This is a genomic window from Rhodococcus sp. 05-2254-2 (assembly GCF_002259095.1).
GTDB lineage: Bacteria > Actinomycetota > Actinomycetes > Mycobacteriales > Mycobacteriaceae > Rhodococcoides.
Genome location: NZ_NOZJ01000019.1, coordinates 1 through 57027, shown reverse-complemented (window position 1 = coordinate 57027; position 57027 = coordinate 1). Strand labels below are relative to the sequence as shown.

59 protein-coding genes, 4 tRNA genes and 1 pseudogene (1 of these 64 only partly in view) are annotated in these 57027 nt (G+C 64.8%); 41 read left to right on the top strand and 23 right to left on the bottom strand.

Annotated features, from left to right (window positions below; all coding sequences use genetic code 11):
* The 4 genes in view from CH283_RS19945 to CH283_RS19930 are tightly spaced (at most 13 nt apart) and all read left to right on the top strand, a layout consistent with a single transcriptional unit that may run on beyond the window.
* Positions 1 to 844 carry the 3' portion of a protoporphyrinogen oxidase gene (locus CH283_RS19945; RefSeq protein ID WP_094641993.1) on the top strand. Its footprint begins 512 nt before the window's first position, so the window shows 844 of its 1356 coding nt (coding positions 513-1356); its start codon lies off the left edge, out of view; the stop codon is at positions 842 to 844.
* Between the two features lie 4 nt (positions 845 to 848).
* The gene (gene hemQ, locus CH283_RS19940) at positions 849 to 1544 is read left to right on the top strand and encodes a hydrogen peroxide-dependent heme synthase (RefSeq protein ID WP_068050615.1); all 696 of its coding nucleotides are present in this window, start codon (positions 849 to 851) and stop codon (positions 1542 to 1544) included.
* Positions 1541 to 2245, top strand: coding sequence for an HAD family hydrolase (locus CH283_RS19935; RefSeq protein ID WP_176460466.1), 705 nt, complete (start codon positions 1541 to 1543; stop codon positions 2243 to 2245). Before hemQ ends, CH283_RS19935 begins: the two co-directional genes overlap by 4 nt.
* Before the next feature lie 13 nt (positions 2246 to 2258).
* The gene (locus tag CH283_RS19930; protein ID WP_176460465.1) at positions 2259 to 4580 is read left to right on the top strand and encodes a molybdopterin-dependent oxidoreductase; all 2322 of its coding nucleotides are present in this window, start codon (positions 2259 to 2261) and stop codon (positions 4578 to 4580) included.
* Here the strand turns inward: CH283_RS19930 and CH283_RS19925 are convergent.
* The 7 genes and pseudogenes from CH283_RS19925 to CH283_RS19900 all read right to left on the bottom strand — a co-directional run bounded on the left by CH283_RS19925 (position 4558) and on the right by CH283_RS19900 (position 11074).
* Positions 4558 to 5016, bottom strand: coding sequence for a MaoC family dehydratase (locus CH283_RS19925; RefSeq protein ID WP_176460464.1), 459 nt, complete (start codon positions 5014 to 5016; stop codon positions 4558 to 4560). The genes CH283_RS19930 and CH283_RS19925 overlap by 23 nt on opposite strands.
* A 163-nt stretch (positions 5017 to 5179) precedes the next feature.
* A pseudogene (locus tag CH283_RS29135) lies at positions 5180 to 5407 on the bottom strand (IS3 family transposase); the annotation flags it as partial.
* A 41-nt stretch (positions 5408 to 5448) separates the two neighbouring features.
* Positions 5449 to 6756, bottom strand: a complete 1308-nt coding sequence (locus tag CH283_RS19920; protein WP_094641991.1) for a toll/interleukin-1 receptor domain-containing protein — start codon at positions 6754 to 6756, stop codon at positions 5449 to 5451.
* 165 nt (positions 6757 to 6921) lie between these two features.
* On the bottom strand, positions 6922 to 7347 hold the full coding sequence (gene msrB, locus CH283_RS19915) for a peptide-methionine (R)-S-oxide reductase MsrB (protein ID WP_094641989.1): 426 nt from the start codon (positions 7345 to 7347) through the stop codon (positions 6922 to 6924).
* A 27-nt stretch (positions 7348 to 7374) separates the two neighbouring features.
* Entirely contained in the window at positions 7375 to 8613 is a 1239-nt protein-coding gene (locus tag CH283_RS19910) for a glycosyltransferase family 87 protein (protein ID WP_068050607.1), read from the bottom strand.
* Between the two features lie 63 nt (positions 8614 to 8676).
* The gene (locus CH283_RS19905; protein ID WP_094641987.1) at positions 8677 to 10239 is read right to left on the bottom strand and encodes an alpha/beta hydrolase; all 1563 of its coding nucleotides are present in this window, start codon (positions 10237 to 10239) and stop codon (positions 8677 to 8679) included.
* Between the two features lie 46 nt (positions 10240 to 10285).
* On the bottom strand, positions 10286 to 11074 hold the full coding sequence (locus CH283_RS19900; protein WP_094641985.1) for a pyrimidine reductase family protein: 789 nt from the start codon (positions 11072 to 11074) through the stop codon (positions 10286 to 10288).
* A 34-nt stretch (positions 11075 to 11108) separates the two neighbouring features.
* Here CH283_RS19900 and zapE point away from each other — a divergent pair, with 34 nt between their 5' ends.
* Positions 11109 to 12122, top strand: a complete 1014-nt coding sequence (zapE, locus tag CH283_RS19895; RefSeq protein ID WP_094641984.1) for a cell division protein ZapE — start codon at positions 11109 to 11111, stop codon at positions 12120 to 12122.
* 7 nt (positions 12123 to 12129) lie between these two features.
* Here zapE and CH283_RS19890 read toward each other — a convergent pair whose 3' ends face one another.
* Genes CH283_RS19890 through CH283_RS19875 form a run of 4 tightly spaced genes read right to left on the bottom strand, consistent with a single transcriptional unit; the run spans position 12130 to position 14107 of the window.
* The gene (locus CH283_RS19890) at positions 12130 to 12645 is read right to left on the bottom strand and encodes a GNAT family N-acetyltransferase (RefSeq protein WP_255183272.1); all 516 of its coding nucleotides are present in this window, start codon (positions 12643 to 12645) and stop codon (positions 12130 to 12132) included.
* Positions 12646 to 12653: 8 nt separating this feature from the next.
* A complete protein-coding gene (locus tag CH283_RS19885; RefSeq protein ID WP_094641980.1) occupies positions 12654 to 13106 on the bottom strand; it encodes a hypothetical protein in 453 nt (150 codons plus the stop codon).
* Positions 13107 to 13122: 16 nt separating this feature from the next.
* Positions 13123 to 13830 (bottom strand): alpha/beta hydrolase family protein, encoded by a 708-nt coding sequence (locus CH283_RS19880; protein WP_094641978.1) that lies wholly within the window; start codon positions 13828 to 13830, stop codon positions 13123 to 13125.
* Complete coding sequence (locus tag CH283_RS19875) at positions 13823 to 14107, bottom strand: hypothetical protein (protein WP_255183271.1); 285 nt, start codon at positions 14105 to 14107, stop codon at positions 13823 to 13825. Before CH283_RS19875 ends, CH283_RS19880 begins: the two co-directional genes overlap by 8 nt.
* Positions 14108 to 14414: 307 nt before the next feature.
* On the opposite strand from CH283_RS19875, the gene CH283_RS19870 reads away from it, so the two are divergent.
* From CH283_RS19870 to CH283_RS19825, 10 genes are all read left to right on the top strand, one after another.
* Positions 14415 to 15533: a tyrosine-type recombinase/integrase gene (locus CH283_RS19870; RefSeq protein ID WP_255183270.1), complete on the top strand. Its 1119-nt coding sequence runs from the start codon at positions 14415 to 14417 to the stop codon at positions 15531 to 15533.
* A 254-nt stretch (positions 15534 to 15787) separates the two neighbouring features.
* Positions 15788 to 15952, top strand: a complete 165-nt coding sequence (locus CH283_RS19865; RefSeq protein ID WP_094641974.1) for a helix-turn-helix domain-containing protein — start codon at positions 15788 to 15790, stop codon at positions 15950 to 15952.
* A 236-nt stretch (positions 15953 to 16188) separates the two neighbouring features.
* Positions 16189 to 18627, top strand: coding sequence for a bifunctional DNA primase/polymerase (locus CH283_RS19860; protein WP_094641972.1), 2439 nt, complete (start codon positions 16189 to 16191; stop codon positions 18625 to 18627).
* Between the two features lie 217 nt (positions 18628 to 18844).
* Positions 18845 to 19093, top strand: a complete 249-nt coding sequence (locus tag CH283_RS29065) for a WhiB family transcriptional regulator (protein WP_094641970.1) — start codon at positions 18845 to 18847, stop codon at positions 19091 to 19093.
* Positions 19086 to 19700, top strand: a complete 615-nt coding sequence (locus CH283_RS19850) for a hypothetical protein (protein WP_094641968.1) — start codon at positions 19086 to 19088, stop codon at positions 19698 to 19700. The genes CH283_RS29065 and CH283_RS19850 overlap by 8 nt, the downstream gene beginning before the upstream one ends.
* A complete protein-coding gene (locus CH283_RS19845; protein WP_094641966.1) occupies positions 19682 to 20110 on the top strand; it encodes a helix-turn-helix domain-containing protein in 429 nt (142 codons plus the stop codon). The genes CH283_RS19850 and CH283_RS19845 overlap by 19 nt, the downstream gene beginning before the upstream one ends.
* 17 nt (positions 20111 to 20127) lie before the next feature.
* Positions 20128 to 20736, top strand: a complete 609-nt coding sequence (locus CH283_RS19840; protein WP_141215332.1) for a hypothetical protein — start codon at positions 20128 to 20130, stop codon at positions 20734 to 20736.
* A gap of 6 nt (positions 20737 to 20742) precedes the next feature.
* Entirely contained in the window at positions 20743 to 21120 is a 378-nt protein-coding gene (locus CH283_RS19835) for a capsid cement protein (protein ID WP_094641962.1), read from the top strand.
* Between the two features lie 15 nt (positions 21121 to 21135).
* A complete protein-coding gene (locus CH283_RS19830) occupies positions 21136 to 22035 on the top strand; it encodes a major capsid protein (protein WP_094641960.1) in 900 nt (299 codons plus the stop codon).
* Between the two features lie 6 nt (positions 22036 to 22041).
* Positions 22042 to 22488: a phage protease gene (locus CH283_RS19825; RefSeq protein ID WP_094641958.1), complete on the top strand. Its 447-nt coding sequence runs from the start codon at positions 22042 to 22044 to the stop codon at positions 22486 to 22488.
* 397 nt (positions 22489 to 22885) lie between these two features.
* Here the strand turns inward: CH283_RS19825 and CH283_RS19820 are convergent, their stop codons facing one another.
* The 6 genes from CH283_RS19820 to CH283_RS19795 all read right to left on the bottom strand — a co-directional run bounded on the left by CH283_RS19820 (position 22886) and on the right by CH283_RS19795 (position 24725).
* Positions 22886 to 23074 carry a hypothetical protein gene (locus CH283_RS19820; RefSeq protein ID WP_094641956.1) on the bottom strand — a complete coding sequence of 63 codons (189 nt, stop codon included), beginning with the start codon at positions 23072 to 23074 and terminating at the stop codon, positions 22886 to 22888.
* Positions 23075 to 23119: 45 nt separating this feature from the next.
* Positions 23120 to 23338, bottom strand: a complete 219-nt coding sequence (locus CH283_RS19815; protein ID WP_094641954.1) for a helix-turn-helix domain-containing protein — start codon at positions 23336 to 23338, stop codon at positions 23120 to 23122.
* 168 nt (positions 23339 to 23506) lie between these two features.
* On the bottom strand, positions 23507 to 24298 hold the full coding sequence (locus CH283_RS19810; protein ID WP_094641952.1) for a hypothetical protein: 792 nt from the start codon (positions 24296 to 24298) through the stop codon (positions 23507 to 23509).
* 155 nt (positions 24299 to 24453) lie between these two features.
* A tRNA-Val gene (locus CH283_RS19805) sits at positions 24454 to 24528 on the bottom strand.
* 37 nt (positions 24529 to 24565) lie between these two features.
* Positions 24566 to 24636: transfer RNA gene (locus tag CH283_RS19800), tRNA-Cys, on the bottom strand.
* Positions 24637 to 24653: 17 nt separating this feature from the next.
* Positions 24654 to 24725, bottom strand: a tRNA-Gly gene (locus CH283_RS19795).
* A gap of 242 nt (positions 24726 to 24967) precedes the next feature.
* On the opposite strand from CH283_RS19795, the gene CH283_RS19790 reads away from it, so the two are divergent.
* The 9 genes from CH283_RS19790 to pdxS all read left to right on the top strand — a co-directional run bounded on the left by CH283_RS19790 (position 24968) and on the right by pdxS (position 33142).
* A tRNA-Val gene (locus CH283_RS19790) sits at positions 24968 to 25039 on the top strand.
* 116 nt (positions 25040 to 25155) lie between these two features.
* The gene (locus CH283_RS19785) at positions 25156 to 25557 is read left to right on the top strand and encodes a TIGR02611 family protein (protein WP_068050610.1); all 402 of its coding nucleotides are present in this window, start codon (positions 25156 to 25158) and stop codon (positions 25555 to 25557) included.
* A gap of 102 nt (positions 25558 to 25659) precedes the next feature.
* A complete protein-coding gene (gene thrS, locus CH283_RS19780) occupies positions 25660 to 27720 on the top strand; it encodes a threonine--tRNA ligase (RefSeq protein WP_094641950.1) in 2061 nt (686 codons plus the stop codon).
* Positions 27721 to 27722: 2 nt separating this feature from the next.
* A complete protein-coding gene (locus CH283_RS19775) occupies positions 27723 to 28265 on the top strand; it encodes an HIT family protein (protein ID WP_032397953.1) in 543 nt (180 codons plus the stop codon).
* 25 nt (positions 28266 to 28290) lie between these two features.
* Positions 28291 to 28974: a phosphatidylinositol phosphate synthase gene (gene pgsA, locus CH283_RS19770; protein ID WP_068050599.1), complete on the top strand. Its 684-nt coding sequence runs from the start codon at positions 28291 to 28293 to the stop codon at positions 28972 to 28974.
* The gene (locus tag CH283_RS19765; RefSeq protein WP_068050598.1) at positions 28971 to 29876 is read left to right on the top strand and encodes a phosphatidylinositol mannoside acyltransferase; all 906 of its coding nucleotides are present in this window, start codon (positions 28971 to 28973) and stop codon (positions 29874 to 29876) included. The genes pgsA and CH283_RS19765 overlap by 4 nt, the downstream gene beginning before the upstream one ends.
* Complete coding sequence (locus CH283_RS19760) at positions 29873 to 30997, top strand: glycosyltransferase family 4 protein (protein ID WP_094641948.1); 1125 nt, start codon at positions 29873 to 29875, stop codon at positions 30995 to 30997. The genes CH283_RS19765 and CH283_RS19760 overlap by 4 nt, the downstream gene beginning before the upstream one ends.
* Positions 30997 to 32022, top strand: coding sequence for an NUDIX hydrolase (locus CH283_RS19755; RefSeq protein WP_068050596.1), 1026 nt, complete (start codon positions 30997 to 30999; stop codon positions 32020 to 32022). Before CH283_RS19760 ends, CH283_RS19755 begins: the two co-directional genes overlap by 1 nt.
* Before the next feature lie 178 nt (positions 32023 to 32200).
* Positions 32201 to 33142 carry a pyridoxal 5'-phosphate synthase lyase subunit PdxS gene (pdxS, locus tag CH283_RS19750; protein ID WP_082899040.1) on the top strand — a complete coding sequence of 314 codons (942 nt, stop codon included), beginning with the start codon at positions 32201 to 32203 and terminating at the stop codon, positions 33140 to 33142.
* 10 nt (positions 33143 to 33152) lie between these two features.
* On the opposite strand, the gene CH283_RS19745 is transcribed toward pdxS, so the two are convergent.
* Entirely contained in the window at positions 33153 to 33785 is a 633-nt protein-coding gene (locus tag CH283_RS19745; RefSeq protein ID WP_255183269.1) for a hypothetical protein, read from the bottom strand.
* A 59-nt stretch (positions 33786 to 33844) separates the two neighbouring features.
* Here CH283_RS19745 and CH283_RS19740 point away from each other — a divergent pair, with 59 nt between their 5' ends.
* The 12 genes from CH283_RS19740 (at position 33845) to CH283_RS19685 (ending at position 47050) form a co-directional block, all read left to right on the top strand.
* Positions 33845 to 34696, top strand: coding sequence for an acyl-CoA thioesterase (locus CH283_RS19740; protein WP_068050595.1), 852 nt, complete (start codon positions 33845 to 33847; stop codon positions 34694 to 34696).
* On the top strand, positions 34693 to 35295 hold the full coding sequence (gene pdxT, locus CH283_RS19735) for a pyridoxal 5'-phosphate synthase glutaminase subunit PdxT (protein ID WP_094641946.1): 603 nt from the start codon (positions 34693 to 34695) through the stop codon (positions 35293 to 35295). The genes CH283_RS19740 and pdxT overlap by 4 nt, the downstream gene beginning before the upstream one ends.
* An 87-nt stretch (positions 35296 to 35382) precedes the next feature.
* Positions 35383 to 36141, top strand: coding sequence for a YebC/PmpR family DNA-binding transcriptional regulator (locus CH283_RS19730; RefSeq protein WP_094641944.1), 759 nt, complete (start codon positions 35383 to 35385; stop codon positions 36139 to 36141).
* A gap of 107 nt (positions 36142 to 36248) precedes the next feature.
* The gene (gene ruvC, locus CH283_RS19725; RefSeq protein WP_094641942.1) at positions 36249 to 36866 is read left to right on the top strand and encodes a crossover junction endodeoxyribonuclease RuvC; all 618 of its coding nucleotides are present in this window, start codon (positions 36249 to 36251) and stop codon (positions 36864 to 36866) included.
* On the top strand, positions 36863 to 37468 hold the full coding sequence (gene ruvA / locus CH283_RS19720) for a Holliday junction branch migration protein RuvA (RefSeq protein ID WP_068050592.1): 606 nt from the start codon (positions 36863 to 36865) through the stop codon (positions 37466 to 37468). The genes ruvC and ruvA overlap by 4 nt, the downstream gene beginning before the upstream one ends.
* A 54-nt stretch (positions 37469 to 37522) precedes the next feature.
* Positions 37523 to 38551, top strand: a complete 1029-nt coding sequence (gene ruvB / locus CH283_RS19715) for a Holliday junction branch migration DNA helicase RuvB (RefSeq protein ID WP_176460499.1) — start codon at positions 37523 to 37525, stop codon at positions 38549 to 38551.
* A 138-nt stretch (positions 38552 to 38689) separates the two neighbouring features.
* Positions 38690 to 39100: a preprotein translocase subunit YajC gene (gene yajC, locus CH283_RS19710; RefSeq protein ID WP_094641939.1), complete on the top strand. Its 411-nt coding sequence runs from the start codon at positions 38690 to 38692 to the stop codon at positions 39098 to 39100.
* A gap of 163 nt (positions 39101 to 39263) precedes the next feature.
* Positions 39264 to 41051: a protein translocase subunit SecD gene (gene secD / locus CH283_RS19705; protein WP_176460463.1), complete on the top strand. Its 1788-nt coding sequence runs from the start codon at positions 39264 to 39266 to the stop codon at positions 41049 to 41051.
* A gap of 1 nt (position 41052) precedes the next feature.
* Entirely contained in the window at positions 41053 to 42234 is a 1182-nt protein-coding gene (gene secF, locus CH283_RS19700; RefSeq protein WP_094641937.1) for a protein translocase subunit SecF, read from the top strand.
* A gap of 23 nt (positions 42235 to 42257) precedes the next feature.
* Positions 42258 to 43961 carry an ABC transporter substrate-binding protein gene (locus CH283_RS19695; protein WP_094641935.1) on the top strand — a complete coding sequence of 568 codons (1704 nt, stop codon included), beginning with the start codon at positions 42258 to 42260 and terminating at the stop codon, positions 43959 to 43961.
* The gene (locus CH283_RS19690) at positions 43958 to 44497 is read left to right on the top strand and encodes an adenine phosphoribosyltransferase (protein WP_068050586.1); all 540 of its coding nucleotides are present in this window, start codon (positions 43958 to 43960) and stop codon (positions 44495 to 44497) included. The genes CH283_RS19695 and CH283_RS19690 overlap by 4 nt, the downstream gene beginning before the upstream one ends.
* Positions 44498 to 44746: 249 nt before the next feature.
* Complete coding sequence (locus CH283_RS19685; RefSeq protein WP_255183294.1) at positions 44747 to 47050, top strand: RelA/SpoT family protein; 2304 nt, start codon at positions 44747 to 44749, stop codon at positions 47048 to 47050.
* 69 nt (positions 47051 to 47119) lie between these two features.
* On the opposite strand, the gene CH283_RS19680 is transcribed toward CH283_RS19685, so the two are convergent.
* Complete coding sequence (locus CH283_RS19680; protein WP_255183268.1) at positions 47120 to 47914, bottom strand: peptidylprolyl isomerase; 795 nt, start codon at positions 47912 to 47914, stop codon at positions 47120 to 47122.
* A complete protein-coding gene (locus CH283_RS19675) occupies positions 47911 to 48774 on the bottom strand; it encodes a peptidylprolyl isomerase (RefSeq protein ID WP_094642385.1) in 864 nt (287 codons plus the stop codon). Before CH283_RS19675 ends, CH283_RS19680 begins: the two co-directional genes overlap by 4 nt.
* A gap of 191 nt (positions 48775 to 48965) precedes the next feature.
* Between CH283_RS19675 and CH283_RS19670 the strand changes: the two genes are divergently transcribed.
* The 3 genes from CH283_RS19670 to CH283_RS19660 are packed head-to-tail and all read left to right on the top strand — an operon-like array spanning position 48966 to position 51575.
* Positions 48966 to 49658 (top strand): MBL fold metallo-hydrolase, encoded by a 693-nt coding sequence (locus CH283_RS19670; RefSeq protein ID WP_094641933.1) that lies wholly within the window; start codon positions 48966 to 48968, stop codon positions 49656 to 49658.
* Positions 49659 to 49660: 2 nt separating this feature from the next.
* A complete protein-coding gene (gene hisS / locus CH283_RS19665; protein WP_094642384.1) occupies positions 49661 to 50932 on the top strand; it encodes a histidine--tRNA ligase in 1272 nt (423 codons plus the stop codon).
* Entirely contained in the window at positions 50922 to 51575 is a 654-nt protein-coding gene (locus CH283_RS19660) for a hypothetical protein (RefSeq protein ID WP_094641931.1), read from the top strand. Before hisS ends, CH283_RS19660 begins: the two co-directional genes overlap by 11 nt.
* 7 nt (positions 51576 to 51582) lie before the next feature.
* On the opposite strand, the gene CH283_RS19655 is transcribed toward CH283_RS19660, so the two are convergent.
* Positions 51583 to 52053, bottom strand: coding sequence for a DUF3237 family protein (locus CH283_RS19655; RefSeq protein WP_094641929.1), 471 nt, complete (start codon positions 52051 to 52053; stop codon positions 51583 to 51585).
* A 124-nt stretch (positions 52054 to 52177) separates the two neighbouring features.
* On the opposite strand from CH283_RS19655, the gene CH283_RS19650 reads away from it, so the two are divergent.
* On the top strand, positions 52178 to 53206 hold the full coding sequence (locus tag CH283_RS19650; protein ID WP_094641927.1) for an Rv2578c family radical SAM protein: 1029 nt from the start codon (positions 52178 to 52180) through the stop codon (positions 53204 to 53206).
* 25 nt (positions 53207 to 53231) lie between these two features.
* On the opposite strand, the gene ypfJ is transcribed toward CH283_RS19650, so the two are convergent.
* Positions 53232 to 54155, bottom strand: a complete 924-nt coding sequence (gene ypfJ, locus CH283_RS19645; RefSeq protein ID WP_068284208.1) for a KPN_02809 family neutral zinc metallopeptidase — start codon at positions 54153 to 54155, stop codon at positions 53232 to 53234.
* A gap of 170 nt (positions 54156 to 54325) precedes the next feature.
* On the opposite strand from ypfJ, the gene aspS reads away from it, so the two are divergent.
* Positions 54326 to 56110 carry an aspartate--tRNA ligase gene (gene aspS, locus CH283_RS19640; protein WP_068050575.1) on the top strand — a complete coding sequence of 595 codons (1785 nt, stop codon included), beginning with the start codon at positions 54326 to 54328 and terminating at the stop codon, positions 56108 to 56110.
* Between the two features lie 83 nt (positions 56111 to 56193).
* Here the strand turns inward: aspS and CH283_RS28400 are convergent.
* Positions 56194 to 57027, bottom strand: an 834-nt coding sequence (locus CH283_RS28400; protein ID WP_094653734.1) for a hypothetical protein, incomplete at its 5' end; no start/stop codon positions are given.

The window sequence follows — 57027 nt, the reverse complement described above, 5'->3', positions numbered from 1 at the left end:
CTCCGGTTCGTCGAGCTCGATCGGCATCCGTGCGGCACTGCCCACGTTGGCTGCCGCGTTGGACGGTGGAGCAGCCAACCTGACCGAGGCAGTGCTGGCAGCGCTGCCCACCCCGTCGCCGGGGCCGGTGTTCGGCGGGCTGCGCGACGGTTACGCGGTGTTGCTCGATGCCCTCGTCGCTGCGACCGATGCCCGGACGGTGGTCGGTGCAGGCGTCGGTGAGATCCGCCGCGAGTCCGGCGGATGGTTCGTCGAAGGAGTCGGACGCGTCGACGGCGTGGTGCTGGCGGTCCCTGCGCCGATTCTCGGCCGGCTCATCGCCGAGGTGGCGCCCGCGGCGTCGCAGGCCGCGCGGAACATCGATCTCGCATCCTCGGTCGTCGTCGCGCTCGCTTTTCCCAAGACGACCGAACTTCCGCAGAATTCGGGAATCCTGGTGGCCACCGACGCGGGCTTGGACGTGAAGGCATTCACCCTGTCGAGCCGCAAGTGGCCGCACCTGGCCGAGCGTGACGCGGTACTGCTGCGGGCCTCGCTCGGCCGCTTCGGTGACACGACGGCGTCGGACCGATCCGACGCGGAGTCGATCCAGATCGCACTCGCGGATCTCGCGACGGTGGCGAACATCGATGCGCAGCCGATCGCTGCGACCGTGCAGCGCTGGCCGGGAGGCCTACCGCAGTACGCGCCGGGGCACCTCGATCGCGTCGCCGCCATCGAGGCAGGAGTCGCCGACCTACCCGGTCTCGAGGTCACCGGTGCCTGGCAGCGCGGTGTGGGGGTGCCCGCGTGTATTGCGTCCGCCACCACCGCTGCCGCCCGTCTGGTCGAAGTGGCACGATAGGGCCATGGCACGCCTCGATTACTCAGCGCTCAACTCGACTCTTCGCTACTTGATGTTCTCGGTCTACAAGGTCACGCCCGGTGTTCTCGGCGAGGATCGGGCCGCGGCCGCCAAGGAAGCGAAGGTGTTCTTCGAAAGTCGTGAAGACAAGGGTGTCGCGGTGCGCGGGGTGTACGACATCGCCGGTATGCGCGCCGACGCCGACTTCATGGTGTGGACGCACGCCGAGCGTATCGAGGACCTCCAGGCGACGTACTCCGATTTCCGTCGCACGACCGCGCTGGGCAAGGCGAGTACTCCGGTGTGGAGCAACACCGCGCTGCATCGCCCCGCCGAATTCAACAAGAGCCATGTCCCGGCCTTCATCGCCGGCGAGGATCCGGGCGCGTACATCTGCGTCTACCCGTTCGTCCGTTCGATCGATTGGTACCTGCTGCCCGACGACGAGCGTCGCACGATGCTCGCCGATCACGGCAAGGCCGCACGCGACTACAAGGACGTGCGGGCGAACACCGTGCCGTCGTTCGCACTCGGCGACTACGAGTGGATCCTGGCCTTCGAAGCTCCCGAACTCGATCGCATCGTGGACCTGATGCGCGACCTGCGGGCCACCGAGGCGAGGCGACACGTGCGCGAGGAGACCCCGTTCTTCACCGGCCCTCGGGTCGAGGTGGACGCGCTCGTCGAATCCCTGCCGTGACGACGACAGGCGCACCCGCGATCGAGGCCGTTCTGTTCGACTTCTCGGGCACGTTGTTCAGGCTCGAGGAGCACCCCTCGTGGTTCGACGGGATCCACGACGCCGACGGCACCCCCGTCGACGGTGCGGGAGCCGCGGAACTGATGCGCCGTATGACGGCACCGGTGGGGGAGACGGTCGAGTTCGACGATGCGACGCGTCATGCGTGGCGAAACCGAGACCTCGATCCGGCCCTGCACCGGCAGGCCTATCTGCATGTGCTCGCGCAGTCCGGTGTCACCGATCCGGCGCACGCACAATCCGTCTACGGTCGCGTGATCGACGCAGATTCTTGGACGCCGTACCCGGATACCGAAGCAGTGCTGAAAAAGCTCGCTGCCGAATCGATTCGGACCGGGGTCCTGAGCAACATCGCATTCGACATCCGTCCCGCGTTCGTCGATCGCGGTCTCGACAGGTTCGTCGACGAATTCGTGCTCTCGTTCGAGGTCGGTCACGTCAAGCCGCAGCCCGAGATCTTCCGGCACGCAGTGACGGCGTTGGGTGTGGACCCCGCGGTGACGCTGATGGTGGGCGACAGTGACGAGGCCGACGGTGCGGCACGAGAGATCGGATGCCACTTCGCTCTCGTCGATCCGGTGCCGACGTCGCAGCGCCCCGATGCACTACTGAAGGCGCTGCGCGAGTTCGGAATTCGATGACCGGGGTGGTTCGATGACTGGCGTGGCCGGCGTCCAGCACATGGGCCACTGGGGAATGTTTCGCGCCGAGTCGGACGGACGTGACGTCACCGCAATCCATCCCCAGGTGACCGACAGCAACCCTTCTCCGGTGTTGGGCAACCTCGTCGGGTCGGTGACCCATCGATCGCGCGTCACCTCCCCGGCGGTGCGCCGGGGCTGGCTCGAGCACGGGCCGGGGCCGACCGACACCCGTGGCAGTGACGAGTTCGTCGACGTCTCGTGGGACGAGCTCACCGATCTGCTGGCAGCCGAATTACGCAGGGTCGTCGACGCATTCGGCAACAAGGCCATCTACGGCGGGTCGTACGGGTGGGCGAGTGCCGGACGCTTCCATCACGCGCAGAGTCAGGTGCATCGCTTTCTCAACTGCATCGGCGGTTACACGCGATCGGTCCACAGCTACTCACTGGGCGCGACCGGGGTCATCATGCCGCACGTCCTCGGTGCGCATTGGAAGATGTTCTCGCGCTCCACCTCCTGGAACGTGATCGCCGCCCACACCGAGTTGTTGGTGGCGTTCGGCGGAGTTCCGGTGAAGAACACCGGCATCAATCACGGCGGTACGTCGGATCATCCGACCGTCGATTCGCTCGACGCGATGCGCGCCCGCGGTGGGCAGATCGTCACCGTGAGTCCGCTCCGCAGCGACATGAACGGCGACGCGCGCTGGATCGCCCCGCGGCCCGGTACCGACGTGGCGATGATGCTGGCTCTGGCTCACGTGCTCGTCGACGAAAAGCTGCACGACACAAAGTTTCTGGAGAAGTACTGCCAGGGCTACCCCGAGTTCGAGCGATATCTGCTCGGCATCACGGACGGAATTCCCAAGACACCGCAGTGGGCGTCGGCGATCTGCGGCGTCGAGGCCGCCCTGATCGCGGAACTTGCCCGGGAGATGGCGTCGAAACGCACGATGGTGACGGTCACCTGGTCACTGCAGAGGACGCGACACGGTGAGCAGGCCCCGTGGATGGGCGTGACACTCGCGGCGATGCTGGGCCGGATCGGCGTTCCGGGTGGGGGATTCGGGCACGGCTACGGGTCGATGAACGAGCCGGGTCTGGCACCGGTTCCGTATCCGTTGCCGACCTTGCCGCAGGGTGTCAATCCCGTTCCCGACCTGATTCCGGTCGCCGCGGTCTCGGACATGCTGCTGAATCCCGGTGCCGAATTCGACTACGACGGTAGGCGATTGACCTATCCCGACATCAAGATCGTCTATTGGGCCGGCGGAAATCCGTTCCACCACCACCAGGATCTGGGGCGGCTGCGTCGCGCTCTCGGTAGGCCCGACACCGTCGTTGTGCACGACCCGTATTGGACACCGATGGCCAAGCACGCCGACGTCGTCGTCCCGTCGACGACGTCGTTGGAACGATCGGATCTGAGCTGCACACGCAACGATCCCTTGCTCGTCGCGATGGAGCCGGCCGCCCCGCGGTACGCGGACTCCCGCGACGACTACGACACGTTCGCGGAGTTGGCTACGAAACTCGGTGTGGGGCAACAGTTCACCGAGGGGCGTAGCTCGCAACAGTGGCTCGAGCATCTGTACGAGCAGTGGCGCGGATATCTGCGCGCCGGGGGCGTCGATACTCCGGAGTACGACAATTTCCGTCGCGAGGGTTCGTTTCGGATGAAGACCGAGGACGATCTGACGTTCTTCGAGGATTTTCGACGCGACCCGGTGGGCAACGCGCTGCGCACCCCCAGTGGAAAGATCGAGATCTTCTCGGCGACCGTGGCGGGGTTCGACTACGAGGACTGCCGTGGGCATCCGATGTGGTTCGAGCCGCAGGAATGGCTCGGTGGACCCCGGGCGCAGCAGTTCCCGTTGCATCTGATCGCCAACCAGCCGCGCACCAGGCTGCACAGTCAGCTCGATCACGGTGCGGTGAGCCGTAACTCGAAGATCGAGGGTAGAGAGCCGATAAGAATGCACTCGTCGGCGGCCGGGGCCAGGGGAGTGTCGGACGGCGACGTCGTACGGGTGTTCAACGACCGTGGCTCGTGCCTGGCCGGTGTGGTTGTCGACGACGCGATGCTGAAATCGGTCGTGCAGTTGTCCACCGGGGCCTGGTACGACCCACTGGATCCGGCAGATCCCGATTCGATGTGCGTACACGGCAGCGTGAACGTGCTCACCGCGGACGAGGGCTCGTCGGCGCTCGCGCGCGGCTGCACCGGCCAGCACGTACTGGTGGAGATCGAACGCTACGACGAGCCGTTGCCGCCGATCACCGCGTTCGATCCACCTGCTCGGTCCAAGGTCAGAACACGACCCGAGAGATGATCTCGGCGACCAGCGCCGGCTTGTCCTCGCCCTCGATCTGCAACGTTCCTGCCGTCACCATCTGTAACGCCCCGCCCGATACCTCTTCGACGGAGACAAGGGTGGTCTGCAGGCGCACGTGCGCACCCACCTTCACCGGGTTGATGAAGCGAACCTTGTTGGAGCCGTAGTTGATTCCGAGCTTGGTGTTCTCGATGGTGTAGACCTGCCAGTTGAGCATCGATACCAGGGACAGGCTCAGAAATCCGTGGGCGATGGGTGCGCCGAACGGGCTCTCCTTCTTCGCCCGCTCGACGTCGACGTGGATCCACTGGTGATCGCCCGTGGCGTCGGCGAAGGTGTTGACCCGTTCCTGGGTGATCTGCAGCCAGTCACTGGTGCCGAGGTCTTCCCCGACGGCTGCTTTGATCTGGTCTGGTGAGGTGAAAGTGCGCATACTCACAGTATGGATGAACCAGTGCCGATCACGATGCAGGCTTGAGGGTCAGCGAGATCGAGTTGATACTTACCCACCATTTGCGCCGGTCGGCGGTTACAAAGGTTGCATGAGCCGTCTGCCCAGTTCAGCCGCCATCTAACGCACATTAGCCTCGATGGGACTACCCCCACTTCGGTTGACTCGTGGGTTGAGTGATCCATGCCGCGTGTGCGGGCCAGTTGATTGCCTCAAAATCGATCGGAGTGAGCTTGCCGAGGCGTCGCTGTCGGCGCTTTCAGTGATAGGTCCGTTCGATTCACGTCACGATCGCCAGCCGTAGGTGCTCGCGAGTCGACCACCGTTGGCGGTCGAGGATGTTCTTCTGCAGCAGAGCGAAGAAGGACTCCATCATTTGAACGAAGGGGTCAACTAAGTCCCTCTCCCGCTATATCACTGAAGGGTGAAGTCGGACTGTTCGGCTTCAAATGAATTTGGCGGGTCATCTTGCATGATCTTTTGAATACGGCGTTCCCAGTCGTCATAGAGCTGCTGTCCGTCGAGAAAGCTCTGAGAACCTCGGATGATCATTTTAAGGGGCTTGCGGATTGCCCTGCTCATCGACGAAACATTCCGCACTGTCTTTTGAAAATCTTCAACGCTTACTGCGCTTCTACGTCCGTTGCGTGCAATTTCAACGACGGAGTTCATGAAAGTGTTTGCGCTGTTTTCCTCGCGTTTTTCATACGACTGATGAGAAAGTTGCGCGAGAATGGGCAAAATCGTCGTGTTCATTCCCACGGCTTGATTGGCATAGAGATTGCCTGTGTCCTCGAATGCCTGGGCGGCGGGCATCAAGGAATTTGCATAGTTTGCTGCGGCTACAATCTGGGCTTTCGCGCCTTTAGCTGCTGCAATCTTCATTGTAGGTGAATGCTCATCTGTAATGGCGGTAATTTCGTTCATGCGCTTACTTAGTTCTTCAAGCGTCTGCTGCCATGCAGGCATCAATGTTTCAGTCTCAGCAATGTATTCGAGAAGTCCTGGCGCGTCATCGTCGTCTAGGTCAAAATCTGGATCGTTGTGCTGTCCGCTTGGCTGTGGACCAACATGGTCATCCGGGTCTTTGGATACGCCACCCTGATCGTCATCTTCGTCAGGCGGGCCGTCATCGGCGATCGATGGAATTTCAGGTTTACTTGCGACGCTTTTTGCTATCTTCAGAAGTCGATCAACAATTTTACTGATCATTGCCCTGTACTCGGGACCACTTTCCTCAAGTAGCCGAAGATCGCTAAAATCGAGATACTGTGCCTGGGCAATAGCGCGTGCTACTTCATCTTTGGCACCGAGTTCTAATCCTGGTGTAGCGACATACTGAATGGGTAGCAGCAATTCGGGGATGCCGCGAGCTTTGGCGTTGTTTGCAAACAAATTTAGTTCTTTACGACATTCTTTGCTTTTAAGAAACTTCGGCGTAACCACCGCGATAAAAAAGGTTGTTTCGTTGAGTGCGCCGTCGATTGCTTGTCGCCACTTGTCGCCCCAATCAAGGCTGTCGCGGTCCAGGAACAGATTTAACGCGGTGCCGGTTCGTAGCTCATACTCGGCCATAACCTTGCGGCAAAGCCCAGCGATTCGCCCACCCTCCGCATCGTCGTCCTTGTGAACGTACGACCAGAATCCGTCGAGCTCAAACGGGTCGTCTTCGTCCGGTGTGTCGTCTAGGGGTAGGGCTGGCGCTTTGTCCGCATCGGTCACAGCTAGACATTAGCCTCGACAGACTATCTGGTTTCTTTCGACACGCCAACGGTCCGAGCGACCGGGTGGTTGCACCCTGGCACCCTTGAGGCGTAAGCGTCGGCAGAGCCAGTGCGAGAAGCGCAGCCAAACCATCAACCGCCTAGCTGCGCACTCGCAATCGTTCTAGCTGGGCTTGAGCGTCAACGAGATCGAGTTGATGCAGTACCGCTGATCGGTCGGGGTGGGGTAACCCTCGCCCTCGAAGACGTGTCCGAGGTGGCTGTGGCAACTGCGGCAGACGACCTCGACTCGGCGCATTCCCAGTGTGGTGTCTTCCTTCAGGATGACGGCGTCGCTGTCGGCCGGGTCGAAGAAGGACGGCCAGCCGCAGTGCGACTCGAACTTCTCGGTGCTGCGGAACAATTCGGCTCCGCAGGCGCGGCACTCGTAGATACCTTCGGTGGTGGTGTCTGTGTATTCGCCGACGCCGGGGCGTTCGGTGCCTGCCTGCCGCAGCACCGCATACTCCTCGGGGGTCAGCTTCTCGCGCCACTGTGCGTCGGTGAGCTGGACGGCCGGGGCGGAATTGTTGTCGGTTGCTGAACTCATGCTCACACGCTAATACGATTTGTCGGGCTATGCCGTTTTCGCAGGTGGAGCGCTCGGCAGCAGGTAGCTCGGTTCGATTCCGTCGTCGAGTCGTCCTTCGCTTCGGGCGGCGAAATAGCGTCCGACGAGCACGCCGAAGATGACGACGATGAGCAGGGCCCAGCCGAAAGTGGTGCGCAGGTAGTCCAAGGCGCGCCCGGTTTCGATCCAGCGGCCCGACAGCCATCGGTCGTAGTTCATGAACCCGTAGATCGCGAGCCAGGCGGGCCAGTTGCGCAGCAGCGAGTTCTTCAGCACGACGGTCATCAGCAGCGGGAACAGCATCATGGAGTAGTACATCTGACCCAGCGAGCCCAGCAGCCAGTGTGCGGTGAGGATCAAGCCCGAGGTGGTCGCGAAGAAGAACAGACGGTCCTCGCGGCAGTATCGGTAGAGCAGCCACAGTGAGATCAGAACCATGATTCCCAGGACCGCTCGGATTCCGAGGGTGAGGAGTTCGGGAACACCGTAGTAGCGGCCGTTACCGACGACAGCGCTGTTGAAGTAGTCGCGGGTCTGCAGCAGATACGGCAGTGTCCGGTCGATGAAGTTCATCGGATCCACCGACAGCGGCCAGGCGATGGCCATCATCACGACGGGGATGGCGATCGAGGTGATGAAGACCTTCCACTGACGCGTCATCAGCGGAAGCAACAGCAGTGGGGCGAGCATCGGCTTGATCGCCAGAGTCAGACCCATGGCGACACCGGCCGAGAGGTCCTTGCGCTGGAGGAGGAACCCGAGGAAGGCGACCTCGCCGAGGAGTACGAAGCCGTTGAAGTTGGTGAACACCAACGTGTTGGTCACCGTCTCGCTGACGAAGGCGGCCAGCAGCAGCGCGGGGGCCGCGACCGAATCGAGCCGGAATCCGAAGATGCGCAACAGGATGTACAGGGCCAGCAGTATCGCGACCGTGCTGGCGATGATGAACAGCCAGCGGGATCGCTCGGGGTCGATTACTGCGATGGGGGAGAGCAGCATCGTCGCGCTCGGTTGATACAGGTAGTGCGGATCGACCGAGTCGAAGTTCGCCGTGTACACCGGCTGGCGGTTGAGGAATGCCAGGGCGGCGCTGTACACCGGGTTGAAATCGTTGGTGATGTCTCCGTTCACGGCTTTGATCACCACGCGCTGGATGACGGTCATGATGGCGATCGGCCACAGGGCGTACTTGATTACCTCGGCGGTCGTCCGCCCTGACCGCGGCTCCAGAAAGCTAAGTGACACCCGGGAACGGTACCCGAGGCGCTGACCGTACCGGCGAAGGACACCCCGCGATGCGTACCCGACTCAGGCGGGGCAGACGGTGCCGTCGGTCGGAAGCGCGGTGTCTCGTGCGTAGTTCACCGCGGCGCCCTGCAGACACTGAGATCCGCCCAGACTCGGATGCCCGCTGCCCTGCCACGCGGCCGAGGCGACGGCCGCACCGGTTGCCCCGACCAACCCGGTGACCGAGGACAACCCGCCGTTGCCGACGATGGGGTCGCCTGCGTTGGCCAGCACCAACACCGGGACGTCCAGGGAGGTGGGCAGCGGAGTCGACGGCGCAGTCGGCCAGGACGAGCACAGTAGAGCCGTCAGAGCAGCGTCGGTGCCGTAGATCGGATAGCGGTCGTTCCACTGCGACGACAGGTCGCGAACGCCCTGCGGCGACGGCCACTGTTGGCCGTCCGTGCACCGGGACACGAACTGACCGTCGGTGCCGTAGGCGTTCCGACCCCGCTCGGCGAGCGCGGCCAGCGCGGTGGTGTCGGACCCGGCGGCCGAGGAGAGGGCGGTGGAGAGGCCGGTGGCGCGGGACGACGCGTCGCCTGCGGTGGATGCCAGGGCGAAGGTGATGCCGTCGAGAATCTCGTGGGTGGACAGCGGCGAGAATTCGCCACCGGCGGCGCGTAGGAGCAGCTGGGCGACGGCCGCCGTCGGATCGCTGCCGAGGGAGCAGTTCAGCGCGACGCATCGCTGTGCGAACGCAGCGAAGGCTGCTTCCTTGCCCTGTGTCCGTTGTTCGGCCAACGTGATTTGGTCGGCGCCGACTCCGGTCGGTGAATCGAGGATCAGACGTGAGATGTTGGCCGGAAACTTCGCTGCGTAGGCCAACGCGGTGAGCGCGCCGTTGCCCGAACCGATCAGGCCTATCTGTTCCACACCCCAGAGTTGCCGCAGGCGGTCCAGATCGTCCGCCGCGTAGGTGGTTCCGAACGCGAGTTCCTGCGGTTGCAACGTGTCGGTGCATTCGATCGTGGCGTCACGACCGGCGTCGACGGCGCGGTCGACCGTGTCGGCATCGGATCTGGTGAACTGCCCCAGCGCGTCGACCTCGGTTTTGGTCTCAGCGTCGATGCAGTCCACGGCAGTGGATCGGCCGATGCCGCGTCGATCCACCGCGACGATGGGATGAGCCTCGAGCAGCGTCGCGAGCGGTCCGGCGGCCATCGTGGCCAACGTGGCCGTCGAGGACCGATCCGAACCGGACGTCAGCACCAGAGGTCCCGCGTCGGTGGGCGTTCTGTCGAGCCGCGCTCGCAACGCGCCGACGGCGAACGTGCCGAACATCTGTCCACTCGCATCGACGTCGGCTTCGTATTCTGCGCATTCGAGTGTCAGGCCGGGAGTGGTGGCGGTGAGCCCGAACGTCCCGAGTGTGGCTGCGGTGCAGTCGGCCCAGGCCAGATCGGTGGCCGGAACGGCAAGTGCGACCGGTTCCGGTGGCGCCTCTGCCGAGGACTCGGCGGGCTGACCGGGGGAGCGTTGTTCCACCGCGACGTCGGGTCGGATCGACGGGCCGGCACCACAGGCCGCGCACATCGTGGCGAGGACGAGGACCGCGGCGAGCAACGTTGATTTCTGCGTCACCGTGCGAGGCTATCGACTTTTCGATCGATGCCGGGCCGCGCACTGTTCATGGCCGACGCACCCAGCGCGTGAGCAGCGTTCCGTCGGCGTCGCCCAGAACGTGTACCCGGTGCATCGGCGCGTCGGCGGCGTCGGATGTGTGGGCGATACGGCCCGCCTCTCCGGCGACCAGCATCGGCGAGATCGTCAGACACAGTTCGTCCGCCGCCCCGTCGGACACGAGCTGTCCGAACAGTCCCGGTCCGCCCTCGCACAGGATGCGGCGAAATCCGAGGTCGCTGAGTGTCGCGACGATGTCGCCGGTCGAGACCGATTCGCCGGTCACCTCGATCACCGTCGCTCCCGCTGCCCGAAGCGCGGCCACCTTCGAGCCGTCCGCCGCCGCCGAGGTCAGCACCACCGGCTGCACTTCGGTGTCGGTGACCAATCGAGAATCCGCGTCGATCGAACCGGAGGCGGTGACCACGACGATCGTCGGAACCGGTGCCAGCCCGGCCGCCACCCGACGTGCCTTCGCTTCGCTGGACAGCGAGACGCCGCCGTAGTTCTCGGCCCGCGCGGTTCCGGCACCGACCAGGACGGCGTCGCACAGTTCTCGCAGGATGCCGAACAGGCGGGCGTCGGCGGGGGTTCCCAGGCCCGCCGACTTACCGTTCGCGGTCACCGATCCGTCGATGCTGGCGACGAAGTTCGTGCGAATCCACGGTCGGTCCACGTCGGTGGGATACGCGTGCAGGGCGCGGACGGCATCGTCGTCGAGTGTCGATCCGACGCTGGGCACGGACTCGGGTGCCTGCTCCGATGTGAAGTAGGTCCCAATATGGAGAAGCTGCATGAGAGAGATCAGACCACGTCGTTACGCTCGGCAAATGCCCGCACGCCTTGTCGACCGAAATCCCGTGGTTCCATCCGATCAGCTGATCGCGCAGATGGTCCCGCCGGCGATGTTCGACGACGTCAGTTTCTCCTCGTACATTCCCGACCCCAAGGAGCCGACGCAGGCTGCTGCGGTTGCGAAGGCCGAGGAGTTCGCGAGCAAGGTGCAGAAGATCCGCGGCAAGGGCAAGCGCGGTCTCTTCGGTAAGAAGACCCCGGCCATCGGTGCAGGCCTGTACCTCGACGGCGGCTTCGGTGTCGGCAAGACTCACTTGCTCGCCTCGATCTATCACAGCGTTCCCGAGCCCAAGGCGTTCGGCACGTTCGTCGAACTCACCCATGTGGTCGGTGCTCTCGGCTTCAACAAGGCACTCGAGGAGCTCTCGAGCCACAGTGTGCTGTGCATCGACGAGTTCGAGCTCGACGATCCCGGCGACACGATGTTGGTCTCGCGGTTGCTCTCCGAGCTCTCGCAGCGCGGGGTATCCATCGTCGCGACGTCCAACACCTTGCCCGGGCAGCTCGGTGAGGGTCGCTTCGCCGCCGAGGACTTCATGCGGGAGATCAAGAAACTCGGCTCGATCTTCGAGTCCATCCGGGTCGACGGCCCCGACTACCGCCACCGCGATCTGCCTCCGGCTCCCGAGCCCACCTCGGAGTCCGAGCTGATCGACCGCGCCGATACCGTCGAGGGTGCAACCCTGGACGATTTCGACGAGCTGCTGGCGCATCTGAGCACGTTGCACCCCTCCCGTTACGGCAAGTTGCTCGACGGCATTCCGGCAGTGTTCCTGAAGAACGTGCACCCGGCATCGGATCAAGCCATCGCTCTGCGCCTGGTGGTCCTCGCCGACCGCCTGTACGACGCGGGCATCCCGGTGACGGCCTCGGGCGGCAAGCTCGACGAGATCTTCACCGAGGAGATGCTGGCCGGCGGTTACCGTAAGAAATACCTGCGCGCCACCTCGCGTCTGCTGGCACTGTCCCGTTTCGCTGCAGTCGGCTGAGCGGTCGTCACAGCCTCACCTGCATGACGTAATCGTCGTGCGTCTGGACGCCGACGACGAACGTCTTGGTACCCACGATCTCGAATCCGTGTTTGGCGTAGAACTTCTGCGCCCGCACGTTCTGCTGGTTGACGCCCAACCATGCTGTCGCACAACCGGAGTGGCGTGCATGGTCGAGTGACGACGACATCAATCGCCCCGCGGCCCCGCTGCCGTGCTGGGTCGGCTGCACGTAGAGCTTGCTGACTTCCATGGTCGGCTCGGGCGAGAGTGTCGCGCGAATTCCGGGGTCCGCAGGCGGCCCGGACACGAGCATGGCGTAGCCCACGACGTCGGCATCGCCTGTCTCGTCGATCAGCACCGTTCTGGCCGCGTCGTCGATGTAGTTCTCGAAGTGCTCGGCCGACAACACGTTCGAGACGAACTGCGCGATGTCCTCGGGCCGGGTTCCCGGCGGGCAGGCGAGGGAAAAGGTCGACGCGGCCACTTCGGCGACGCGACGTGCATCGGCACGTGCTGCCACGCGCACGGTCACAGCAAATCGACCGCGTTCTTGGCATCGCGCAACGACAGCCCGGTTCGGTCGCGCAGCAGTTTGATGGCAGAGATCGCTTTACCCTCGGATTTCAGTGACTGCAATCGCGGGATCAGATCGTCCCAGGGTGTCGGACCGGATTGTGCCGCGTCGACGATGGTGGCGGAGGACGGAAACGGCTCGCCGCGCTGGACGCTCTCGATCGCGTTCTTCGCGTCGGCGAGTCCGGCACCCGTTCGTTCACGAAAGACCTTGATGGCCTGAACCTTCTTGTTGGCGGCCAGTAGCGAATGAATGTCTGCGCGGGCGCTCTCGTCGAGACCGATGAGCCTGATGTTGCGCGAGGTCTCCGGGGACGAGCCCGGCTTCTTGCGGGCCAACAGCCACGCCGCGAGCACTGCAGCATCGACGAGGACCAACGCCACGATGAACCATCCCCAGGTCGGCATGCCTTAGTAGACCACTTCAGCGCGACGGGTCGAAGAGCGGGACGACAACCGACGAATCGGACGTCGGGGCACCGAACAGCGAGGCGGCTCCGGCAAGGGTTTTCGTCGCTGCGTCGTACTTCATCGAAGCAAGGTCGTGGCCCGCGCCCTCGATGTCGACGAGCTCGGTGGGGGCCGGCACGAGCGCGAGCGCAGCGCTCAATTCGGTCGTGGTGCCGAACGGATCCTTCGTGCCGTGCACCACCACCGTCGGTGTTCGAAGTTCGGGAAGGTGTTGTGTACGAGCCTTGTCCGGCTTGCCCGGCGGGTGCAGGGGATAGGAGGTCAGGACGAGTCCGTCGACGAGACCCGGTCGCTCGGCCGCGATCATGGAGCCCTGCCTGCCACCGTAGGAATGCCCACCGAATGCGATGAATCCAGAGGTCTCGGCGCGGAGGCGGTCGACGGCCGACGCGATTCCGAGCCGATCCTCGGCCGCTCTCGACGGGTGCGGCGGTCCCTTGGGTTTGCGTACTCGAAAAGGAAGGTCGAAACGCAGGACCGTGAATCCGGCTGCCGCCCATACCGACGCGATGCGCTGCAGCAGAGGCGACTCGCAGTTGCCGCCCGCACCGTGCGTGAGAGCGAGGCCGCCCCGTGACGGTATGGAAGGTGTGTGCAGAAATGCGACGCCCCCGCCGAGATCGATGTCGGCGGGGGCGTCGGGACCATCGAGTTCAGGCATCGTTCGAGGACGTTACCTTTTCCTGGGTGTCGGCGTGATCCGTGTCCGCAGAGCCGTCGGAGTCGGTGGACTCCCGGTCATCGGCGTCCACCATCTCGCCGTTGTCGTCGACCATGTCCGCGAAGGCGGTCCCGGCGACGGTGCCGTTGGTTCCCGGCAGTGCGACGGTGGGCCGGGCACCGGGTCGATAGCGATCGTCGAGGCCCTCCACGGACTTCTTCGCCTCCTCCAGGGTGGCGTCGTCGACTGTGGGTTCGCTCTGAGCATCGTCCGACACGTGAGTGTCCTTCCATCGAAGTGTGTGCGTCATCTCCACTGTGCACTTCTATGGCGTGAATCACCACAATTGATTCGTGAAGCACAAAAAAGACCCCCTCGAAAGGGGGCCTGATTTGTCTTGCTGTGGTGCGCGATACTGGGATTGAACTAGCTACGTGCGTCACTGGGAACACGCCGGCCGACCTGGTAGAAACTAGCCCTGAACTGTATAAATGGCACCCAGTAACGCACGACACGAGCGGACACTTTCGGACACGGATACACTCTCATCTGGCACGTATCTGGCACGAAATGGGAGTCCGGCAGTGGCGAAATCAGCAGGGAAGCGTTCGTTCGGCAGTCTCCGCAAGCTCCCCAGCGGGCGTTGGCAAGCTAGGTACACGGGACCGGATACGCGGGAGTACAAAGCGTCATCCACGTTCGCGGCGAAGATCGACGCCGAAGCCTGGCTGACCGATCGTCGCCGCGAAATCGACCGCGAGTTGTGGTCGCCCCCGACGGACGCTGTCACGTCGAAGGCAAAACCTGTGTCGTTCCGGGAGTACGCAGAAACGTGGCTCGAGCAACGCGACCTGAAGCCACGCTCGCGCGAGCACTATCGAAAACTGCTCGACGTACAAGTTCTGCCCGGCCTGGGTTCGCTGCCGTTGGCGTCGATAACGCCCGACGACGTTCGCGCGTGGCACGCGAAGCTGGACGCCGCCACGCCGACGCTCCGAAGCCACGCCTATGGCCTCGTTCGGACGATCCTGGCCACGGCGGCCAACGATGGGAAGATCACGAACAACCCGGCCCACATTCGTGGGGCCGGATCTGCCAAGAGAGTCCACAAAATCCGGCCCGCGACACTGCCGGAACTGGCGACGATCACCGAGGAAATGCCGAAACAGTGGGCGGCCATGATCCTGTTCGCCTCGTGGCTCGCGATGCGCTTCGGAGAAATCACGGAGCTGCGGCGCGGAGACGTCGACCTCACGGACGAGGTGATTCGGATCCGGCGGGCAGTGGTGCGTGTCGACGGTCAGTTCGTCGTCGGTGACCCGAAATCGGAAGCCGGTACACGCGACGTCGCGATACCTCCGCACTTGGTTCCGGCCATCGAGTCACACCTGAAAGATCACGTCGGACCCGGCAAAGATGCCCTGCTGTTTCCAGCCGTGAACGGCGGCCATCTGCAGCCGTCCACGTTGTACCGGAGGTACTACGCCGCACGGGCGAAAGCCGGGCGTGACGATCTTCGATTCCACGACCTACGCCATTCCGGGGCCGTCCTCGCCGCAGCCACCGGGGCTTCGTTGGCCGAGCTGATGGGCCGCCTTGGGCATTCGACGCCGGCCGCTGCGTTGCGCTATCAGCACGTCGCCGGTGGCCGCGACAAAGCAATTGCGGCTGCACTATCTGCTCTTGTCAGTCCGAATAAGTAGTGTTGACCTAGACTAATTCGATTGCACCGCAACGTATGTCAGTCGCATCTCGATGCGGGACACAGCTGGACATGGGGAGACCGATCAGGTAGAAATTAGGTGCGGCGGGGATGACGTCCCCGAAACTCTCGACACGGAGTTAACGACTCCACACGGTCACGAACGAACGCCACGAACGGCCCTCGTCCCTCTGACCCACCGGAGATACCGTGTCCACCAACCGCACTAGGCCGGTTCGCGTACGTCGTGAACTGATGACGCAAGCGTCCGCCGCCCAAGAATTAGGCGTGACGGTCCGAACAATTCGCCGCTGGATCGCCGCCGGAAAATTGCGCGCAGTCCGTATCGGCGGTCGCGAGATTCGTATAGATCCCGCTGACCTCGACGCCTTCCTGACCCCAGTCGGTGGTGCTCGATGATCATCACGGAAGCGGCGGCGGCCCACCTGCCGGTCCATGTGGACCAAGCCTGTCGACATGGTGTGCCTACTGAACGCATGGTTTACGTGGCGAACGGGCTCTGGGTGCGTCGCGAAAGTTCCAATTCGGTTGTTGCTGTTGGTGTCTCGTGAAACGGAAAAACCCCCGCGGCGCGACTCGCGAGGGATCCCGAAACAACAAAACTGGCACTCACACCACGGCAAGGATACCGCAAAATGATTGGATCTGACGCGCTCGAATCTGTGATGGGTAGTCGGGCCGCGGCGGACAAACACGATCTGGCTCCGTACATTCGCGCCCTGGCGAAGGCAGACGGCCACGTGTTGTTCCTGGCACCGAAAACCAAGAAACCGCCGCTGGACATGCGCACCGCGGCACAGAAGCGCACCGACAACGCCGACGCCCAGGAAGCGGCGAAGGCCCGCGGCGTCGTGGCGTATCAGAAGGTGAAGGCACCGGAGGGCGTCTACCTTGCGACGAACGACGCTGCTCGCCTCGCGCGTCAGTTGACACGCGCAACGAAACAATACGGTGCCGATCAGATAAATCTAGGTCTGGCGCTCGAACCGTCCAGGCTCGTCGTCGTGGACGCCGACACACCGGAACAGGTGAACGGATTCGCCCAGGCATGGCGCGACGGCACCGGGACCGAACTGCACGACCCGACAGTCCGAACTCCCGGCGTCGTGCACCCGGAGACAGGGGAGCGGATCCACCACGGCGGCGGACATTGGTACTTCCGTGTTCCCGACGGTGTCACCGTAGCGGCGTACGAGGCGTCGACAAAGTGGGTCGCGAAGGTGAAGGGCTACGTCGTCGTGCCGCCGTCCACGCGGGCGGAAGGGGCATACACCTGGACTGGTTCCGGGATCCCGGAGCTACCGCCATTCCTTCGCGATCTGACAGCGCCGAAGGTTCGCAGCACCGACCCGCGCCCGCACGGCAGTTCGCCGATTGATGTCTGGGGCGACGCGACGGAGTGGGCGGCGTTGTTCGAACCGTACGGGTGGACGCCGTACCAACCGGACAACTGCGGATGCCCAACGTGGACGAGGCCGGGGGGCGTAGCCGACGATGCGCGCAAGTCGATCACTGCGCACCATCCCGGTTGCTCGCAAACCGACAACGGACATGCGCACCTGTGGTCTGACAGCACGCAGGCAGAGTGGGGCGGCCGCAGCCGCGGCTATTCGAAGATTCAGGTAGCCGCACACCTGGGCTACGGCGGCGACGTCGCGGCGGCGTGCGCAGCGTTGGGGATCCCGGACAACGAGCACAGCGCCGACGCGTTCGCCATGGACACGGTGTCGTCGGATCCGTACGACGAAGCCTTGGAACTGGCTGTCTTCGAATACTCCGAGGTCACGAAACACATCCGGGATCAGGCACGGGACCGGCTCGTCAGTCCGTGGTCGGCCCTGTTCGTTGCGCTCATGCACGCGATTCTGTCGATCCCGTACTGGGTCCGTTTGCCGGCCATTGTCGGCGGCGAAGCGTCGTTCAATTCCATGTTGGCGCTCGTCGGCGGGTCAGGCGGCGGCAAGGGCGTTTCCGACTCCGTGACCGACTTCGTCCAGTTCGTGGACGATCCGATGGCGGCTCGGTTCGACGGAACCGATCAGACGATGGCGGATGCGGTGACTGCGATCGCTCCGGGATCCGGGGAAGCCTTGTCTGTGGCGTTCCGGGATCTGCGCGACGTCGTGACGACGGACGACAAGGGCAAAGAGATCCGGACAAAAAAGTTCGTGACGATTCGGCGCGCGGCCTTGTTCTCGTTCGCGGAGGTGGATTCGACAACCGCACTGATGCAACGAAATTCGTCCACGTTGTCAGCGGAACTCCGGAAGATGTGGGACGGAAAGTCGATCGGCGTCCATACGAAAACAGTCGAACGCCGATCGTCGGTTGAAGCCTTTTCGTACCGGGCCGCGGCGACGTTCGGCGTCCAGCCGGAGCGGGCCGAGGCATTGCTGGACGGCGAAGACGGCGGACTACCGCAGCGCCTTTTGTGGGCGGGCACGGCTGACCCACACATTCCCGACGATGACGGCGAAGGGGAGCGGTCGAAGCTGGACGTACCCATACCGGGCTGGGGACGCCCCAGCGATGGCTACGTGACCATGACTGTCGCCCAACCGATCCACGATCAGATCCGACGGGACCGCCGGGCGGTGCTGAAGGGTACGAAGGGCGCTCTGACCGGTCTGCACAGCCACCGGAACCTAGTCCGGCTGAAACTGGCCGCTGCCGTGGCGGTATTGCATGGACGCGGCGACGTCAGCGAAGCGGACTGGGAGTTCGCCGAAGCGCTGCTGACCCACAGTGACCGCGTGCGGGCGTCGGTACAGCGTGCCGTGGGAGACGCCGCCAAACAGCGGTCCACGGCCCGTGGCGTGGCGGACGCACACCGGGAGCAGGGCAGGGCGGCGGAGACGTCGCGGCGCATTCAGAAGGCCGCAGACGGTACGGCGGCATGGCTTCGCAAGCGTCCCGCGGGTCCAGTGACGCGCGGCGACATTCAGCGCGCCGCCAAATCGGGTTCGGATCGGCGGCTGTATCTAGATGAATGCCTGACGGCGCTGATTGATGACGGGGTAATCCGCGTCGTCTCGAACAGCGATCCGGCGACGTACGAGTTGGTGACGAGATGATGCCATTACCGAAGCCTGGTGTGGACCCTGTGGACCTGTGGACCGTACCCGTCTGTGTCCCAGAAAACAGACATACCCGTGATTCAACTAATAGATATAGATATATGTATCTACCTGCCGTTTTGCCCGTTGGCTTGGGAAATTTTCTAGGACGGGTTTTTTCCACTCTGACTTGGGTCCACAGGTCCACGAGGTACACAGTCGCCGGAGCTGCGCAATGAGCGGCGACTGGCGGTCACGCGCCGCTTGCCGTGGTTTGCACACCGTCTTCGATCCGGCCAACGAGGGCGAACTACGGGCATCGGTCGCCGCCCGCCACGAACAAGCAATCAGGGTCTGTGGCCGCTGTCCGGTGCTGGCCGACTGTCAACAGTTCGCGCGCTCGACTCCGCGCCGCTTCAGGCTGGGAGTCCTGGCCGGACATGTCTACCAACACTCAACCTCGAAGGACGAAGCTGATGACTGAACAATCCGACGGCCCACTGTTCGACCTCCCGGCTTCGGCCGCCGATCCGCAGGGCTACCGCGACGCCGCGGCCCGTGTTGCGGTGATCCGAGAACGGAGTCGCCCCGCACAGGTGCGGAGAGCTGCACGAAAGGCGTATTGGGATGCGCTCGAACGTTCACTGACAGTCGCAGCGACAACCGATGCGAGGCTGTCACAGGTCGCTGTACGCGAAGACGCGCCGATCGGATTGCTACAGGACCGCGTGGACGCCCGGTTGACGGTCGCGCTCATCAGTTGGTTGTTGCGGCGTCATCCACTGGTCACGGTCGATGACCGGGAAGGGCCGCCGGCGTGGACTGCGGCGGCCCAGGGATCGGAACTTGTCGGTGATCCGCCTTCGGGCGTCACCGATTCACCGACTGACGACCCGGCCTGCCTGGCAGCGTTCGACGGCTTCGGTCTCAACCACTCGCAGCGTGTTCGTCGGATCGACCGCGAATACTCCCGTTGGGTGGGTGACTGGATTGCGACGCCGGAATCGGAACTTCGTTCGAGTGTGGGGAACGCGCTTCGCAACGTCGGTGCAGCGCAACGGGCAATCGATGAGTGGACGGCGGAACAGTGATCCAACGAATCGACAACGGCGCGGTGATAATTTCGCGCCACGACGCCGGGCTGGCGCTGATCGCTATCGACGCGTTGGCGGACGCTCGTCAGCCGACACCGCTGCACCCTTCGCTGCACGGACTCCGTAACGAGCTGGAAGCGGCAATGATGGACCCGGCTTCGGCTGACGTGAACGCAAGTCGAAACGCAAGAACGCAAGCGGCGCAGATGGTTTCATTGTCCGCTGTGTCAAAGTCGGCGCATGACCACGAGTTCGACACGCGCGAAGTCGCCGAACTGCTCGGCTGTACTACGGCCAACGTTCGTGACCTCCGCACGCGTGGGAAGCTGCCCGGACGTCGCCACGGGGGGCGCTGGTACTTCGCGTCCGGTCCCGTCATTGCATACGCTTCTGACCGCGATCGGTAGCGCGATCGGTGGCCGCCGTGCCTAGGCCGGATCTGCGCACAGTCCGCGGAGTCGAGCTGATCCGCGTCGGTAGGTGGAAGATTTCTACCGGCGTGTGGAACGTGACTGCGGCGGATCTGCACGCCGCTGTCGCCGCTCGTGCCGCTGGCGTTGGCCGGACTCCGATCGTGAAGATCGGACATGTCGATCCGCGTTACGACGGCGATCCGGCGCTGGGACAGATCGCGAACCTGAAGATCGTGGACGACGGCCAGACCCTCGTCGGTGATCTCGTGAACGTGCCGGCCGCGATTGCCGCCGCCATGCGCACGGCCTGGCCGCAGAGGTCGGTGGAGGCGTTCACGAACTACGAGGCCGCTGACGGTAGCCGCCACGCATTGGTGCTCGATGCGGTCGCCCTGCTGGGTGCTACGGCCGCGGGTATTCCGACGCTCCGCGGCCTGGACGACGTGGTTCAGCTCTACAGCGGAGGCCGCCACGCCGCGGCTGGCCGTGGCCAGCTGGTCCGGGCGTCGGTCGGTCGGTCCGCCCCAACACCTGCACAACGCACAGCCGTTCGTGCCGCCGCGTCACGGCGTCGCGCTCGTCGTGCGCAGTCCGTTATCGATTCGCTCGAAGGGAAGTAATCCGACATGGGAAATCTCACTGTCGATCGGTACGCACCCGGTCAGGATCTGTCGGCCGTCGCGTCGGCTCCGGTGACCGCTGGCCGGTTCGCGAAGATCACCGGAAACCGCGGCGCGTCCGGAGGCATTCCTGTAGCTCACGCCGACGCTGGCGGCCGGATCGCCGGAGTCGTGAAGTACGACGCCCTGTCCGGTGGCCCGGTCAGTCTGGCCCGTGGTAACTCCCGCGTGGTGAAGGTGAAGGCGTCCGGGGCGATCGCCGCGTTTGCGGAAATCCAGGTGGGCGCTGACGGCCAGGCTGTCACGCTGTCGTCCGGGAAGGCTGTCGGCTACGCGTTGTCCGCCGCCGCGTCCGGTGCCGCCGTCGAAGTTTCGTTGTACTAGAAAGGATTTGGCGACATGCCCAGCATTCTTCAGCCCACCCTGTCCGGGACCGGACAGGGCCAACAGATCACCGTTCCCATGGCCCTTCAGCGCCCGGAGCTGATCGCCTTCCGCGTGGCGGAGCTGGCGGAACCGGAACTGGTCCTGGACAAGTTCTTCACGCCCGGTCCGGCGCCGGTCGGTGGCTCGTACCTGTTCGTTCAGGCGAAGGCCGCGGATAAGTTCCTGGCCGACGGAGCCGACGTCGAAGCGCGAACCGAAGGAAGTGAATACCCGATCGTGGACGGCGTGGACCCTGACGTCCGCCAGGCCTTGGTCGAGGACTTCGGCGGCGCGTTCCCGGTTACCGACGCCCAGGAGACGCGGAACCTGACGTCGTACCTGAACGCCCAGGTGCAACAGCTCACGAATTCAATCGTCCGCAAGTTGAACAAGTCAGCCATGGACGCGGTGGAAGCCGTGATCGGTGCCGAACAGACGATCGCCGGTCAGTCTTGGGAAAACCTCGTGATCGTCGGCCCGGCCGATTCGATCACTCCGGCGGCGCTTCGGCCGTCGGCGGACATTTCGGCGGCGCGTCTGCACGCGGAACTGAAGGAACTGGGGACGGTGTTCGATCTGTTGGTCGTCCACCCGAATCAGGCACACGCGCTTCGGTCATCGTACGGCGAACAGTTGGACGCCATGCTGAAGTCGGCGGACGTCGAACTGTTCAGCACGCCGCGGATCACGGCCGGTACAGCGTTCGTCGTGCAGAAGGGCGGCCTGGGCAAGGTCGGTTTCGAAACTCCGCTGACGGTGGAGACCATCCCGGACCGTCGTAAGCGCCAGCACTACGTCCAGGGCTATGCGAATCCGTATTTCGCTCCGGAGAAGCCAGACGCCGTGGTCAAGATCATTGGACTGGAAGGCTAGAAAGACATGGAATTTACACCCGAACAGCTCACCCGGTTGCTCGAAGCATTGGGACTGAAGCCGGACGAGACCGACCCCGAAGTGGTGGTCCTGGCTGTCGAGGATCTGGCTACGGCTCCGGTCGATGCCGCGGCCGTGGCTGCGAAGACAGGCGGCCTCGTAATCGACCCGGCCGTTTACGAGACGCTGAAGGCCGAAGCCGAACGTGGCCGAACCGTCGCCGCCGCCGCTGCCACACGTGAACGCGAACAAGCCGTGAACGCCGCCGTGTCCAAGGGCGCAATTCCTCCGGCGCGTAAGGCGCACTGGATGACCGTTCTGGAAGCGGATCCGACTATGGCGAAGGTGTTGGCGTCGATGCCCAACGTGATCCCCCTCGAGGAACTGGGCCACAGCGACCCCGGCGTGAACTACCCCGACGGCCTGCCGCTGCCGTCGAACGTCTCGTGGTGATCGCACAAGCTCCGCTGTCAGTGTTCGTCTTTCCGGACCGCTGACAGCGGTAGCGCCGCCGGGGAATGGGTTTGCTTCCGTTTCCCCTGGTGCCCCTGGCGGCGCATCCGGAGCGGCCGCCGCGTTGTTCCACCAACGCGGCGGCCGCTCCCACGGCCCCGACTCCCGGCGTCTTTGCTTCCACTTCTTCGCCACGGAGCCGGGGCCGTCCCACGTCCAGGCCCAGGCCGCTGACAAGGGGTATGCGGACACGCTGCCGGGCTTAGGCCTCTGACCAGGGGATTTATTGAGGGGGAGGGGGTGGACACTCAGCAGGTAGTGTCCGTGATCTATACGCGCGGTACCGCCGGGGGTCGGGTGGGGGACTAATACCCCAATGCTGTTGTGCAGCAACAGGTTACGAGGACCGAAGTTGATAGATTCGCGCCCGCGACAGGCCGGTGGCTTCGGCGATGTCCTGCCAGCTCTCACCGTCGGCGAATGCGCGACGGATCCGGTCACGGATCTGTCGGCTCGTCCGGCCCTGCAGATCGGCCAGGGTCGTCTGTTCGCGGGCCAGTTTCCGGTAATCCGACGCCAGGGTCATGGTCCCAGTCTAGTGGTACTAGAACGATGATGACCTGGTCTGTCGCTATCCCAGATCTTCCGGTCGGCATCCCAGCACACGGGCAAGTGGCACGTCGACATCGGTGGTCAAGATCGTTTCGGGATCGTCCAGCAACGACTTCAGGTTGCGGATGCCGGATCGGGCGGCGACTTCGTCCACCGACAACCCGGATTGCTCGATCCGCTGACGGATCCGATCGGCGGGTGTGGCGGGGACAGGCGGAGGTTCGATGATCGGTTCCATGCAAGCGATCGAACCATGGCACGGGGATAAATTGTGGCTATCCGTCAGCGTCTTCCCGGCGCAGGAAGCCCCCATGGGTCGGAATTGATCTGAACCCACTCGGCATTTGCGTCCTGCTGGAACACTCGCCATCCCCGACTCCCATGCGCCCATCGATCACGTCGGGCCTCAACCAGTCGTTTTTTGGTGAAGGTCCGCGGGGGGATCGATGCCGGGTGTGGGATGGAATGACTGCTTCCATTCCTGCCACCGCAGCCGTTCACTTTGTGCCAATGCGTATTCGAGATCGGAAAACTTGAAGTCGGAAAGCTCCGGGTCGAGTTCAATGTGGATGGTGTCCCAGAACCACTGGAAGAACTCCCGCACGGCAGTCGAGTAGCTTGCGATCGCTGGGAGAAATTCCACCCACTCGTCGTGGCTGTTTATGTACGTCTTGGCCGCTGACGTCCACTTCTTGTAGCGCCGCAATTTCGCCTTGTTGAGTCGAAGCTCGTTTTGGTGAACCACATCGGAGCCCGCTGTCCATGAAATTCTGGTGGACGTGGTGGGAACCGGAAGTGCGTAGTGGAGCGTGTAGTTCCTCAGGTTTTGGATGAACGCGACCGGTGGCGGCCCGAACACTCGCGTGGCTTCCGGGGTGTAGACAGCTTTTTCCCACTCCGATCGATCATTCGAGTCGCGGTCTTTCCAGATCCTTCGATGAATTGCTCGGTGGGTGTCTCGCAGTGAACCCACGGACGCCAGATAGTTGTGGAGCAGTCGAACCAGCTCGGGCTCGAATTTGTCGCCCAGGTTGCCTGCCATGGCATCGGTTCCCAGGAAACCTGCGACGTGGCGCTGTAGCTCGTTCGAGTTCCCGCTGAACACGGCGGATGCGCGGTTGAGTGCCGCGAAGTGTTCCGCCATCGGGCGACCAGGCATCGCGGCCACTAACGGTTTCAGCCGTTCGTCGTTGTCCATGTTTGCGTTGACCCCCCGCCTTCGACCTAGCTTGCGGTGAGGACGGTACCGATATAAGGGCCGTCGTGACACACAGGCACGCCGAAGGATCTGGCACGTATCTGGCACAAAGCAAATCAGGCCCCCTCGAAAGGGGGCCTGACCTGGTCTGACTGTGGTGCGCGATACTGGGATTGAACCAGTGACCTCTTCCGTGTCAGGGAAGCGCTCTCCCGCTGAGCTAATCGCGCGTGTCCTCGCAACGGTCTTGCGACCGATGCACTAGCGAGGTGGAGACGGGAATCGAACCCGTGTGCACGGCTTTGCAGGCCGTTGCCTCACCACTCGGCCACTCCACCATGGGTCGAGACCCTCGAGCGGATGACGGGATTCGAACCCGCGACCCTCACCTTGGCAAGGTGATGCGCTACCACTGCGCCACATCCGCATACCCCGGAGGCGCTCACTGCTGGGCAGTTGTTGTCTCCGTGGTGCGGGGAAAACATTAACCCAACGGGAGTGAAACTCACAAATCTCGTGGTCAGCCCCGGAATTGGCACGATCGACGCTGTGAAAGATGTGAAAGCAGAGGCGATGGGAGCTCTGCGAAGGCGGTCCGTGGACGAATTCGGTGATCGGGCAGGCGATTCGGTTCGTCGCGGCACCTCGTGTTAGTGTTTTGCCTCGTTCGGTCCCGTGGCTCAGTGGGAGAGCGTCCGCTTCACACGCGGAAGGTCGCTGGTTCGATCCCAGCCGGGACCACAGAAAAGAAGGCCCGCACCGCCCGTCGGTGCGGGCCTTCTTGCGTTCGAGGCCGGTAGCCTGAGCCGGTGAGCACCGAAGAATCGAAGCCGCAGGCCGTCGCCGACCAGGGTCCGATGGACACAGCAAAGGTGAAGCACCGTCGCTTCCGGGCGCGCATCGCCGAGAACAAGTCCCTCGATCTCGCGTACCGAATCACGGTCGGTGTCGTCGGAACAGTGGTGTTGGTGCTGGGTGTACTCGCCATTCCCTACCCGGGGCCCGGCTGGTTGATCGTGTTCGCGGGCCTGGGCATCCTGGCGTCGGAATTCGCATGGGCCAAGAGTGCGCTGCGGTTCGTCCGCAAGAGATACGACGCATTCATGGCGTGGTTCTCGAAGCAATCGATGTTCGTCAAGGGTCTCGGAGTTCTGTTCACCACGGTCGTCGTGCTGGCGACGCTGTGGCTGCTCGGCACGTTCGCGTTGGTCGGGGGCTGGATCGGACTCGAGTGGACGTGGCTCGAGAGCCCGATCTGACGTCACCCGTCGCGCTGAGGCCAATCGAGTGGACCGTTGCCGATAGGCTGTCGGAGGCCTTCCTGGCCAGAAGAATCGATCGAGGAGTACATCGCTGTGAGCATGCCCGTTGTCGCCGCCGTTTCGCCCGCCCGCATCATGGTGCCGGCCGGAACGACGGCAGGTACGGCGCTCCGCGAGACCGGCCTGCCCAACAAGGGACCCGACGCAGTGGTCGTGGTACGCGATCCCGACGGCAAGCTCCGTGACCTGTCGTGGGCACCGGAGGGCGACACCGAGGTCGAGCCCGTTCCGGCGAACACCGAGGACGGACGAAGCGTCATCAGGCACTCGGCCGCGCACGTGTTGGCGCAGGCCGTTCAGGAGCTCTTTCCCGACGCCAAGTTGGGCATCGGACCGTTCATCAAGGACGGCTTCTACTACGACTTCGACGTGAAGCAGCCGTTCACTCCCGAGGATCTGACGGCACTCGAGAAGAAGATGAAGCAGATCGTCAAAGCCGGACAGCGTTTTTCGCGTCGGGTCTACGAGTCGGTGGAGCAGGCCCGCGAGGAGTTGGCCGGCGAGCCGTACAAGCTCGAGCTGATCGACGACAAGTCCGGTATCGAGGATCCCGAGGTCATGGAGGTCGGTGGGGGAGAGCTGACCGCCTACGACAACCTCAATCCCCGGACCGGCGAGCGCATCTGGGGCGATCTGTGCCGCGGACCGCACATCCCCACCACCAAGTACGTGCCCGCGTTCAAGCTCACCCGTAGTTCGGCTGCGTACTGGCGCGGCAATCAGGACAACGCCGGACTGCAGCGCATCTACGGAACTGCGTGGGAATCCACCGAAGCGCTCGACGCGCATCTCGAACTGCTGGCCGAGGCGGAGCGTCGCGATCACCGCAAGCTCGGCTCCGAGCTGGACCTGTTCAGCTTTCCCGACGAACTGGGCTCCGGTCTGCCGGTGTTCCATCCCAAGGGTGGCATCATCCGGAACGAGCTGGAGAACTACTCGCGGCAGCGGCACATCGAAGAGGGCTACGAGTTCGTCAACACCCCGCACATCACCAAGGGCCATCTCTACGAGGTCTCCGGTCACCTCGACTGGTACCGGGACGGCATGTTCCCGGCGATGCACCTGGACGCCGAGCTCGACGAGAACGGTGACGTGCGCAAGCCCGGCCAGGACTACTACCTCAAGCCGATGAACTGCCCGATGCACAACCTGATCTTCCGTTCCCGCGGCCGCTCGTACCGAGAACTGCCGTTGCGTTTGTTCGAGTTCGGCTCGGTCTACCGCTACGAGAAGTCCGGCGTCATCCACGGTCTCACCCGCGTGCGCGGCATGACCCAGGACGACGCGCACATCTTCTGCACCCGCGAGCAGATGCGGGGCGAGCTCACCAGCACCCTCGAATTCGTTCTCGGGCTGCTCAAAGACTACGGCCTCGACGATTTCTATCTCGAACTCTCCACTCGCAACCCGGAGAAGTCGGTCGGCAGCGACGAAGTCTGGGAAGAGGCAACCAACACCCTCGCCGAGGTGGCGGCGGCGTCGGGCCTGAACCTGGTGCCCGATCCGGGTGGTGCCGCGTTCTACGGACCGAAGATCTCGGTGCAGGCCAAGGATGCGCTGGGGCGTACCTGGCAGATGTCGACCATTCAGCTCGACTTCAACCTCCCCGAGCGCTTCGAGCTCGAATACACCGGCTCGGGCGGAACCAAGGAACGCCCGGTGATGATCCACCGGGCTCTGTTCGGTTCCATCGAGCGCTTCTTCGGGGTGCTCACCGAGCATTACGCGGGCGCGTTCCCGGCCTGGCTCGCACCGGTTCAGGTCGTCGGCATCCCGGTTGCCGAGGTCTACCAGGATCACTTGTTCGCGGTGGTGAACGAACTGAAGAAGCGTGGAGTGCGCGCCGAGGTCGATGCCAGCGACGATCGGATGCAGAAGAAGATCTTCAACCAGACGGCGCAGAAGGTCCCCTTCATGCTTCTCGCCGGCGAACGCGACGTCGAAGCCGGAGCCGTGAGCTTCCGATTCCGGGACGGCACCCAGGTCAACGGCGTCCCGGTGGCGCAGGCGATCACGATCGTGACCGACTGGATCTCTCAGCGCAACAACGCATCACCGACCGCCGAGCTCGTGCAGACCGACCCCGCAGGAGTGAGCTGATCATGTCGGAACAGGACGAGTCGATCGTCGTCACCGGGGCCGGTGAGCCCGATCGGCTGCAGCGACTGTGGACACCGCACCGGATGTCCTACATCGCCGAGGCTCCGCAGGGCTCGGCGAAGTCGAACGAGCCGTTCTCCGACATTCCCAAGATGAGCGACGAGGACGGACTCGTCGTCGCACGAGGCGAATCGGTGTACGCGGTACTCAACCTGTACCCCTACAACCCCGGCCACGCGATGATCGTGCCGTACCGCCGCGTCGCGGCACTGGAAGACCTCACACCTGCGGAGAGCGCCGAGTTGATGGCATTCACGCAGCAGATGATTCGCGTCATCAAGCGAGTGTCACGTCCGCACGGCTTCAATGTCGGACTCAATCTCGGTGCTGCCGCAGGCGGATCGCTGGCCGAGCACCTGCATCAGCACATCGTGCCCCGGTGGGGCGGCGACGCGAACTTCATCACCGTGATCAGCGGTGCGAAGGTGATGCCGCAGTTGCTCCGTGACACTCGGGCCCTGCTCGCGTCGGCCTGGAACGAATGAACCACAGGCGAGAGGAGCACGCGCCGTGCTGAGCATTTTCGGCCGTGCGCCGGTGTCGAAGGTGACCGCGCCGCTCGGGCGTGCCCTCAACAGCACCGGGCTGACCCCCAACTCCGTGACGATCATCGGCACCGTCGTCACCGTCACGGCCGCGGTCACGATGTACCCCGCCGGCTACCTGTGGTGGGGTTCGGTCGTCATCACCCTGTTCGTGTTGTTCGACATGCTCGACGGGGCCATGGCGCGGGCTCGGGGCGGTGGCACCAAGTACGGTGCCGTCCTCGACGCGACGTGCGATCGAGTGGCCGACGGTGCGATCTTCGGCGGCTTGGCCTGGTGGGCGGTGTACTCCGAGCAGGACAAACTACTGCTCGTTGCCACCCTGATCTGTCTGGTCACCTCCCAGGTGATCTCGTACGCCAAGGCACGCGCCGAGGCCAGCGGACTCTCGGCCGACGGGGGGTGGATCGAACGTCCCGATCGCCTGGTCATCGTGCTCGTCGGTGCCGGATTCACCGGCGTCGGACGGCATTTCGACATTCCGTGGTTGGACAGCGTGATCTACCCGGCGATGTGGATTCTCGCCGTGCTCAGTGTCGTGACCGTGTTCCAGCGCGTTCTCGCGGTCCGCGGATCCGAGGGTGCTCGCGACATCATCGTGCCTCCGGTGGCACCGGCATCCGGCGACGGCGACGTGGCCGCGTCGTGAATCTCTCCGACAGGGCGAGCGACGCGGGCTATGCGGCCGGTTGGCGACTCGTCCGTTCTCTACCCGAGCCGGTGGCGCGACGCCTGTTCGATCGCGGTGCCGACTTCGCAGCGACGCGAGGCGGTGGCCCGGACCAGTTGCGTCGCAATCTCGCTCGAGTCCTGGGGACCACTCCCGCCGAGGTGCCCGACGAGCTGATCCGCGACAGCGTTCGCTCCTACGCCCGTTACTGGCGCGAGGCGTTTCGGTTGCCGTCGATGGATCTTGCTGCGCAGGCCGCCGTCATCGATCGGTGCGTGAACGGCAAGGAACATCTCGAGGGTGCACTCGCCGCCGGTAAGGGAGTGGTGCTGGCATTGCCGCACAGCGGCAATTGGGACATGGCCGGAATGTGGCTGGTGCGCACGCACGGTGGACTCTCGACCGTCGCCGAACGGCTGAAGCCGGAATCTCTGTACCAGCGATTCGTCGCCTATCGGGAGAGCCTGGGCTTCGAGATCTTTCCGCTCAGCGGTGGCGAGCAACCGCCGCTTCTCGCATTGTCCGAGAGACTGCGCCAGAACAAGGTGGTCTGCCTGCTCGGCGAGCGCGACCTCGCCAAGCACGGGGTACCGGTCACCTTCTTCGGTGAACCGACCAGGATGCCCGCCGGTGCCGCGAAACTCGCGATCGACACCGGAGCGACGCTGTTGCCGGTACACGGCTATTTCGACGGCGACGGCTGGGGCTTCGACATTTCGCCTGCAGTGGACGTCTCGGCCGGAGTCGGTCCTGCCACCCAGACGTTGGCCGATCACTTCGCTGCCGGCATCCGAGCGCATCCGGCGGACTGGCACATGCTGCAACCGTTGTGGATGAGCGACTGGTCGGCCGAGCGACGTGCCCGAATCGAGGGCGCGTGAAGATCGGCATGGTGTGCCCGTACTCGTTCGACGTTCCCGGTGGAGTGCAGGCGCACGTTCAGCAGCTGGCCGAGGTGTTCATCGAACGCGGTCATCGCGTCAGTGTCCTGGCTCCGGCGTCGGACGACGTCGAGTTGCCGGATTTCGTGGTGTCGGCGGGCGAGGCGCTCGCCATTCCCTACAACGGATCCGTCGCGCGGCTTCGATTCGGGCCGATCACGTATTCCCGAATCCGTAAGTGGATCTCCGACAACGATTTCGACGTGCTGCACATCCACGAACCGAACGCGCCCAGCCTGTCGATGTTGGCGCTCAAGGCCGCGGACGGACCGATCGTGGCAACCTTCCACACCTCGACGACGAAGTCCTTGGTGCTCAGCACCTTTCAGGGTGTGCTGCGGCCGTATCACGAGAAGATCAGCGGACGTATAGCTGTCTCGGAACTCGCCCGACGCTGGCAGGTCGAGGCCCTCGGCTCCGACGCCGTCGAGATCCCCAACGGAGTCGACGTTCCTGCCTTCGCCGACGCCCCTGTCCTGGAAGGCTATCCACGTGCCGGTCGCACGGTGCTCTTCCTCGGCCGCTTCGACGAACCACGCAAGGGAATGGCGGTCCTGCTCGGGGCACTGCCCACCCTCGTCGAATCCCATCCCGACATCGAGATCCTCATCGTCGGCCGCGGCGACGAGGACAAGCTCCGCAAGGACGCAGGCGCACTCGCCTCGCACCTGACGTTCCTGGGGCAGGTGGACGATGCGACCAAGGCATCGGCGATGCGCAGCGCCGACGTCTACTGCGCACCCAACCTCGGCGGTGAGAGCTTCGGCATCGTCCTCGTCGAGGCCATGGCCGCCGGAACTCCGGTGGTGGCAAGCGAACTCGACGCATTCCGGCGGGTGCTCAAGGACGGCACCTGCGGACTGCTGGTTCCGATCGACGATTCCGATGCCGTCGCCGCCGCAGTGACCGCGATCCTCTCCGACGACACCGTTCGTGCTCGCCTCGTCGATGCCGCCTCGGTCGCCGTGGCCGCCTACGACTGGCCCGTCGTCGCCGAGCAGATCCTGCGGGTCTACGAAACCGTCACCCTCGGGGGCCAGAAAGTGCGGGCGGCGAACTGATGACCCTCTCGGCGCTCACGATCCTGGTACTCGGTCTGGTCGCGGTACTGATTCTCGTCGTCGGCCTGTGGGCGTACGGCACGGCGAACCGACTGGACCGCTTGCACGTGCGTACCGACCTTGCCTGGCAGGCACTCGATGCAGCACTGGCCCGCCGTGCCGTCGTCGCGCGAGCGGTGTCCGCTGCCACCCGCGACACGGCCTCGGCGAGCAGAGAACTCGCCGCACTGGCCGATCGGGCCGAACGCGCCGACCGGTCGCAGCGGGAAGAGGCCGAGAACGCGGTGTCCATGGCTCTTGCCGTCGTCGAGCCGAACGCCCTGCCCCCGCAACTGGTCGCCGAACTGGCCGACGCCGAGGCCCGCGTGCTGATCGCACGGCGCTTCCACAACGACGCCGTCCGGGACACTCTGGCGCTGCGGGTCAGACGCCCGGTCCGGTGGTTGCATCTGGGTGGTACCGCGGCCCTGCCGTCGTATTTCGAGATCGCCGAGCGGTCTGCTGCCGCGACGTTCGGCAGCGAGAACAGAGCCACTCCGCGAACATCCGCTCGGGTGGTGCTGCTCGACGAACGGGGCCGCGTTCTGCTGTTGCGCGGACACGATCCGACGGTGCCCGACACCTTCTTCTGGTTCACCATCGGTGGGGCAGTGGAGAAGGGCGAGTCGCTCCGCGAAGCAGCGGTGCGCGAGGTGCACGAGGAAACCGGCCTGACCGTCGCGGCGGCAGATCTGCGCGGTCCACTGTGGCGACGGGTTGCCACGTTCCCGTTCAACGGAACCCTGATCCGTTCCGAGGAACTGTTCTTCGCGATCCGGACGCAGGAGTTCGAGCCCCACAGCGCCGGGTTCACCGATTTCGAGCGCCGCACCGTGACGGGCCACCAGTGGTGCACCGAGGCCGACATCCGTGCGCTCAGCGCAGTCGGCGAGAACGTCTATCCCCAGGACCTCGCGGAACTGCTGGACGAGGTCAATGTGGCTCTCGCGCGCCGCGGCGACCCGGACGTGCGCGCTATCCGCTAGCAATCTGGACCCTTTTCGAGCAGTCCAGCAATCGTCAAGTGGTTATGGGAAACCCTCGCCGGAGGGCCTACAGTTCTGGGCGCGACTTCGCGCCGCGCGTGATCGATTGCGCGACTGGACGTGGTCGCACATATCAGTCCGGAGCGCCACGAACGGTGCCCAGAACACAGGAGTCGGCTTGAGTACCCCACACGCATCCACTACACCCGCTGGATCTGCCGAAGGCGGGTCGGGCGAGAACGGAATCGGCACCGCGCGCGTCAAGCGGGGGATGGCCGAGATGCTCAAGGGTGGCGTCATCATGGACGTGGTCACCGCCGATCAGGCCAAGATCGCCGAAGACGCCGGAGCAGTGGCCGTCATGGCCCTCGAGCGCGTCCCCGCCGACATTCGCGCTCAGGGTGGGGTGTCGCGCATGAGCGATCCCGACATGATCGACAGCATCATCTCCTCGGTCAGCATCCCGGTGATGGCGAAAGCCCGCATCGGCCACTTCGTCGAAGCGCAGATTCTGCAGAGCCTCGGCGTCGACTACATCGACGAGTCCGAGGTGCTCACCCCGGCCGATTACGCCAACCACATCGACAAGTGGAACTTCACCGTTCCCTTCGTCTGTGGTGCCACCAACCTGGGTGAGGCGATGCGTCGAATCACCGAGGGAGCGGCCATGATTCGCTCCAAGGGCGAGGCCGGAACCGGCGACGTCTCGAACGCGACGACGCACATGCGCAAGATTCGCGACGAGATCCGTCGCCTCACCTCGCTTCCCGAGGACGAGCTGTACGTGGCGGCGAAGGAACTGCAGGCCCCGTACGACCTCGTCGTCGAGGTCGCCCGGGCCGGCAAACTGCCCGTCACACTGTTCACCGCCGGCGGCATCGCCACTCCCGCGGACGCAGCGATGATGATGCAGCTCGGTGCCGAGGGCGTGTTCGTCGGATCGGGAATCTTCAAGTCCGGCAACCCCAAGGAGCGCGCCGAGGCGATCGTCAAGGCCACCACGTTCTTCGACGACCCCGATGTGCTCGCCAAGGTCTCGCGCGGTCTCGGTGAGGCAATGGTCGGCATCAACGTCGACGACCTCCCCGTCGGACACCGTCTCGCCGAGCGTGGCTGGTGACGGTTCTGCGTCAGTAGCGTTCGAGTGCCGGGCGGTCGGGATGGTCCCATCGGACCAGAAAATCCGGCCGCTCGGCCGAGCCGTCGAGGCTCTCGTAGTACTCGAGCAACGGGGCGCAGGTCCACTGATCGGGGGCGCTCGTTCTGCGGCGTAAAGCGTTCGCGGACAGGCGTAGCTGCACCGACAGACCGACGTTCAATCCCCGTCCGAGCAGCATGGGTCCCGCGATCAGGACGATCTGATTCGCCGCCGCCGAGGTTGTGCGGGCCCGAGCCGAGCGGTCGGTGGCCTCATCCCACAGTCGCGGTAGAAAGTGACCTCCGCCACCGGGTCCCAGCGGGGCGATGACTTCTCGAACCAGGGCGTCGTAGTCGAACCACAGTGTGCGATAGCTCAATTCGTCGGTCCGCGAGTATTCGAATCGAATGGACGCAGGTCGGACGTAGTCGTGCAGGTCGACGACGGCAGCCGGACGGCCCCGAGAGCGGGCGTGTTCGGCTGTGCGCGTGGCGAAGTCGACCGGTCGCGCGGCATCGGCACCGTCGATCACGACGATCGAGCGGGCACCGTCCGGGCACGAATCGACGATCGACTCGACGAGAAGATCGGGAAATATCGGCATCGGTTGACCCACACCGACCATCTTGCCTGGTCCATCCATTGTTAGCCTGAGCCGTTGTCACAGAAAGGTGGACACCAGCCATGGCCAGCATCGAGGACATTCTCGAATTGGAACGGATCGAGAACGACATCTATCGGGGACGGACTTTCCCTTCTCGGTTGCCCCGTACGTTCGGCGGTCAGGTGGCGGGCCAGGCGCTCGTCGCGGCGGTGCGCACAGTGGCTCCCGAGTTTCGTGTGCACTCGCTGCACGGCTACTTTCTGCGTCCGGGCAATCCGAACGAACCGGCCGTCTTCATGGTCGATCGGATCCGCGACGGCCGGTCGTTCTGCACACGCCGCGTCACCGGAATTCAGCACGGCAAGGCGATCTTCACGATGTCTGCCTCGTTCCACGGCGACGACGACGGCATTTCGCACCAGGACGTCATGCCCGAGGTCGTCGGACCGGACAGCCTGCCCGATCCCACCACCCTCGCCGAATACGACCACTCGTACTACAAGGAGTGGTCGGAATGGGACATCCGTCTCATTCCCGAAGACCAGACCGTCAAGCATCCCAGTTTCGCTGCGCAGCAACGTGTGTGGTTCCGCTACCGCGATACGTTGCCCGACGATCAGGTGTTCCACGTCTGCGCACTCGCGTACATGAGCGACATGACGTTGATCGGCTCCGCCAAGGTGCCGCACCCGGACGCCGTCACCCAGACGGCCTCGCTCGATCACGCGCTGTGGTTCCTGCGGCCGTTCCGGGCAGACGAATGGTTGCTCTACGACCAGACGTCACCGTCGGCCGATTTCGGCCGGGCACTGGCTCAGGGGCGAATTTTCGACACGTCCGGACGCATGGTTGCCGCGGTGGTGCAAGAAGGGCTGATGCGTTACGAGCGGGACCCGGACGCGCCTCATGTCGATCCCTTCGGCCGCAAGTGACCGCTCCGACCATCGGTGTTCTCGCGCTGCAGGGCGACGTTCGCGAACACCTGGCTGCGCTCGAGTCGAGCGGTGCGCGCGGAGTCACCGTGCGGCGTCCTGCCGAACTGGCGCAGATCGACGGACTGATCATCCCCGGCGGGGAGTCGACGACCATGAGCAACCTGCTCGGCGTGTTCGAGCTCCTCGATCCGCTGCGTGCGCGGTTGGCCGAGGGACTGCCCGCCTACGGATCCTGTGCGGGCATGATTCTGCTGGCGTCCGAGATTCTCGACACCAGGCCCGACGCCCGACATCTGGATTGCCTCGACATCACCGTGCGGCGCAACGCTTTCGGTCGTCAGGTCGATTCGTTCGAGACCGATCTCGACGTCACCGGTATCGACGGTGGGCCGGTGCGGGCGGTGTTCATTCGCGCGCCGTGGGTCGAGCGGGTGGGCGAGCACGTCGAGGTGCTCGCCACCGTGCCGCACGGACCGGCCGCCGGACGCGTGGTGGCCGTTCGCCAGAACTCCGTTCTCGCGACGAGTTTTCACCCCGAGGTCACCGGCGACGATCGAGTGCACGCACTCTTCGTCGACATGGTGCGAAGCCGCTAGAACCTTCGACGGTCGGTCGGTGCCGAGCGCGGAACCGGGCGAGTAAAGTCGACAACACTGATTTCGAGCAGGAAGGGGCCCTATCGCATGAGCGGCCACTCAAAATGGGCCACCACCAAGCACAAGAAGGCGGTGATCGACGCCCGACGTGGCAAGTCTTTCGCCAAGCTCATCAAGAACATCGAGGTGGCAGCCCGGACGGGTGGCGGTGACCCCACCGGCAACCCGACGCTCTTCGACGCCATTCAGAAGGCGAAGAAGACCTCGGTGCCCATCGACAACATCGAGCGGGCGCGCAAACGAGGTGCAGGCGAGGAGACCGGCGGGGCCGATTGGCAGACCATCATGTACGAGGGCTACGGACCCAACGGTGTTGCCATCCTCATCGAGTGCCTCACCGACAACCGCAACCGCGCCGCAGGCGAGGTTCGCGTTGCGATGACCCGTAACGGCGGGAACATGGCCGACCCGGGTTCGGTGTCGTACCTGTTCTCGCGCAAGGGTGTGGTGACCCTGGAGAAGAACGGTCAGAGCGAGGACGACGTCCTGATGGCCGTTCTCGAAGCCGGTGCCGAGGAAGTCAACGACAACGGCGACACGTTCGAGGTCGTCAGCGAGCCGACCGACCTGGTCGCCGTGCGCACCGCGTTGCAGGAGGCCGGAATCGACTACGACTCGGCCGAGGCGAGCTTCCAGGCGTCGGTGAACGTCCCGGTCGACGCGGACGGTGCACGCAAGGTGTTCAAGCTCATCGATGCACTCGAAGACAGCGACGACGTGCAGAACGTGTGGTCCAACGTCGACCTCTCCGACGAGGTCATGGCCGAGCTCGACGCCGAGGACTGACGCCCCTCGCATCCGACGACGTGATCGACCGGGTGTCGTATCCCTGATCCGACGGTGGGCTCCGCTACGCTATCGAACAACAGTTCGTAAGCGGAAGGTGTGGTGGCGTGCGGGTGATGGGTGTCGACCCCGGTCTCACCAGGTGTGGGCTCAGTCTGATCGAGGGCGGTGTAGGCCGAACGGTGGTCGCGCTCGATGTCGATGTGGTGCGAACGCCTGCGGACATGGACCTCGCGCAGCGTCTGCTGCGCATTTCCGAGGCGGCGGAATACTGGCTCGATACCCACAAGCCCTCGGTGGTGGCGATCGAGCGAGTGTTTGCCCAACACAACGTTCGTACGGCCATGGGCACGGCCCAAGCCGGTGGCGTCATCGCTCTCGCAGCGGCGAGGCGCGGCGTCGCCGTCTGCTTTCACACTCCCAGTGAGGTCAAGGCGGCCGTCACGGGCAACGGTTCGGCCGACAAGGCTCAGGTGACCGCCATGGTCATGCGCATTCTCGGTCTGCAGACTGCACCGACTCCCGCCGACGCGGCCGACGCATTGGCCCTCGGTATCTGTCACTGCTGGCGAGCACCCATGATCGCCCGGATGGCGAAAGCCGAAGCCATGGCCGCCGAGCAGAAACGCAAGTACGACGCGCGTCTGGCCGAGGAGCGCAAGGCTCGCGCCGTCGTGGCACGCAGGATCGAGAAGATGGCCAAGAAGGAGGCGGGCGCACGATGATCGCGTCGATCAGGGGTTCGGTGGTGGACATCGCGCTCGATCACGCCGTGCTGGAGGCCGCGGGCGTCGGGTACCGGGTCAACGCCACTCCGGCGACGTTGGCCACGCTGCACCGGGGGAGCGAAGCGACCCTCCTGACGACCATGATCGTGCGCGAGGATTCGCAGACGCTGTACGGGTTCCCCGACAAGGAGTCGCGTGAGCTGTTCGAGTTGCTCCTCACCGTGACCGGCGTCGGCCCGCGAATTGCCATGGCGACTCTTGCCGTACACGAGCCCGATGCGCTGCGAACTGCGTTGGCGGACAGTGATATCGGAGCTCTGACCAGGGTGCCCGGTATCGGGAAGCGCGGCGCGGAGAGAATGGTCGTCGAGTTGCGCGACAAGGTCGACGCGGTGGTCGGACGCGCCGGAAGCGCAGCCGTGCCCGGGTCCGGTGCCGGCAACTCGATGCGAGACCAGATCGTCGAAGCGCTGATCGGTCTCGGATTCCCCACCAAGCAGGCCGAGGAAGCCACCGACGCGGTGCTCGCCCAGCAGCCCGAGGCCACGACGTCGACCGCGTTGAGGTCGGCGCTGGCGTATCTCGGAAAGTCCAGGTAGGCCCGGGTGACCGAGGACGACCAGTTCTCCGAATCCCAGGTCGGTGCGGACGCGATGTCCGACGATCTGGATGTCGAGACGAGTCTGCGTCCGAAGAATCTCACCGATTTCATCGGTCAACCGCGCGTGCGAGAGCAGCTCCAGCTCGTGTTGTCGGGTGCCAAGATGCGCGGCGGCACCCCCGATCACATCCTGATGTCCGGTCCGCCGGGACTCGGCAAGACCAGCATGGCAATGATCATCGCCGCCGAGCTGGGAACCTCGCTGCGGCTCACGTCGGGTCCGGCGCTCGAGCGGGCAGGCGATCTCGCGGCGATGCTCAGCAATCTCGTCGAGGGGGACGTGCTGTTCATCGACGAGATCCATCGCATCGCCCGCCCGGCCGAGGAGATGCTGTACCTGGCGATGGAGGATTTCCGCGTCGACGTCATCGTCGGCAAGGGGCCGGGAGCGACGTCGATTCCACTCGAGGTGGCACCGTTCACCCTCGTCGGTGCCACCACCAGGTCGGGTGCGCTCACCGGGCCGCTGCGAGATCGCTTCGGATTCGTGGCGCACATGGACTTCTACGAGCCCAGCGAACTCGAGCGCATCCTCATGCGGTCGGCGGGAATTCTGGGCGTACCGATCGACCGGGACGGCTGTGCGGAAATCGCCGGGCGTTCGCGCGGCACCCCCAGAATCGCGAACCGACTGCTTCGGCGAGTTCGCGACTACGCGGACGTGCGCGGCGACGGCACCGTCACCCAGGACACCGCGAAGGCCGCCCTGGTGGTCTACGACGTCGACAAGCTCGGGCTCGACCGACTCGACCGCGCGGTACTCAGCGCGCTCATCCGAAGCTTCGGCGGTGGGCCGGTGGGTGTATCGACACTGGCCGTCGCCGTGGGCGAGGAACCGTCGACGGTCGAGGAAGTGTGCGAGCCGTTTCTGGTGCGTGCCGGAATGATCGCCCGCACCCCCCGCGGGCGCGTGGCGACCGCTTCTGCGTGGCAACACCTCGGTCTGACACCGCCACCGGACCTCGCAGTGGGTGGAATTTCGGTCCGATCCTCGGAGGTCCAGCAGGGATTATTCGAGTGAATCGGGCACAACAGGACACGAACGGACCGGACCGGTTCCAGGTAATGGCACACTGGGTAGCTGCGAGGCCCGCACCGGCGGCGTTCTCGCACGAGACAATGACGTATATCGAACCCGACTTCGAGGACTGACCTTCCGATGGATTTGCTGTTTCCGCTGCTGATCGTGGCCCTTCTGGTACCGCTGTTTCTCAATGCGCGTCGACAGAAGAAGGTGTTGGCCAAGACCACGGAAATGCAGGACTCGCTGAAGATCGGCGACGAGGTCGTCACCACCGCCGGTCTGTACGCCCGCGTCGTCCTGGTCGAGGACGACACGATCGACCTCGAGATCGCCGACGGCGTCATCACCACGTGGTCGCGCGCAGTCGTGCGTGAGGTGCTGCCCGACGATTCCGAGTTCGACGACACCGACATCGACGCCACCACCGAGGCGGACATCGCGGCCCTCGGCTCGAACAACACCGCGGGACCGTCGCTGAGCAAGACAGACGCGGCCCGGCCGGACGAGACCGTCGAGCAGACGGCGAAGAGGCTCGAAAAAGAGTGAGCTCGATGTGATCGACGACCGCTGTCGGAGACAGTATCCGGCAGCGGTTTTCTCTGCGGTGACCGATGTGGTGCACAATCGCACCGCTCACCGCTGACACAGCGGGCCGCCAGGCCCTGCAGGAACCGACATTTTCCATCGCCTCAGAGGAGAAACACACACCGTGGCACCTTCCAGCGGACCGGTGCAACCCGCCCGCTATCTCGCCGTTTTCGCGGTGCTGATGGCAGCGGTGTACGCCATGGTCTTCTTCACCGGAGACAAAGACCCCTCGCCGAAGTTGGGAATCGACCTGCAGGGCGGCACGCGCGTGACACTCACCGCGCGGACCCCCGACGGCAACGCACCGACGCAGGACAGCTTGCAGCAGGCGCAGCAGATCATCGAGACCCGCGTCAACGGTCTCGGTGTCTCCGGCTCCGAGGTGGTCATCGACGGCGACAACCTCGTCATCACGGTGCCCGGCGACGACAGCTCCCAGGCGCGCACCCTCGGGCAGACCGCGCGACTGTTCATCCGTCCCGTGATCGGATCCGTTGCTCCGTCGACGGGCGAGGGTGCAGGCACGCAGCAGACCCCGGTCGACCCGGCCGCGCCGGTCGATCCTGCGGCACCTGCAGACCCGGCTGCTTCGGCGGACCCGGCTGCACCCGCAGATCCGGCCACTCCGCAGCAACGTGTGTTCCCGGCGCAGGATCCGACGACGGTCGATCCGACTCCCGCCCCCGCTACTGATGCACCCGCTAGCGAGGCACCGGCCACCGACGCACCGGCCGAGGACCCCGCCACCGACGCTTCGCTGTCCGACGCCGATCGTGCCGCCCAGGAGATCGCCGACGCGAAGGCACTGCGGCAGAGCGAGGACCAGCAGGTCCAACAACTCGCGATGCAGTCCCTCGACTGCAACGCCGCCGACCCGCTCGCAGGCAACGACGATCCCGCTCTTCCCCTCGTCGCATGCTCGACCGATGGAACGGCCGTCTATCTACTCGGTCCGACGATCATCGACGGTCAGCAGATATCCGACGCGACCTCCGGGTTCGACAGTCAGCAGGCACAGTTCCAGGTGAGCCTGACGTTCGACACGGAGGGCTCGAACACCTGGGCTCAGTTCACCGCGGCCAACCTGCAGAAGCAGGCTGCGTTCGTATTGGACTCCAAGGTGATCAGTGCGCCGGTCATCCAGGGGGCCACCCCAGCCGGTAGCGCCACCTCGATCACCGGAAACTTCAATGCCCAGACCTCCTCGGAGCTGGCCAACACGCTCAAGTACGGCTCACTACCGCTGTCCTTCGTGTCCTCCGAAGCCGAAACTGTTTCGGCCACACTGGGATTGGCCTCGCTCGAAGCCGGACTGCTCGCAGGTGCCATCGGACTGGCGCTGGTGTTGGTCTACTGCCTGCTCTACTACCGTGCTCTCGGACTGCTCACGGCGCTGTCGTTGGCGCTGGCCGGTCTCGTCGTCTACGGAATCATCGTTCTGTTGGGCAGATGGATCAGCTTCACGCTGGACCTGGCAGGCATCGCAGGCCTGATCATCGGTATCGGTATGACCGCGGACTCGTTCGTGGTGTTCTTCGAACGCATCAAGGACGAGATCCGGGAGGGTCGCAGCTTCCGGTCGGCGGTTCCTCGTGGTTGGGCACGCGCACGCAAGACGATCCTGTCCGGCAACGCGGTCAGCTTCATCGCTGCCGCGGTGCTGTACGTGTTGGCCGTCGGTCAGGTCCGCGGCTTCGCGTTCACCCTCGGACTGACGACGATCCTGGACATCATCGTCGTGGTGCTGGTGACCTGGCCGCTGGTGTACCTGGCGTCGAAATCCACGTTCTGGTCCAAGCCGTCGGTCAACGGCCTCGGTGCAGTCCAGCAGATCGCGCTCGAACGCAAGCGCGCCGCCAACAAGGCACTCGCCGTCAAGACCGGCACTGCGCCGTCGAAGGAGGCATGACATGTCGGACACGACGACGTCGACCCCATCGCCCCTCGACGATTCGGGCGTCGATCAATCCACCCAGCCCAAGCACAGCTGGCTGTCCAGGTTGTACACCGGCACCGGTGCCTTCGACATCGTCGGTCGGCGCCGGTTCTACTACATCCTCACCGGCGTCATCGTGCTGGTGTGCCTGCTGAGCTTCCTCGTCCGCGGCTTCACCCTCGGTATCGATTTCGAGGGCGGAACCCGGATCGCGCTGCCCGCCGCCGACAACATCACCACCGAGCAGGTCGAAACCGTCTACGACGACTCGCTCGGCATGCCGCCGGTGTCGGTACAGACCGTCGGTTCGGGTGCCGCAGCAACGGTGCAGATTCGCTCCGAAGCTCTCGACCCCGCCGAAGTGGACACCCTTCGCCAGGCGTTGTTCGAGGCCTTCCAGCCGCAGGACAACTCGGGTACCGCGACCCCGAATGCCATCAGCGTGTCCGACGTCAGTGAGACCTGGGGCAGCCAGATCACCCAGAAGGCCCTGATCGCACTCGTGGTCTTCCTGGTCATCGTCAGTATCTACATTGCGGTCCGATACGAGCGAGACATGGCGTTGGCGGCTCTGGCTGCCCTGGCCTTCGACCTTCTGGTGACCGCAGGTGTGTACTCGCTCGTCGGATTCGAGGTGACGCCTGCGACGGTCATCGGTCTGCTGACGATCCTCGGCTTCTCCCTGTACGACTCCGTGGTGGTGTTCGACAAGGTCGAGGAAAACACCCGGGGCATCCTCAACCTGCATCGCAAGACCTACGCCGAACAGGCGAACCTGGCCGTCAACCAGACCCTGATGCGCTCGATCAACACCACCGTGATCGGTGTTCTCCCGGTGATCGCACTGATGATCATCGCGGTGTGGCTACTCGGAGTGGGCACGCTCAAGGATCTGGCGCTGGTACAGCTGGTCGGCATGATCGTCGGTGCCTACTCGTCGATCTTCTTCGCCACTCCGCTGCTGGTGACGCTCAAGGAGAAGTGGGGCCCCGTCGCAGTACACACCCGCAAGGTCCACTCCAAGCGCGCCGAAGCGGCAGCTCGCGCGGCCGGTCTCGCTCCTGAGCCGGTGGCCGTCGGCGTGGCCACTCCGAAGTCGTCCGCTCCCCAGCCGGGCAACCGCCCCACCGGGAAACGAAACAAGAAGCGTCGGTAGACCACCTTCGACAGGGACGGAGAGTGCACGTGAAACGACGGTGGAGCGCGGCACTGGTGGCAGCGAGTGTCGGCGCGGTGTCCATCACGGCGTGTTCGTCGCCCGAGGACAAGGTGCCCTCGATCGGCTACTCGTTCGACAACGTGGTGAACACGTACAACGCCAGAACCGTCGACGGCGCGGCGTCGGGAGCCCGGCAGGCGTTCACTCGGGTGCAGGTGGGCTTCAGCTACCTCGGGCCCGAGGGAGATGCGCTGTCGGACAACGACATCGGAACAGTGTCGGTGGTACCCGGTGACACCCTGACCGTGCAGTACTCCATCGCCCCGGCCGCGACGTACTCGGACGGTGCGCCGATGGCCTGCGACGACCTGGTGTTGGCCTGGGCGGCGAACAGCGGAAGGTTCGCCACCGACGGCCCCATGTTCGACGCGGCGTCGACGGCCGGGTACTCCGACATCGAGCGCATCGAGTGCGTTCCGGGGGCCAAGGAAGCCACCGTCGTCTTCGCATCCGGCCGCAGCTACCAGAACTGGCGAGCGCTGTTCGGTGCCACCGATCTGCTACCGGCGCATGTTGCGGCCCGGGTCGCAGGCGTGCCGAACGTCGTCGATCCCATCCTGGCCGAGGACGACGACGTGGTGCGCCGCATCGCCGACTTCTGGAACACCGGATGGACTCTGACGCCGGGTTCGATCGACACCTCGCTGTTGCCGTCGGCCGGCCCGTACCGGGTCGAGTCCTACACCGCCGAGGACGGTCTGGTGCTCGTGGCGAACGACGCCTGGTGGGGAAACCCGCCTCAGACCGAACAGGTGGTCGTCTGGCCCAAGGGCACCGACCTGGCGGCGAAGTCCGCGGACGGTTCGCTGGATGTGGTCGACCACGGTGCCGGTGCTGTCGATCTCGGGACCACCGAGGGTTTCACCACCACCGAGGAACCGTCGCGAGGCGTCGAGCAGTTGACGTTCGCGACCCAGGGGGTGCTGGGCCAGGCGAGTGCACGTCGAGCAGTGGCCGCATGCATCCCGAGATCGGACCTGTTCGACACACTGGGTCACCCCGGTTCCGAGGCGGCAGGTGCGGGTCTCGGCTCTGGTGTCGTCGACTCGCGTCTCGTTCAGCCCGACACGCTGGTGTACCCGTCGGTCGCGGCGGTGGTGGGTGATCGCTACCAGCGCTCGGACCTGGACCAGGCCGGCCGAGAGCTCGAGGCCGCAGGCGAGAATGCAATGACCGTTCGTGTCGGCTACCGGGGACCGGACGCGCGGCGCGCCCAGGTGGTGAGCCGCATGGCCGCCGATTGTGCCGCCGCGGGTATCACCGTCGAGGATGCGAGCTCGCCGGACTTCACACCGTCCGCCCTGCGGGCCGGGGCGGTCGATGCCGTCCTGGGTAGCAGCGGATCGCTTCCTGGACCGTCGGGTTCGGCTGCCGCGGTGACCGCACGGTATTCGCTGCGCACTGGAATCGGTCTGAACGTCGGCGGATACAGCAACGGCAGGATCGATTCCATCGTCGATCAATTGGCGGTGACCGACGATCCCGAGCGCATTCTGGCGCTGGCCACCGAGGGCGAGAACATCCTGTGGAACGACATGCCGTCGCTTCCCCTGTACAACGAGCCGCGTACGACCGTCGTCAGTGACGGCATGCAGGACGTGGTGCCCAACCCGACGGCCGCTGGTGCCGGATGGAACATGGATCGGTGGGTGCTTCTTCGATGAACGATGCAGACGGTGCAGTGGGTGCGGCCGCTGCCGTGGCCAGGCTGACGCGGTGGGTGGACGATTTTCCCGTCCCCGGTGTGCGCTTCGGCGATCTGACACCGGTGTTCGCGGACGGACCGGCGTTACGCAGCGTCGTATCGGAGTTGGCGCAGGGATTCGAGGACGTCGACCTGGTGGCGGGTATCGACGCACGGGGATTTCTGTTGGGGGCCGGAGTTGCCCTCGAACTCGGGTGCGGTGTGCTGGCGGTGCGCAAGGCGGGAAAGTTGCCGCCTCCGGTGCATTCACGGTCGTACGATCTCGAGTACGGAACCGCCGAATTGCAGATCCCGACTGCGATCGACGTGACCGGGAAGCGAGTGCTGGTGGTCGACGACGTACTGGCGACCGGCGGTACCGTCGATGCGACGGCTCGGTTGTTGGCCGAGCAGGGAGCAGTCATCGCCGGAGCCGCTGTGGTTCTCGAGATTGCTGTTCTGGGTGGGCGCGACAAGTGCAGTGGCTACCCGCTCGGCTGCCTGGTTCGAGTATGAGGACTAAAGTCGCTTTCACGAAGCGTTGACCGAACAATTCCGGCGACAACGCGGAACGTGTGGCAGGAGGTGATGAGAGTGACCCGTTACATCGATCAGCCCTTGCCCGATGGGCCTGCCGTCCCCGAACGGCCCGTTGCCGATCAGACCGGGGTCACCGAACGGACCGGTGTCGACGTCGTCACGACAGACGAGGCCGCGTCCAGTGATTCCCGCCCGGCCGTCGATACTCCGGTACTCCACGGCCCGGTGGCGAACGATGCGCAGGCTCCGTCGGGAACCCGTAATTCGGCACCTGTCCCCACCTCGGCGTCGCGTCGGGTGCGGGCGCGTCTGGCGCGCCGCATCACCGCTGGACGCAGCGCTGCGGTCAAGCCGGTGCTCGAGCCACTCGTCAGCCTGCACCGCGAGCTCTATCCCAAGGCCGACCTGACGTTGCTGCAGCGGGCCTACGACGTGGCCGACGAGCTGCACGCCTCGCAGATGCGGAAGTCCGGCGATCCCTACATCACGCATCCGCTCGCCGTGGCGAACATTCTGGCCGAACTCGGGATGGACACGACCACCCTGGTTGCGGCGCTGCTGCACGACACCGTCGAGGACACCGGGTATTCACTGGCCAAGTTGACCGAGGAATTCGGCGACGAGGTGTCTCATCTCGTGGACGGAGTGACCAAGCTCGACAAGGTGGTGCTCGGAACTGCGGCCGAGGGCGAGACCATCCGCAAGATGATCATCGCGATGGCGCGAGATCCACGGGTGTTGGTCATCAAGGTCGCCGACCGGTTGCACAACATGCGCACCATGCGGTTCCTACCCCCGGAGAAGCAGGCGCGCAAAGCCAAAGAGACGCTGGAAGTCATTGCGCCGCTTGCCCATCGGCTCGGAATGGCCACGGTCAAGTGGGAGCTCGAAGACCTGGCGTTCGCCATACTCCATCCCAAGAAGTACGACGAGATCGTGCGTCTGGTCGCCGATCGTGCGCCGTCCCGCGACACCTACCTCGAGAAGGTTCGGGCCGAGATCAACGCGACACTCGCCGCGTCGCGCATCAGTGCCGTCGTCGAGGGTCGCCCGAAGCACTACTGGTCGATCTACCAGAAGATGATCGTCAAGGGCCGCGACTTCGACGACATCCACGACCTCGTGGGCGTCCGCATCCTGTGCGACGAGATCCGCGACTGCTACGCCGCTGTCGGCGTGGTGCATTCGCTGTGGCAGCCGATGGCGGGCCGTTTCAAGGACTACATCGCGCAGCCGCGCTACGGGGTGTACCAGTCGCTGCACACCACGGTGATCGGACCCGAGGGCAAGCCCCTCGAGGTGCAGATCCGGACGCGGGGCATGCACCGTACAGCCGAGTTCGGAATTGCAGCGCACTGGCGCTACAAGGAGACCAAGGGCAAGCATTCGCAGGACAATGCCGAGGTCGACGACATGGCGTGGATGCGTCAGCTGCTCGACTGGCAGCGAGAAGCCGCCGATCCGGGAGAGTTCCTCGAGTCGCTGCGCTACGACCTCGCGGTCAAGGAGATCTTCGTCTTCACGCCCAAGGGCGACGTGGTCACCCTGCCCGCCGGATCGTGTCCGGTCGACTTCGCGTACGCGGTGCACACCGAGGTGGGGCATCGCTGTATCGGCGCGCGGGTCAACGGTCGACTCGTGGCACTGGAACGGACTCTCGACAACGGTGAAGTGGTCGAGGTGTTCACCTCGAAAGCCGCCACTGCCGGTCCGAGCCGGGACTGGCAGGGTTTCGTCGCCTCACCGCGTGCCAAGACCAAGATTCGTCAGTGGTTCGCCAAGGAGCGCCGCGAGGAAGCTCTCGAGGCGGGCAAGGACGGCATCGCCAAGGAGGTCCGTCGAGGCGGGCTACCCTTGCAGCGCTTGATGAATGCCGAGTCCATGTCGGCAATCGCACACGAGCTACGGTACGTCGACGTCTCTGCGCTCTACACCGCGGTCGGCGAGAATCATGTGTCCGCTCGCCACGTGGTGCAGCGGCTGGTCGCCCATCTCGGCGGCGTCGGCGATGTCGAGGAAGAGCTCGCCGAGCGGTCGACACCGTCGACCATCCCGACTCGACCACGTCAGGTCGGCGACGCGGGCGTACTGGTCACCGGATCCGAGGGCGTCGTCGCGAAACTCGCCAAGTGCTGCACCCCGGTGCCGGGAGACGAGATCCTCGGATTCGTCACCCGTGGTGGATCGGTGAGTGTCCACCGCACCGACTGCACCAACGCACGCTCGCTCGAGGAACAGTCCGAACGGTTCATCGAGGTTCAGTGGGCACCGTCGGCGTCGTCGGTGTTCCTGGTCGCCATTCAGATCGAGGCACTCGACCGTCATCGACTGCTGTCCGACGTCACCAAGGCGCTCGCCGACGAGAAGGTCAACATTCTTTCGGCGTCCGTCGCGACATCAGGGGACCGGGTGGCGATCAGCAAGTTCACGTTCGAGATGGGCGACCCGAAGCACCTCGGGCACGTGCTGAACGTGGTGCGCAACGTCGAGGGCGTCTACGACGTGTACCGCCTGACGTCTGCTGCCTGAGCGGCAGTCCGAGAACGACGAGAGGGTGAGCAGATGTTCTGCTCACCCTCTCGGCCTTCGAACGCGAACTCAGGCGGCGGACTCCACGATCACCGGGTTCGCCGGTGCGCCGTCCTCTGAGCCACCGGTGACCCCGCCCGCAGCGATGGCGTCGAGGGTCTGCAGACCGGAGTCCGAGATCGTGCCGAACACCGTGTACTGCGGCGGCAGCACCGAATCTGCGTACACCAGGAAGAACTGGCTGCCGTTGGTATCGGGGCCTGCGTTGGCCATGGCCAACGTTCCTCGGGGATAGACCACCGGATTCTCGGCCTGCGCCGGGTCGTCGGTGTACGCGGTGGTGGGGTACTCGTTGGCGAAGGTGTATCCCGGTCCACCTCGACCGGACCCGGACGGATCACCGCACTGCAACACCTCGAGGCCCGGTGACGTCGTCAGTCGGTGACAGGGCGAGCCGTCGAAATAACCCTGCTGGACGAGGCCGACGACGCTGTTGACGGTGCACGGCGCCTGAGTCCGGTCGAGTGTGATGTCGATCGGACCCTGATTGGTGGACAACGTCACGTCGACGATTCCGAACACGTCGATGTTGTCGGTCGCAGGAGCGTCGACCTCCTTGGCGGCCGGCGACTCCGCCGGATACGAGCAGGACACCGTATCGGTCGTCGGCTGCGGCACGGGCGGCAACGCACCGAACCGGGACAGGTCGAGTGCAGGACGCGGCGCGGGTGCTTCGGTCGTCGTAATCGTCGACGACGACGGTGTGGTGGTCGGTGCCGCTGCCGGTTCGGCCGAACCGGAACACCCTGCGAGTACCAGCGCGGTGGCCGAGACCGCGATCGTCAGCGCCGAGGCGCGGTTCACAGGTCGCTCAGCATGGACGTGATGTCGACCGGTTCGGCGGGCGCTCCGTCGGATGCGCCGCCCTCCACACCCTTGGCCGCGATGGCGTCGAGAGTGGCGAGTCCGGTCTCGTCGATGGTGCCGAACGCGGTGTAGGCGGGCGGCAGTTCGGAATCGCCGTAGACGAGGAAGAACTGGCTGCCGTTGGTACCCGGTCCTGCGTTGGCCATGGCCAACGTTCCGCGCGGGTAGGCGATCGGGGTCTGTGCGGCGGGGTCGCCTTCGGCATACGTATCGGTGGGGAATTCGTCGGCGAACTGGTACCCCGGCCCACCGGAGCCGGTGCCCGTGGGATCGCCGCACTGCAGCACCTGAAGGCCCGCGCCCGTGGTGAGTCGATGGCAGGTGGTGCCGTCGAAGTAGCCCTGGTTGGAGAGCGATACGAAGCTGTTGACCGTGCACGGAGCCTCGGGATTGTTCAGCGTCAGACCGATGTTGCCCGCAGATGTGGTCATGCTGTAGCTCAGCGGCTCGTCGCTGGTGGGGACGTTGTCGGTGCGCGGGGGAGTGTTCTCCTTGGCCGCCGGCTGCGCCGCAGCGGGATAGGAGCAGTTCACCGTCTCGGGCAGCGGCTCGGTGCGTCCCGCTGCGATGACCGAATCGGCGGGTGCCGACGTCGTCGATTCCTGCGCGGTGCTCGCATCCTCGTCACCGCGGGTCACCACGAACACGACCGAGACGACGGCCACGACCGCGACGACGCCGAGAACGGAACCGACGATCGTCAATTGCTTACGACGCCGCGCTCGCTCGGCTCGGCGTACGAGTTGGCGTTCGAGCTTTCGTTTGGCAGCCTCGCGCCGTTGCTCGTTGCTGGGCAATTCGTGTTCCTCCCGCTTGTCGAAAAACGACCTCGCCCGCTCGCTGCACGGACCGATCGTGTGGTAACCGGCCGAGAATCGGCCACCGCGAGTTTGCCACTGTTGCCTGAGAGCATGCTGGGGGGACCCGACGGGAGCGGTCACACTAAGCTTGCTCGGTACTTCGGCCTCAGCCTTTAGGAGCGTTTGTCTTGCTCGTCACCGGATTCCCCGCAGGCATGTTTCAGACCAACTGTTACATCCTGGCCCAGGACGACGCGTCCGAGTGTGTCGTCGTCGATCCCGGTCAGGACGCCGCTGATCCGCTGATCGACTTCCTGACGCAGTCCTCGCTCACCCCCACCGCAGTACTGCTCACGCACGGTCATCTGGACCACACGTGGTCGGTGGAGCCGATCTGCGCAAAGTACGGCATCCCGGCGTACATCGCACCCGAGGACCGCTACATGCTGGCCGATCCGATCAAGGGAACGGGCCCGACGTTGGCGGCAGTGCTGGGCGACCTCGAGTTCCACGAACCGGCCGAGGTGATCGAGCTCACGGACGGTCACCGGCTCGAGCTCGCCGGAATCGAGTTCACGGTGGTGCACACCCCCGGGCACACCCAGGGATCGGTGGTGTTCCTCGCCCACGCCGACGGGCCCGACGGCTCGGTTCCGTTGGCACTGACCGGGGACACCCTCTTCGCGGGATCGATCGGGCGCAGCGACCTGCCCGGCGGTGATCATGATCAGCTGCTGCGATCGATCGCGAGTCGGCTGCTACCGCTGAGTGACGACACGGTGGTGCTCCCGGGGCACGGCGGACAGAGTTCGATAGGCCAGGAGCGTGAGTCCAATCCGTTCCTCGTTGGACTCACCGACCCCGAGCAAGGGAAGCTGTGAACGTGAGCAAGCCGACCGCCTTTTCTGCGCCCAAGGGCATCCCCGATTACTTCCCCCCGAACTCGGCCGAGTTCGTCGCCGTCCGCGAGGGGCTGCTCGACGCCGCCCGCAACGCCGGCTACGGCCACATCGAACTGCCGATCTTCGAGGACACCGGGCTGTTCGCCCGCGGAGTCGGGGAGTCGACCGATGTGGTGAGCAAGGAGATGTACACCTTCGCCGACCGCGGAGATCGATCGGTGACGCTGCGTCCCGAAGGCACCGCAGGAGTCATGCGCGCGGTGATCGAGCACGGATTGGATCGGGGAGCGCTGCCGGTCAAGCTCGCCTACGCCGGGCCCTTCTTCCGCTACGAACGCCCGCAGGCCGGCCGGTACCGGCAGCTGCAGCAGGTGGGTGTCGAGGCGATCGGCGTCGACGACCCGGCGCTGGACGCCGAGGTCATCGCGGTGGCCGACGCCGGTTTCCGGACCCTCGGGCTCACCGGGTTCCGGCTCGAGATCACCTCGCTCGGTGACGACACCTGCCGCCCGCAGTACCGAGAGCTGTTGCAGCAGTTCCTGTTCGCGCTTCCGCTCGACGAGGACACCCGTCGACGCGCCGAGATCAACCCGCTGCGGGTGCTCGACGACAAGCGCCCCGAGGTGCGCGCGATGACCGCAGACGCACCGCTGATGCTCGATCACCTCTCCGAATCGGCGAAGGAACACTTCGACGAAGTGCTGGCATACCTGGACGTGATGAACGTTCCGTACCTGGTGAATCCGCGGATGGTGCGGGGCCTGGACTACTACACCAAGACGACGTTCGAGTTCGTGCACGACGGGCTCGGCGCACAATCGGGCATCGGCGGCGGCGGACGCTACGACGGGCTGATGGAACAGCTGGGCGGGCAGGCGCTCTCCGGAATCGGGTTCGGCCTCGGCGTCGATCGCACCGTGCTGGCCCTCGCCGCCGAAGGCAAGATCGCGGGCGCGACGTCACGATGCCAGGTCTTCGGCGTTCCGATGGGTGCCGGCGCCAAGCTGGCGATCGTCGACATCGCGGCTCAGCTACGCGAACGAGGAATAGCCGTGGACATGGCCTACGGCACTCGCGGGATCAAGGGTGCCATGAAGGCCGCCGACCGATCCGGAGCGCGGTTCGCGTTGGTGCTCGGTGACCAGGAACTGGCTGCGGAATCGGTTCTGGTGAAAGACCTTTCGAACGGCGAGCAGGACACCGTTCCGATGGCCGACGTGGTCGACGCCCTCGGAGCGCGCCTTGGCCGGTGACCCGCGGCCCGGTGACTCTCGGTCCAACGCGGGGCCGGTAGCCCTCGACCTGGTCTCGGTGGAGTTCCTGGCACCGCGCCTGCGCAAGATAATGGTCGGGTCGGCCGTGATCGGGATCGTTCTCGCCGTCGTCCTGGCGCTGTTCGCGCCGGTGTGGGTCGCAGTTCTCGTCGGCGTGATCGTCGGCGGTCCCGCAGTGCTGTCGGGTTGGCTCGGTCTGCGCCGACGGGTGTGGCTCGACGGCCCGCAACTGTGCGCGCGAGGGGTGCGCACTCGCCGGCTGAAGATGCCGGAGGTGGTGACGGCCGAACTGACCATTCGGACGGCCGGAATCGATCAGATCTCGCTGCGGCTCTACGACGGGCGTACACACATCGTGGTTCCACTTGCGCTCTACACCAGGGACGGGGGCCGTGAGCTGCCGATTCTCGCGTTACGCAGCCTCGCCGACTCGCTGTGGACCACCGAGCTGGTGCCCGCCGCAGCGATCGCATCGGTGCTGGTGGATCAGCTGCGTGCCGAGGCACGCGATGCCGGACTCGATCAGCGGCCGCTCTATCGCGCCGTCGAACTGGTTCGCAGCAAAGGGCGAACTCCGCAGGCGACGCTGACCGACCGCGAGGTCGCGCAGCTGCTCGACTGAAGCGTGATCAGGTGACCAGGAAGGCGTCGAGCACGACGGCTTCGGCGGAGCGGGATCCGGACGTGACCACGAGTGCGCGGTTGAGATAGGTGAACTTCGGCACCGCCGTCGACACGCGGAGGGTGCCGCGGAAGTAGTACGTGGCGGGATCGACCTCTTGCTCGGGATCGTTCAGAGCTTCGATGACCTCGGCAGGCCCGAACTGAACCCCTCGGTAGTCCAGCGAGAGGTAGCCTCCGGTCGCCAATTCCAGAACGAGGTCGCTGCTGAACTCGGTGCATCCGTCGGGCCGCGTCACGCTGACGACGGTCGACCCGGCTGCAAGAGTTCCCTCGATGTCGGGGCCGGGAGCTGCGCCGCCGAGCACTGTGGTGACGACCCGCTCGCCCGCGGGTACCGAACCGATGTCGATTCCCGGTCCGAGTGTGAGGCCGAGACGCAGAATGGGTTCGAGGGTCGGTGTGTTCGGGGCGGTCACGGCGGTGCACTCCTAGGATCGACTGGGGGCCTACGGTATCGCCTTCCGATGACCACACCCGAGCGGGGATCGGCAGGAGTGAGCCTGCCTTGACACGGCATAGAACAAATGTTCGACTGTGTGCATGCGATGGGCGGGTCAGACTCTCGACGCCGCGGACGACGGGGCGTTACCGGGGCTCGAGCGGTCGGGTTTGGTCCGCAGCGTGCAGACGCCGGAGTTCGAGGGCATCACCTTCCACGAGGTGCTGTGCAAGAGCGCCCTGAACGAGGTTCCGGGCGAATCGCAGGTGCCCTTCTCGTGGACCGTCAACCCGATGCGCGGATGCTCGCACGCATGTCGATACTGCTTCGCCCGCCCGACGCACGAGTACCTGGATCTGGACTCCGGCAACGACTTCGACTCGCAGATCGTCGTCAAGACCAACGTCGCGGCCGTTCTGCGCAAGGAGCTTTCGCGGCGATCGTGGAAGCGTGAGCCGGTGGCGCTGGGAACCAACACCGACCCCTATCAACGCGCTGAGGGCCGATATCGGTTGATGCCCGGCATCATTCGGGCACTGACCGAATCCGGCACGCCGTTCTCGATTCTGACCAAGGGCACACTCTTGCGACGCGATCTACCGCTGTTGACGTTGGCCGCCCAGCAAGTCGACGTGCACGTGAGCATCAGCCTCGCTATTCACGACGCCGACCTGCAGAAGCAGCTCGAGCCCGGAACCCCCAGTCCGCGAGCGCGATTGGACCTCGTTCGCGCGGTCCGCGACGCCGGACTGGAGTGCGGAGTTCTGGTGGCACCGGTCATTCCGTTTCTCACCGACGGGGCCAAGCAACTGGACGGCCTCATCGGTGCTCTGGCCGAGGCGGGTGCGACGACCGTGACGGCCCTGCCGATGCATCTGCGTTCGAGCACCAAAGATTGGTACATGAGCTGGCTGGTGAAGGAGCACCCCGCGTTGGTGCGGCGGTACCGTCAGCTCTACGGGCACGGGGCGTACGTGACTCCGGAGTACAAGCAGTGGCTACGTGGCCGCATCGATCCGTTGCTCGACAAGTACGGGTTCGCCCCAGAGCAGACCCGCTCGCTGCCGGTCAACGAACCTGCCGAACCCCGAGCGTCGGTGACCTCGGGGCCGGCCCTCACCCTGTTCTGACTACGTCGTTCCGACTACTTCGGGTTCAGGGATTGTTCAGGTCGCGTGCCGAGAACGTGTCGCAGGCCGCGACCTGCCCGGTCTCGTAGCCCGCGGTGAACCATGCCTGACGCTGTGCAGACGAACCGTGCGTCCAGCCCTCGGGGTTGACGCTGCCGGTGGATGCCTGCTGAATCCGGTCGTCGCCCACCGACGACGCGGCGGAGAGAGCGTCGTCGATGTCGGTGGTGGTCAGCGGCTCGAGGAACGGAACCCCGGTGTCCGGATCGACTGTGTCGGCTGCATAGTGCGCCCAGATTCCCGCGTAGCAATCGGCCTGCAACTCCACCTTGACGCCGCCGGACTCGGGTCCCTGGGGATCGGCCTGCGCGCGGCCGATGTCGCCCAGTTGGTTCTGCAGGTGGTGGCCGACCTCGTGCGCCACCACGTACTCCTGCGCCAGGGGGCCGCCGCTCGAGCCGAACTGGTCGACGAGAACCTGGAAGAAGCTGGTGTCGAAGTAGGCGGTGGAATCGGCGGGGCAGTAGAACGGCCCGACGGCGCTGGTGGCGTTGCCGCAGCCGGTGTTGGTTGCTCCCGAGAACAGATTCACGCCGGGCTGAACGTAGGCGACGCCGGTCTGAGCTTGCAGCTGCGATTCCCAGACGGTGTCCAGGCTCGACACCGTGAATCCGATACGGCAGTCGATCTTGGTGTTCGCGTCCGCCTCGGTCTCGCAGCCCTCGAGGGTCCCCGAGGTGCCGGAGTCGACCTGCCCCGCCGAGCTGTCACCGCCACTGATCTGATTGAGAATCGAACCGGGATCTCCGCCGAAGAGCAGCGCGATGACGATGATGATCAGGCCGCCTGCACCACCGCCGATGGCGAGTTTGCCACCGCGTCCGCCGCCACCGCTGCCGCCGACGGAGACTCGACCCCGCTCCATCCGCGAACCTTCTCTGAAGGTCATGCCCGAGTTCCTCTCCGCCGAGCTCCCACCGTGTGGCGAGAACACACATAGCTGCTGTCGGCCATAGCTTCGCATGCCGCGGCGCGATCTCGTTTCCTTCTACGGTCATGTGCTCCGTAGGATCGGTGAGCGAAGAACACGATCAGCGGATTTTTCTCGAAAGGACACCCGTGCTGCGCACCCACCTCGCCGGCTCATTACGCCCCGAGCACGTCGACCGAACCGTGACGCTGACGGGATGGGTGGCCCGCCGACGCGATCACGGCGGCGTCATCTTCATCGATCTGCGCGACGCGTCCGGTGTGTCCCAGGTCGTCTTCCGTGAGGGAGCAGCACTCGAGCAGGCCCATCGCCTGCGCGCCGAATACGTCGTGAAGGTGACCGGCAAGGTCGAGGGCCGCCCCGAGGGCAACGCCAACTACGAGATCCCCACCGGTGCGATCGAGGTCGAGGCCTCCGAGATCGAGGTCCTGTCCGAGGCGGCACCGCTGCCGTTCCAGCTCGACGACCAGCCGGGCGAAGAAGCGCGTCTGAAGTACCGCTACCTCGATCTGCGTCGTGAGGGACCGGGGCACGCCATTCGCCTGCGCTCGCACGTCAACGCCGCCGCCCGCTCGGTGCTCGCGCACCACGAGTTCGTCGAGGTCGAGACTCCGACGCTCACGCGATCCACCCCCGAGGGTGCCCGCGACTTCCTGGTGCCGGCGCGGTTGCAGCCGGGTAGCTTCTACGCTCTGCCGCAGAGTCCGCAGTTGTTCAAGCAACTGCTCATGGTCGGCGGTATCGAGCGCTACTACCAGATTGCCCGGTGCTACCGAGACGAGGACTTCCGCGCCGACCGTCAGCCGGAGTTCACTCAGCTCGACGTCGAGATGAGCTTCGTCACCCAGGACGACGTCATCCTGCTGGCCGAGGAGATCCTGGCCTCGCTGTGGAAGCTCGTCGGGCATCACTTCACGGCTCCGATTCCTCGGATCACCTACGCCGAGGCCATGCGCCGCTACGGTTCGGACAAGCCCGATCTTCGCTTCGAGATCGAACTGGTCGAGTGCACGGACTTCTTCTCCGACACCACCTTTCGCGTGTTCCAGGCCCCGTACGTCGGTGCGGTCGTCATGCCCGGTGGCGCGAGCCAGCCCCGGAAGCAGCTCGACCGATGGCAGGAATTCGCCAAGCAGCGTGGCCACAAGGGCCTCGCCTACGTTCTCGTCGGTGAGGACGGCACGCTGGGTGGTCCGGTTGCCAAGAACCTGACCGACGCCGAGCGCGACGGCCTCGCCGCACACGTCGGCGCGAAGAACGGAGATGCGATCTTCTTCTCCGCCGGCCCTGTCAAGGCGTCCCGTGGATTGCTCGGTGCCGTGCGCGGCGAGATCGCTCGGAAGCTCGACCTGATCGACCCGAAGGCGTGGGCGTTCGTGTGGGTCGTCGATGCCCCGCTGTTCGAGCCCACGTCCGACGCCACAGCCAGTGGGGACGTGGCCGTCGGATCCGGTGCGTGGACTGCAGTGCACCACGCGTTCACCTCGCCGAAGCCGGAGTCGATGGATACGTTCGACACCGACCCCGGATCTGCTCTGGCCTACGCCTACGACATCGTCTGCAACGGCAACGAGATCGGCGGCGGCAGTATTCGTATCCACCGCAAGGACATTCAGGAACGGGTGTTCGCGATCATGGGTATCGGCAAGGAAGAAGCACAGGAGAAGTTCGGCTTCCTTCTCGATGCCTTCTCGTACGGCGCACCGCCGCACGGCGGCATCGCGTTCGGCTGGGATCGCATCACCGCGCTGCTCGCCGGAGTCGATTCCATCCGAGAGGTCATCGCGTTCCCCAAGTCCGGTGGCGGCATCGACCCGTTGACCGACGCGCCCGCACCGATCACGCCGCAGCAGCGTAAGGAATCGGGCGTCGACTTCAAGCCGGAGAAGAAGGAAGAACCAGCCGAGGCCTAGAAGGTTCCAAAACGAATGTCCCCGTAACGCACTGCGCTACGGGGACATTCGTCTGTAGGGGGAGTTTTTTCAAGAGCGGTGGGTCAGCGTGCGGGGGACAGCGGACCGCCGGTCAGGACGCGGTAGGCGTAGTTGGTCGCGATCACCGAGATCGGGATGGTCACCAGCCATCCGAGGAAGCAAGGGATAGCACCGACTATGTTGATCGCGGCCAAGGCCAGAATCAACAAGATGACGGGCCCGAAGTTCTTGACCACCAGGTCCACGCTCGACTTGATGGAGTCGATGGCCGACTGATTCTGGTCCAGGGCGAATGTCAGGGAGAAGATCGTCAGGACACTCGCCACGAGCAGAAGCACCGTTCCCAGGAACGGAACGAAACTCGACAGCACGCTGACGGCAGTCCAGATCACTGCCAGGATCGCGATCTGCGGAACGTTGGTGAGCTGGAAAAATCGACCGAGGGGCGGCTTCTGGAATCCGCCCGTCTCGTCCAGTGCTCCGCGAACGAATGCCGCGTTGACGAAGTAGCTGACCATACTCACGACGATCGTGACGAGAATCGACAGCACCGAGAAGGCTCCGGTGTCCAGGGTCTCGCCTCGATTGTCGGCATTTATCGCCGCGGCGATGCTCGATGCGAAGACCACACCGAACGCAACCGCACCAAAAACGAACACGATGGCCGACAAACCGATCCACGGTCCCGCATTGGCCTTGAACTTGTCGAAGCTGTAACTCAGCGCGGCACCGACCTCGAGACGGCCGGGGTTCGGGCCCAGCGGAGCCTGACCGTAGCCCTGGTTCTCGTAGCTCCCGTAGTTCGCGTAGTTGCCGGGCGGGGGTGGATACGCACCGGGTGGCGGTGGATAGCTGCCGGGTGCGCCGATCTGCGGCGGGTAGTTTCCGGGCGGGGG

What these genes read in the sequence shown, in the direction of transcription:
- hemQ (WP_068050615.1), top strand. Translation starts at nt 849, where the DNA reads ATGGCACGCCTCGATTACTCAGCGCTCAACTCGACTCTTCGCTACTTG.
- CH283_RS19930 (WP_176460465.1), top strand. Translation starts at nt 2,259, where the DNA reads ATGACTGGCGTGGCCGGCGTCCAGCACATGGGCCACTGGGGAATGTTT.
- CH283_RS19925 (WP_176460464.1), bottom strand. Translation starts at nt 5,016, where the DNA reads ATGCGCACTTTCACCTCACCAGACCAGATCAAAGCAGCCGTCGGGGAA.
- msrB (WP_094641989.1), bottom strand. Translation starts at nt 7,347, where the DNA reads ATGAGTTCAGCAACCGACAACAATTCCGCCCCGGCCGTCCAGCTCACC.
- CH283_RS19900 (WP_094641985.1), bottom strand. Translation starts at nt 11,074, where the DNA reads ATGCAGCTTCTCCATATTGGGACCTACTTCACATCGGAGCAGGCACCC.
- zapE (WP_094641984.1), top strand. Translation starts at nt 11,109, where the DNA reads ATGCCCGCACGCCTTGTCGACCGAAATCCCGTGGTTCCATCCGATCAG.
- CH283_RS19885 (WP_094641980.1), bottom strand. Translation starts at nt 13,106, where the DNA reads ATGCCGACCTGGGGATGGTTCATCGTGGCGTTGGTCCTCGTCGATGCT.
- CH283_RS19880 (WP_094641978.1), bottom strand. Translation starts at nt 13,830, where the DNA reads ATGCCTGAACTCGATGGTCCCGACGCCCCCGCCGACATCGATCTCGGC.
- CH283_RS19865 (WP_094641974.1), top strand. Translation starts at nt 15,788, where the DNA reads ATGACGCAAGCGTCCGCCGCCCAAGAATTAGGCGTGACGGTCCGAACA.
- CH283_RS19860 (WP_094641972.1), top strand. Translation starts at nt 16,189, where the DNA reads ATGATTGGATCTGACGCGCTCGAATCTGTGATGGGTAGTCGGGCCGCG.
- CH283_RS29065 (WP_094641970.1), top strand. Translation starts at nt 18,845, where the DNA reads ATGAGCGGCGACTGGCGGTCACGCGCCGCTTGCCGTGGTTTGCACACC.
- CH283_RS19850 (WP_094641968.1), top strand. Translation starts at nt 19,086, where the DNA reads ATGACTGAACAATCCGACGGCCCACTGTTCGACCTCCCGGCTTCGGCC.
- CH283_RS19835 (WP_094641962.1), top strand. Translation starts at nt 20,743, where the DNA reads ATGGGAAATCTCACTGTCGATCGGTACGCACCCGGTCAGGATCTGTCG.
- CH283_RS19830 (WP_094641960.1), top strand. Translation starts at nt 21,136, where the DNA reads ATGCCCAGCATTCTTCAGCCCACCCTGTCCGGGACCGGACAGGGCCAA.
- CH283_RS19825 (WP_094641958.1), top strand. Translation starts at nt 22,042, where the DNA reads ATGGAATTTACACCCGAACAGCTCACCCGGTTGCTCGAAGCATTGGGA.
- CH283_RS19820 (WP_094641956.1), bottom strand. Translation starts at nt 23,074, where the DNA reads ATGACCCTGGCGTCGGATTACCGGAAACTGGCCCGCGAACAGACGACC.
- CH283_RS19815 (WP_094641954.1), bottom strand. Translation starts at nt 23,338, where the DNA reads ATGGAACCGATCATCGAACCTCCGCCTGTCCCCGCCACACCCGCCGAT.
- CH283_RS19810 (WP_094641952.1), bottom strand. Translation starts at nt 24,298, where the DNA reads ATGGACAACGACGAACGGCTGAAACCGTTAGTGGCCGCGATGCCTGGT.
- CH283_RS19785 (WP_068050610.1), top strand. Translation starts at nt 25,156, where the DNA reads ATGGACACAGCAAAGGTGAAGCACCGTCGCTTCCGGGCGCGCATCGCC.
- thrS (WP_094641950.1), top strand. Translation starts at nt 25,660, where the DNA reads ATGCCCGTTGTCGCCGCCGTTTCGCCCGCCCGCATCATGGTGCCGGCC.
- CH283_RS19775 (WP_032397953.1), top strand. Translation starts at nt 27,723, where the DNA reads ATGTCGGAACAGGACGAGTCGATCGTCGTCACCGGGGCCGGTGAGCCC.
- CH283_RS19755 (WP_068050596.1), top strand. Translation starts at nt 30,997, where the DNA reads ATGACCCTCTCGGCGCTCACGATCCTGGTACTCGGTCTGGTCGCGGTA.
- CH283_RS19745 (WP_255183269.1), bottom strand. Translation starts at nt 33,785, where the DNA reads ATGGTCGGTGTGGGTCAACCGATGCCGATATTTCCCGATCTTCTCGTC.
- CH283_RS19740 (WP_068050595.1), top strand. Translation starts at nt 33,845, where the DNA reads ATGGCCAGCATCGAGGACATTCTCGAATTGGAACGGATCGAGAACGAC.
- CH283_RS19730 (WP_094641944.1), top strand. Translation starts at nt 35,383, where the DNA reads ATGAGCGGCCACTCAAAATGGGCCACCACCAAGCACAAGAAGGCGGTG.
- ruvA (WP_068050592.1), top strand. Translation starts at nt 36,863, where the DNA reads ATGATCGCGTCGATCAGGGGTTCGGTGGTGGACATCGCGCTCGATCAC.
- ruvB (WP_176460499.1), top strand. Translation starts at nt 37,523, where the DNA reads ATGTCCGACGATCTGGATGTCGAGACGAGTCTGCGTCCGAAGAATCTC.
- yajC (WP_094641939.1), top strand. Translation starts at nt 38,690, where the DNA reads ATGGATTTGCTGTTTCCGCTGCTGATCGTGGCCCTTCTGGTACCGCTG.
- secF (WP_094641937.1), top strand. Translation starts at nt 41,053, where the DNA reads ATGTCGGACACGACGACGTCGACCCCATCGCCCCTCGACGATTCGGGC.
- CH283_RS19690 (WP_068050586.1), top strand. Translation starts at nt 43,958, where the DNA reads ATGAACGATGCAGACGGTGCAGTGGGTGCGGCCGCTGCCGTGGCCAGG.
- CH283_RS19650 (WP_094641927.1), top strand. Translation starts at nt 52,178, where the DNA reads ATGCGATGGGCGGGTCAGACTCTCGACGCCGCGGACGACGGGGCGTTA.
- ypfJ (WP_068284208.1), bottom strand. Translation starts at nt 54,155, where the DNA reads ATGACCTTCAGAGAAGGTTCGCGGATGGAGCGGGGTCGAGTCTCCGTC.